This window comes from Aeromonas sp. 600774, from assembly GCF_049175075.1.
Classification (GTDB): Bacteria; Pseudomonadota; Gammaproteobacteria; order Enterobacterales; family Aeromonadaceae; genus Aeromonas; species Aeromonas veronii_A.
In genome coordinates, this window is the sequence record NZ_JAAKUJ010000012.1 from 57,672 (window position 1) to 114,246 (window position 56,575).

55 protein-coding genes and 1 tRNA gene (2 of these 56 only partly in view) are annotated in these 56,575 nt (G+C 58.2%); 29 read left to right on the forward strand and 27 right to left on the reverse strand.

Features of this window, described 5'->3' with window-relative positions; genetic code table 11:
• On the reverse strand, positions 1–234 hold the beginning of the coding sequence (locus G5171_RS14120; RefSeq protein ID WP_216979892.1) for a ferredoxin-type protein NapF. The gene continues 288 nt to the left of window position 1, outside the view; 234 of the gene's 522 nt are visible here — the first part of the coding sequence; the start codon lies at positions 232–234; the stop codon falls past the left edge of the window.
• 140 nt (positions 235–374) lie between these two features.
• Here G5171_RS14120 and G5171_RS14125 point away from each other — a divergent pair, with 140 nt between their 5' ends.
• Together G5171_RS14125 and rmuC are read left to right on the forward strand one after the other, a co-directional pair.
• Entirely contained in the window at positions 375–590 is a 216-nt protein-coding gene (locus G5171_RS14125) for a hypothetical protein (protein ID WP_216979893.1), read from the forward strand.
• The gene (gene rmuC, locus G5171_RS14130; protein WP_421250923.1) at positions 587–1,927 is read left to right on the forward strand and encodes a DNA recombination protein RmuC; all 1,341 of its coding nucleotides are present in this window, start codon (positions 587–589) and stop codon (positions 1,925–1,927) included. Before G5171_RS14125 ends, rmuC begins: the two co-directional genes overlap by 4 nt.
• 151 nt (positions 1,928–2,078) lie before the next feature.
• On the opposite strand, the gene add is transcribed toward rmuC, so the two are convergent.
• The 5 genes from add to glnA form a co-directional block, all read right to left on the reverse strand.
• A complete protein-coding gene (add, locus tag G5171_RS14135) occupies positions 2,079–3,080 on the reverse strand; it encodes an adenosine deaminase (protein WP_421250922.1) in 1,002 nt (333 codons plus the stop codon).
• A gap of 141 nt (positions 3,081–3,221) precedes the next feature.
• Entirely contained in the window at positions 3,222–4,640 is a 1,419-nt protein-coding gene (gene glnG, locus G5171_RS14140) for a nitrogen regulation protein NR(I) (protein ID WP_043850700.1), read from the reverse strand.
• 9 nt (positions 4,641–4,649) lie between these two features.
• Complete coding sequence (glnL, locus tag G5171_RS14145) at positions 4,650–5,705, reverse strand: nitrogen regulation protein NR(II) (RefSeq protein ID WP_043850701.1); 1,056 nt, start codon at positions 5,703–5,705, stop codon at positions 4,650–4,652.
• Positions 5,706–5,785: 80 nt separating this feature from the next.
• Positions 5,786–6,367: a DUF4124 domain-containing protein gene (locus G5171_RS14150; protein WP_421260343.1), complete on the reverse strand. Its 582-nt coding sequence runs from the start codon at positions 6,365–6,367 to the stop codon at positions 5,786–5,788.
• A 115-nt stretch (positions 6,368–6,482) separates the two neighbouring features.
• Positions 6,483–7,892, reverse strand: coding sequence for a glutamate--ammonia ligase (glnA, locus tag G5171_RS14155; protein ID WP_005339672.1), 1,410 nt, complete (start codon positions 7,890–7,892; stop codon positions 6,483–6,485).
• Between the two features lie 351 nt (positions 7,893–8,243).
• Between glnA and typA the strand changes: the two genes are divergently transcribed.
• A complete protein-coding gene (typA, locus tag G5171_RS14160; RefSeq protein ID WP_201981586.1) occupies positions 8,244–10,055 on the forward strand; it encodes a translational GTPase TypA in 1,812 nt (603 codons plus the stop codon).
• A 250-nt stretch (positions 10,056–10,305) separates the two neighbouring features.
• Here typA and G5171_RS14165 read toward each other — a convergent pair whose 3' ends face one another.
• The 5 genes from G5171_RS14165 to def form a co-directional block, all read right to left on the reverse strand.
• Complete coding sequence (locus tag G5171_RS14165) at positions 10,306–11,748, reverse strand: TrkH family potassium uptake protein (RefSeq protein ID WP_421250920.1); 1,443 nt, start codon at positions 11,746–11,748, stop codon at positions 10,306–10,308.
• A 96-nt stretch (positions 11,749–11,844) separates the two neighbouring features.
• Positions 11,845–13,221: a Trk system potassium transporter TrkA gene (gene trkA, locus G5171_RS14170; RefSeq protein WP_005339689.1), complete on the reverse strand. Its 1,377-nt coding sequence runs from the start codon at positions 13,219–13,221 to the stop codon at positions 11,845–11,847.
• Between the two features lie 87 nt (positions 13,222–13,308).
• Entirely contained in the window at positions 13,309–14,601 is a 1,293-nt protein-coding gene (rsmB, locus tag G5171_RS14175; RefSeq protein WP_421250919.1) for a 16S rRNA (cytosine(967)-C(5))-methyltransferase RsmB, read from the reverse strand.
• A 60-nt stretch (positions 14,602–14,661) separates the two neighbouring features.
• On the reverse strand, positions 14,662–15,606 hold the full coding sequence (fmt, locus tag G5171_RS14180) for a methionyl-tRNA formyltransferase (protein ID WP_236347849.1): 945 nt from the start codon (positions 15,604–15,606) through the stop codon (positions 14,662–14,664).
• A 12-nt stretch (positions 15,607–15,618) separates the two neighbouring features.
• Entirely contained in the window at positions 15,619–16,131 is a 513-nt protein-coding gene (def, locus tag G5171_RS14185) for a peptide deformylase (protein ID WP_005341960.1), read from the reverse strand.
• A 108-nt stretch (positions 16,132–16,239) separates the two neighbouring features.
• Between def and G5171_RS14190 the strand changes: the two genes are divergently transcribed.
• From G5171_RS14190 to G5171_RS14230, 9 genes are all read left to right on the forward strand, one after another.
• Entirely contained in the window at positions 16,240–17,331 is a 1,092-nt protein-coding gene (locus tag G5171_RS14190) for a LysM peptidoglycan-binding domain-containing protein (RefSeq protein ID WP_337073272.1), read from the forward strand.
• Between the two features lies 1 nt (position 17,332).
• Positions 17,333–18,448, forward strand: coding sequence for a DNA-processing protein DprA (gene dprA / locus G5171_RS14195; protein WP_421244911.1), 1,116 nt, complete (start codon positions 17,333–17,335; stop codon positions 18,446–18,448).
• The gene (locus G5171_RS14200; protein ID WP_005341954.1) at positions 18,441–18,914 is read left to right on the forward strand and encodes a DUF494 family protein; all 474 of its coding nucleotides are present in this window, start codon (positions 18,441–18,443) and stop codon (positions 18,912–18,914) included. The genes dprA and G5171_RS14200 overlap by 8 nt, the downstream gene beginning before the upstream one ends.
• A 55-nt stretch (positions 18,915–18,969) precedes the next feature.
• Positions 18,970–19,527, forward strand: a complete 558-nt coding sequence (locus G5171_RS14205; RefSeq protein ID WP_042054851.1) for a type I DNA topoisomerase — start codon at positions 18,970–18,972, stop codon at positions 19,525–19,527.
• 74 nt (positions 19,528–19,601) lie between these two features.
• On the forward strand, positions 19,602–20,105 hold the full coding sequence (gene purE, locus G5171_RS14210) for a 5-(carboxyamino)imidazole ribonucleotide mutase (RefSeq protein ID WP_421250918.1): 504 nt from the start codon (positions 19,602–19,604) through the stop codon (positions 20,103–20,105).
• Between the two features lie 133 nt (positions 20,106–20,238).
• Positions 20,239–20,799, forward strand: coding sequence for an L-threonylcarbamoyladenylate synthase (locus G5171_RS14215; protein WP_421250917.1), 561 nt, complete (start codon positions 20,239–20,241; stop codon positions 20,797–20,799).
• A gap of 112 nt (positions 20,800–20,911) precedes the next feature.
• Positions 20,912–21,820: an oxygen-dependent coproporphyrinogen oxidase gene (hemF, locus tag G5171_RS14220; protein ID WP_216979902.1), complete on the forward strand. Its 909-nt coding sequence runs from the start codon at positions 20,912–20,914 to the stop codon at positions 21,818–21,820.
• 103 nt (positions 21,821–21,923) lie between these two features.
• Positions 21,924–22,745: a shikimate dehydrogenase gene (aroE, locus tag G5171_RS14225; protein WP_421206325.1), complete on the forward strand. Its 822-nt coding sequence runs from the start codon at positions 21,924–21,926 to the stop codon at positions 22,743–22,745.
• On the forward strand, positions 22,742–23,002 hold the full coding sequence (locus G5171_RS14230) for a DUF1488 domain-containing protein (RefSeq protein WP_019445781.1): 261 nt from the start codon (positions 22,742–22,744) through the stop codon (positions 23,000–23,002). The genes aroE and G5171_RS14230 overlap by 4 nt, the downstream gene beginning before the upstream one ends.
• Before the next feature lie 776 nt (positions 23,003–23,778).
• On the opposite strand, the gene yihA is transcribed toward G5171_RS14230, so the two are convergent.
• Positions 23,779–24,435 (reverse strand): ribosome biogenesis GTP-binding protein YihA/YsxC, encoded by a 657-nt coding sequence (yihA, locus tag G5171_RS14235; protein ID WP_005339709.1) that lies wholly within the window; start codon positions 24,433–24,435, stop codon positions 23,779–23,781.
• Positions 24,436–24,577: 142 nt separating this feature from the next.
• On the opposite strand from yihA, the gene G5171_RS14240 reads away from it, so the two are divergent.
• From G5171_RS14240 to hemN, 4 genes are all read left to right on the forward strand, one after another.
• The gene (locus G5171_RS14240; RefSeq protein ID WP_005341942.1) at positions 24,578–25,195 is read left to right on the forward strand and encodes a c-type cytochrome; all 618 of its coding nucleotides are present in this window, start codon (positions 24,578–24,580) and stop codon (positions 25,193–25,195) included.
• An 837-nt stretch (positions 25,196–26,032) separates the two neighbouring features.
• Entirely contained in the window at positions 26,033–26,620 is a 588-nt protein-coding gene (gene yihI / locus G5171_RS14245) for a Der GTPase-activating protein YihI (RefSeq protein ID WP_337073276.1), read from the forward strand.
• An 11-nt stretch (positions 26,621–26,631) separates the two neighbouring features.
• Positions 26,632–27,072 carry a DUF2489 domain-containing protein gene (locus tag G5171_RS14250; RefSeq protein WP_337073314.1) on the forward strand — a complete coding sequence of 147 codons (441 nt, stop codon included), beginning with the start codon at positions 26,632–26,634 and terminating at the stop codon, positions 27,070–27,072.
• A 30-nt stretch (positions 27,073–27,102) separates the two neighbouring features.
• Positions 27,103–28,476, forward strand: coding sequence for an oxygen-independent coproporphyrinogen III oxidase (gene hemN, locus G5171_RS14255; protein ID WP_421260344.1), 1,374 nt, complete (start codon positions 27,103–27,105; stop codon positions 28,474–28,476).
• 720 nt (positions 28,477–29,196) lie between these two features.
• Here the strand turns inward: hemN and G5171_RS14260 are convergent.
• The 3 genes from G5171_RS14260 to G5171_RS14270 form a co-directional block, all read right to left on the reverse strand.
• On the reverse strand, positions 29,197–29,565 hold the full coding sequence (locus tag G5171_RS14260; RefSeq protein ID WP_421206330.1) for a CopG family transcriptional regulator: 369 nt from the start codon (positions 29,563–29,565) through the stop codon (positions 29,197–29,199).
• Between the two features lies 1 nt (position 29,566).
• Positions 29,567–30,214 carry an AAA family ATPase gene (locus G5171_RS14265; protein WP_421250915.1) on the reverse strand — a complete coding sequence of 216 codons (648 nt, stop codon included), beginning with the start codon at positions 30,212–30,214 and terminating at the stop codon, positions 29,567–29,569.
• Positions 30,215–30,311: 97 nt separating this feature from the next.
• The gene (locus G5171_RS14270; protein WP_421250914.1) at positions 30,312–30,488 is read right to left on the reverse strand and encodes a hypothetical protein; all 177 of its coding nucleotides are present in this window, start codon (positions 30,486–30,488) and stop codon (positions 30,312–30,314) included.
• 747 nt (positions 30,489–31,235) lie between these two features.
• Between G5171_RS14270 and arcA the strand changes: the two genes are divergently transcribed.
• The 4 genes from arcA (at position 31,236) to G5171_RS14290 (ending at position 36,059) form a co-directional block, all read left to right on the forward strand.
• Complete coding sequence (arcA, locus tag G5171_RS14275) at positions 31,236–32,456, forward strand: arginine deiminase (protein ID WP_139412110.1); 1,221 nt, start codon at positions 31,236–31,238, stop codon at positions 32,454–32,456.
• 62 nt (positions 32,457–32,518) lie between these two features.
• The gene (gene arcC / locus G5171_RS14280; protein WP_139428743.1) at positions 32,519–33,445 is read left to right on the forward strand and encodes a carbamate kinase; all 927 of its coding nucleotides are present in this window, start codon (positions 32,519–32,521) and stop codon (positions 33,443–33,445) included.
• Between the two features lie 79 nt (positions 33,446–33,524).
• Positions 33,525–34,529, forward strand: a complete 1,005-nt coding sequence (gene argF, locus G5171_RS14285; protein WP_005339721.1) for an ornithine carbamoyltransferase — start codon at positions 33,525–33,527, stop codon at positions 34,527–34,529.
• Between the two features lie 123 nt (positions 34,530–34,652).
• Entirely contained in the window at positions 34,653–36,059 is a 1,407-nt protein-coding gene (locus G5171_RS14290) for a YfcC family protein (protein WP_005339725.1), read from the forward strand.
• 131 nt (positions 36,060–36,190) lie between these two features.
• Here G5171_RS14290 and G5171_RS14295 read toward each other — a convergent pair whose 3' ends face one another.
• The 5 genes from G5171_RS14295 to G5171_RS14315 form a co-directional block, all read right to left on the reverse strand.
• Complete coding sequence (locus G5171_RS14295) at positions 36,191–36,682, reverse strand: arginine repressor (protein ID WP_005339728.1); 492 nt, start codon at positions 36,680–36,682, stop codon at positions 36,191–36,193.
• A gap of 200 nt (positions 36,683–36,882) precedes the next feature.
• Positions 36,883–37,347: an aspartate carbamoyltransferase regulatory subunit gene (gene pyrI, locus G5171_RS14300; protein ID WP_005339730.1), complete on the reverse strand. Its 465-nt coding sequence runs from the start codon at positions 37,345–37,347 to the stop codon at positions 36,883–36,885.
• Positions 37,348–37,362: 15 nt separating this feature from the next.
• The gene (gene pyrB, locus G5171_RS14305; RefSeq protein WP_005339735.1) at positions 37,363–38,283 is read right to left on the reverse strand and encodes an aspartate carbamoyltransferase; all 921 of its coding nucleotides are present in this window, start codon (positions 38,281–38,283) and stop codon (positions 37,363–37,365) included.
• Positions 38,264–38,458: a hypothetical protein gene (locus G5171_RS14310; RefSeq protein ID WP_013724188.1), complete on the reverse strand. Its 195-nt coding sequence runs from the start codon at positions 38,456–38,458 to the stop codon at positions 38,264–38,266. Before G5171_RS14310 ends, pyrB begins: the two co-directional genes overlap by 20 nt.
• Positions 38,459–38,557: 99 nt before the next feature.
• Complete coding sequence (locus G5171_RS14315) at positions 38,558–39,100, reverse strand: hypothetical protein (protein ID WP_421260345.1); 543 nt, start codon at positions 39,098–39,100, stop codon at positions 38,558–38,560.
• Between the two features lie 201 nt (positions 39,101–39,301).
• Between G5171_RS14315 and G5171_RS14320 the strand changes: the two genes are divergently transcribed.
• Positions 39,302–39,378, forward strand: a tRNA-Trp gene (locus tag G5171_RS14320).
• A gap of 145 nt (positions 39,379–39,523) precedes the next feature.
• Here G5171_RS14320 and G5171_RS14325 read toward each other — a convergent pair.
• On the reverse strand, positions 39,524–40,396 hold the full coding sequence (locus G5171_RS14325) for a LysR family transcriptional regulator (protein ID WP_338772965.1): 873 nt from the start codon (positions 40,394–40,396) through the stop codon (positions 39,524–39,526).
• A 100-nt stretch (positions 40,397–40,496) separates the two neighbouring features.
• On the opposite strand from G5171_RS14325, the gene G5171_RS14330 reads away from it, so the two are divergent.
• A complete protein-coding gene (locus G5171_RS14330; protein WP_338772963.1) occupies positions 40,497–40,994 on the forward strand; it encodes a lactoylglutathione lyase family protein in 498 nt (165 codons plus the stop codon).
• Positions 40,995–41,201: 207 nt separating this feature from the next.
• The gene (locus G5171_RS14335; protein WP_421260346.1) at positions 41,202–43,094 is read left to right on the forward strand and encodes a methyl-accepting chemotaxis protein; all 1,893 of its coding nucleotides are present in this window, start codon (positions 41,202–41,204) and stop codon (positions 43,092–43,094) included.
• Positions 43,095–43,163: 69 nt separating this feature from the next.
• On the opposite strand, the gene G5171_RS14340 is transcribed toward G5171_RS14335, so the two are convergent.
• The 6 genes from G5171_RS14340 to G5171_RS14365 form a co-directional block, all read right to left on the reverse strand.
• Positions 43,164–43,628, reverse strand: a complete 465-nt coding sequence (locus G5171_RS14340) for a gamma-glutamylcyclotransferase family protein (protein ID WP_421260347.1) — start codon at positions 43,626–43,628, stop codon at positions 43,164–43,166.
• Positions 43,625–44,272: a pyroglutamyl-peptidase I gene (gene pcp / locus G5171_RS14345; protein ID WP_421250910.1), complete on the reverse strand. Its 648-nt coding sequence runs from the start codon at positions 44,270–44,272 to the stop codon at positions 43,625–43,627. The genes G5171_RS14340 and pcp overlap by 4 nt, the downstream gene beginning before the upstream one ends.
• 14 nt (positions 44,273–44,286) lie before the next feature.
• Positions 44,287–45,210, reverse strand: coding sequence for a DUF979 domain-containing protein (locus G5171_RS14350; protein WP_421250909.1), 924 nt, complete (start codon positions 45,208–45,210; stop codon positions 44,287–44,289).
• Positions 45,210–45,905, reverse strand: a complete 696-nt coding sequence (locus G5171_RS14355; protein ID WP_005341931.1) for a DUF969 domain-containing protein — start codon at positions 45,903–45,905, stop codon at positions 45,210–45,212. Before G5171_RS14355 ends, G5171_RS14350 begins: the two co-directional genes overlap by 1 nt.
• A gap of 471 nt (positions 45,906–46,376) precedes the next feature.
• The gene (locus G5171_RS14360) at positions 46,377–46,889 is read right to left on the reverse strand and encodes a lipocalin family protein (RefSeq protein WP_005356301.1); all 513 of its coding nucleotides are present in this window, start codon (positions 46,887–46,889) and stop codon (positions 46,377–46,379) included.
• 17 nt (positions 46,890–46,906) lie between these two features.
• Positions 46,907–47,809, reverse strand: coding sequence for an AraC family transcriptional regulator (locus tag G5171_RS14365; RefSeq protein WP_019446575.1), 903 nt, complete (start codon positions 47,807–47,809; stop codon positions 46,907–46,909).
• 157 nt (positions 47,810–47,966) lie between these two features.
• Here G5171_RS14365 and yqhD point away from each other — a divergent pair, with 157 nt between their 5' ends.
• From yqhD to G5171_RS14395, 6 genes are all read left to right on the forward strand, one after another.
• Entirely contained in the window at positions 47,967–49,130 is a 1,164-nt protein-coding gene (gene yqhD, locus G5171_RS14370; protein ID WP_335843572.1) for an alcohol dehydrogenase, read from the forward strand.
• 507 nt (positions 49,131–49,637) lie between these two features.
• On the forward strand, positions 49,638–51,164 hold the full coding sequence (gene pntA, locus G5171_RS14375) for a Re/Si-specific NAD(P)(+) transhydrogenase subunit alpha (protein WP_040070064.1): 1,527 nt from the start codon (positions 49,638–49,640) through the stop codon (positions 51,162–51,164).
• Positions 51,165–51,175: 11 nt separating this feature from the next.
• A complete protein-coding gene (gene pntB, locus G5171_RS14380) occupies positions 51,176–52,660 on the forward strand; it encodes a Re/Si-specific NAD(P)(+) transhydrogenase subunit beta (RefSeq protein WP_005339759.1) in 1,485 nt (494 codons plus the stop codon).
• 98 nt (positions 52,661–52,758) lie between these two features.
• The gene (locus tag G5171_RS14385; RefSeq protein WP_421250907.1) at positions 52,759–53,538 is read left to right on the forward strand and encodes a substrate-binding periplasmic protein; all 780 of its coding nucleotides are present in this window, start codon (positions 52,759–52,761) and stop codon (positions 53,536–53,538) included.
• A 278-nt stretch (positions 53,539–53,816) separates the two neighbouring features.
• Positions 53,817–55,103 carry a serine dehydratase subunit alpha family protein gene (locus G5171_RS14390; RefSeq protein WP_421250906.1) on the forward strand — a complete coding sequence of 429 codons (1,287 nt, stop codon included), beginning with the start codon at positions 53,817–53,819 and terminating at the stop codon, positions 55,101–55,103.
• Positions 55,104–55,236: 133 nt separating this feature from the next.
• A protein-coding gene (locus G5171_RS14395; RefSeq protein ID WP_005339766.1) for an L-cystine transporter crosses the window boundary here: on the forward strand, positions 55,237–56,575 show its 5' portion. Its footprint extends 62 nt past the window's final position; the window shows 1,339 of its 1,401 coding nt (coding positions 1–1,339); it begins with the start codon at positions 55,237–55,239; the stop codon falls past the right edge of the window.

Below are 56,575 nucleotides of genomic sequence, written 5' to 3' on the forward strand. Positions count from 1 at the left end.
TGAGAGGTCGAGCACCGGCGTACCGGAGATCGGGGTGTCGTCGTATTCGGGCTGGCTGGCCGGTTTGAGCAGACCGCGCGGGCAGGCCTTGAAACACTCGCCGCAGCGGCTGCAGAGGGAGAGGTACTGGGACTCCTCGATGGCCCACGGCGGGCGCGCTTCATGGCAAACCACGGCGGGCTTGCGGGAAGCTTGCCAACCTTGTGTCAGCCAACGGAGGAAATAGTGAGTCATGCTCGCCCCTGATACCTATTAGGGGTTAATTTTATCGAAGTTTCGGCAAGCAGGCCAGAGAATAGCGGCCGCCAGGATCGCAAGGGCTGTTGCCCTTGTGTAAGCTAGGCGGGTCTTTTTACGTGGTTGAATGAAAACATATGTGGCTATTTCTCTGGCGTGCGTCCCTGCTCTATATCTTTCCCCTGCTGATGTGGGGCTACTGCCGCATCAAGGGCATCGAGTTCGCCGAGCTCGATACCGGGGTCAACAGCCACAAGTGGGTGGTGCTGGCCGCTTACCTTCTCTATGTGGTGCTCTGGGTCTTGGTTAACCGCTATCTCGAACTCTTCCTGCGTCAGCGGAGCCGCAAATGATCGACCCCGGACTCTGGATCATCCTGCTGCCCGCGGTCCTTTTGGCTCTCGGACTTGGCTGGCTGATTGGCCGGCGCAGCAGCACGGCGCAGGCTCAGGAGCTGCTGCTGACACAGGAGCGTTATCAGGCGCTGCAGGAGCGTTTTGACGAGTTGCAGGATGAGCGTCAACAGGGGCAGCAGAAGCTGGATCAGCAGCAGACCCTGCTCATCAAACTCACCGCCCGTCTCAAGGATGCGGAAGCAACCCTGCGCAGCGAACGGCTGGCCGCCGCCGAGAAGCTGCAACTGCAACAGGAGGCTGAGCAGCGCCTCAGCCAGCAGTTCGAGAACCTTGCCAACCGAATCTTCGAGCAAAACTCCGGCAACTTCCGCGAATTGAACCAAAACAGTCTCGATCTGCTGCTTACTCCGCTCAAGGAGCAGCTCGAGGGCTTTCGCCGTCAGGTGGGGGAGACCCATGCTCAGGAGACGGCCCAGCGCCACAGTCTCAAGTTCGAGCTGGAGCGTCTCGCCGAGCTCAATGCCCGCATGACCGAAGAGGCCGCGGCACTGACCAGAGCCCTCAAGGGCGACAGCAAGCAGCAGGGCAACTGGGGGGAAGTGGTGCTGGCGCGGATCCTCAGCGAGTGCGGTCTGCGCGAAGGTCACGAATACCACACCCAGGTCAATATCGAGGTGGAGAAGGGCAAGCGCTACCAGCCCGATGTCATCGTTCATCTGCCGCAAGAGAAAGACATCATCATCGACGCCAAGGTGTCGCTGACCGCCTACGAGCGCTGGTACAACGCCGATGACGAGCTGGAGAAGGCGGTGGCGCTGAAAGAGCACGTCGCCTCGGTGCGCAATCATATCCGCGAGCTGGGTCGCAAGGATTACCAGCAGTTGCCCGGGGTGCGTACCCTCGACTATGTGCTGATGTTCGTGGCGGTGGAGCCCGCCTTCCTCACCGCGATGGAGGCCGATCCATCGCTGGTGCGTTACGGTCTCGACAACAATATCCTGCTGGTGAGCCCAACCAATCTCATGGTGGCGCTGCGCACCATCGAGAACCTGTGGCGCTACGAGCGGCAGAACCAGAATGCTCGCCAGATCGCCGAGCGGGCCGGTCGCCTCTACGAAAAGCTGCGGCTGTTTGTCGAGGAGATGCAGCAGATGGGCGGCAGCCTGCACAAGGCGCAGGAGAGCTACGACAAGGCGATGGGACGGCTGGTCAACGGCCGTGGCAACCTGATCGCTCAGGTCGAGCGTTTCCGCGAGCTGGGGGTGGAGGTGACCAAGAGCCTGCCCGAGCCCCTGGTTGAGCGGGCGCTGGAGCGTGATAAGGAGCGGGAGTAGTTTTCCCCTGCATCGCCATCCGCAAAAGGCCCAAACCCGGTTTGGGCCTTTTGCTATCTGCCAGCTCGCCCACTGCTGACTCATCATCAGAAATCCGCAAAGCAAACGGCCCACCGAAGTGGGCCGTTTTTATTTGCAATACCGATGTTAATCAGCGGCAGGCGGCGCGGGCGCCCAGTTCGGCTTTCTCGCTATCGCTCAGGAAGGCCAGGGTCAGGCCGTTCTGCTGGGCGGTGCGGATTTCGCTGGCGGTCATGCCGGCGGCCGGAGCGGCCACTTCATATTCGTGGGGCAGGTCGATCCCTTCCACCGCCGGGTCGTCGGTGTTGAGGCAAGCCAGCACGCCGGCAGCCAGGAACTGGCGGATCGGGTGTTCTGTCAGGCTCGCCACCGTGGTGGTCTGGACGTTGGAGGTGAGGCAGGATTCGATGCCGATGCGGTACTCGGCCAGATAGGCCATCAGGGCCGGATCCTGAATCGCTTTGACACCGTGGCCGATACGCTCGGCACCCAGCTCGCGAATGGCCTGCCAAATGCTTTCGGGGCCAGCGGCTTCACCAGCGTGTACGGTGACGCGCATGCCTGCATCGCGCACCTTGTGGAAGTGGTCGACAAAGAGTTCCCCCGGGAAGCCCAGCTCGTCACCGGCCAGATCGATGGCGACCAGCTTGTCGCGGTGGGCCAGACAGGCGGCCAGCTCCTGATTGCATTGATCGGTGCCGAAGGTGCGGCTCATGATGCCGATCAGATTGGCCTTGATGCCGAAGTCACGGCTGCCCGCGGCCACGCCGTCGATGATGGCTTCCACCACACCCTGCGGGTGCAGCTTGTGGGCCATCGCCATATAGGCCGGGCTGAAGCGCAGCTCGGCATAGTCGATACCGGCGCGCAGCAGATCTTCCACGTTTTCGTAGGCAACCCGGCGGCAGGCGTCGTAGTCGGCCAGCACGGCAACACCCCAGTCCAGCTTCTTCAGGAAGGCGACCAGACTTGGCTCGTTCTCGACGATCTGTACGTGGGGGCGCAGCGCCTCCAGCTCGAAGGCGGGCAGCTGGATATTGTGTTGGCGACCCAGCTCGAGGATGGTCTGCGGACGGATGTTGCCGTCCAGATGGCGGTGCAGGTCGGTCAGGGGGAGAGATCTGTCAATCATGATGGCGCCTTCTTCGAGTCGGGTTTGAACGCCTGCCATTCTAGGCGGGGCTTTCAAAAAAGATACCCCGTTTGCTGGCAAACGGGGTCTTATTGGTCGGTGATTTATCAAGGCGTGATGGGAATCGTTTTTCCCAGGGACTCAGGAGAGATCGAGTTCCTTCAGCTTGCGGGTGAGGGTGTTGCGACCCCAGCCAAGCAGACGGGCCGCCTCCTGCTTGTGGCCATGGGTGTGCTCCAGCGCCGTCTCCAGCATGATCCGTTCGAACTGGGGCATGGCATCGGCCAGGATGTCGGTCTCTCCCAGCGCCAGCTTGCTGGCTACCCACTCCTGCAACTGTTGCTGCCAGCAACCGGGCAACGCCGGTTGGCCGGGCTCGGCGTTGTGGGTGATGGGGGTAAGCAGCTCGGGGGGAAGATCGCTCACCAGCACCTCCTGCCCGGAGGCCATCACAGTGAGCCAGCGGCAGACGTTTTCCAGCTGGCGCACGTTACCCGGCCAGGGCAGGCGGCTGATATAGGCCTGGGTATCCGGGTGCAGGCTCTTGGCCTCCACGTTCAGCTCCTTGGCGGCGCGCAGCAGGAAATGACGGGCCAGCTGGGGAATATCCTCACGGCGCTCCTTGAGGGCGGGAATATGAATGCGGATGACGTTGAGGCGGTGGAACAGATCCTCGCGAAACTCGCCATCGGCGACCCGTTTCTCCAGATTCTGGTGGGTGGCGGCGATGATCCGTACATCCACCTGTACCGGCTGGTGGCCGCCTACCCGGTAGAACTGGCCATCGGCCAAGACCCGCAACAGCCGGGTTTGCACATCAAGCGGCATGTCGCCGATCTCGTCGAGAAACAGGGTGCCGCCGTCGGCCTGCTCGAAGCGGCCGTGGCGGATGTTGTTGGCGCCGGTGAAAGCCCCCTTCTCGTGACCGAACAGCTCGGATTCGATGAGATCTTTCGGGATAGCCGCCATGTTGAGGGCGATAAAGTTCTTGTGGGCGCGCGGGCTGTGTTTGTGCAGGGCGTGGGCGACCAGCTCCTTGCCGGTACCGCTTTGGCCGTTGATCAGCACCGAGATGCTGGATCGCGACAGGCGGCCGATGGCGCGGAACACCTCCTGCATCGCCGGCGCTTCACCGATGATCTCGGGAGTGGCTGTGGACTCTTGCTGACGAGACTTGCGCTTGGTTCGCTGCTCTTTGAGGTGATTCTCGGCGCGGCGCACCAGCGTTACCGCCTCGTCGATGTCGAACGGCTTGGGCAGGTACTCGAAGGCGCCGCGCTGGTAGGCGTTGACCGCGCTGTCGAGATCCGAGTGGGCGGTCATGATGATGATGGGCAGATCGGCCTGACGGCGGTGGATCTGCTCCAGCAGGCTCAGTCCGTCGATACCCGGCATCCGGATATCGGAAAGGATGACATCGGGCGAACGCAGCTCAAGGGCGTGCAGCAGTGCTTCGCCATCGGCAAAGCTCTCGCAGTTGAAACCTTCGCTGCCTAGGGTGCGTTCCAGCACCCAGCGGATAGAGCTGTCATCGTCGACGATCCACACTTTGGCTGTCATGGTGTTCCCTTACTTGCGAAGCGGTAGAAAAATGGTGAATTCGGTGTGGCCCGGCCAGCTGATGCAGTCGATTTTCCCCTTGTGCTGGTCGATCAGGTTCTGGGCGATGGAGAGGCCAAGCCCGGTGCCGCCCTCTTTGCCGGTGATCATGGGATAGAACAGGGTGTCGCGGATGGCATCGGGAATACCGGGGCCGTTGTCGATGATCTTGATCTCCGCCGCCAGCCGGTAACGCTGACCGTGGATGGTGATCTGGAACGCAGTGCGAGTCTTGATGCGGATAAGCCCGGTCTGATCGCCCAGCGCTTCGGCGGCGTTGCGCACTATGTTGAGAAACGCCTGCTGCAGCTGATCCGGCTCCATCTCGAATTCGGGGATGCTGGGGTCGTAATCCCGTTCTATGCGCACCGTCGGTGGCAGCTCCAGCTCCACCAGTCGGCGTACCTGCTCCAGCACCGAATGGACATTGTGCATCTGGTGACGGCCGGGGCGCTGGGGGCCGAGCAGCCGATCGACCAGAACCCGTAGCCGGTCGGCCTGTTCAATGATGATGCCGGTATATTCGCGAAGCGCCGGATCTGGCAGCTCCTTTTGCAGCAACTGGGCCGCGCCGCGCAGGCCGCCGAGGGGATTCTTGATTTCGTGGGCGAGACCGCGCACCAGCTCTTTGGCTGCCAGCTGCTGGGCATGCTGCTGCTGCTCCTGACTGATCTTTTTCTGCTGGTCGATCTTGCGCAGCTCCACGACCAGCAGGCGCTGCTCGTGGTCGGCCATGGGAGTTGCACTCAGCTCTACCAACCGCGGTTCTCCCTCTACCACCAGAGTCACTTCGCTATCGGTAAAGCCCTGCCCTGAAACGAGGCACTGTTTCAGTCGTTGCAGGTCGAGGGAGATATGTTCCAGCAGATGGGGCAGTTCGATGCCGATCAGCCGTCGTTCACTGAGAGAGAGCAGCTGCTCGGCGGCGGGATTGACGAACTGGATGCAGAGCCGTTCATCCATCAGGATCACGGCGGTCAGCAAATTATCCAAGAGTGTTTTGGCATTGTCCGAGCGGGTTGGCACAGGTTTCTCCCTAAAACGGTGCTGTGCACCTGCAATGCACCGATATGGTGCATTGAGTTTACCCGCATCGGTGCGCTATATCACCCCTGGTTGGCTTTGGGGGTGGGTTTGGGAGCCGGATCCACGCTTGCTCTATGCAGGTAAAAGGTGACTGGAGTCGATTTAGCAAGGATCGTACCGTCTTTGGCGAGCAGTTCGAGCTGGGCCTCGTGGGCACCGCGATCGACATTTTCGACCCGGATAGAGAGGCTGTTGCTAACGATGGGGGCTGCCTTGCCATCCAGAGTCAGGCGCACATCATACTGGGTTGGCGGTTTGGGGCTGATTTGACCCTGAAAGACGATATTGCCAGTGTTGTCGCGCAGGGTGCTGCCCTGTTCAGGGGAGAGCAGCTCGATCACCAGTTTGGCCGCCTCCTGCTCCTTCTTGGTGTCTGCGCCAGTCAGGCTGTTGAAGTTATCCACCTGCACCGAGCTGGGGGCGCTACCCAGCAGGGGGGCAGCCCGCAGATCCACCTCCTTTACGTTTTTGCCGGGAGGAGGGGCATCCGTGTAGTGGGTAATGCCATTGCCATCGACCCAAGAGTAGACCTTGGCCGCATGAGTACTGAAGGAGGTCAGTAACAGGAGGGTAATTGCTCCTATGCCATGTATCTTGTTCATTCGTCTCTCCTTGACGGTATTTTGCTTAATCCTATCAGAGAAAAAACCCGCCATCTGGCGGGTTTTGTCACGATTCGGCAAGCTGACCCAATCTAAATGGGCTGTCTGCTGCGATTTAGACGGAGTAGTACAGTTCGAACTCCAGCGGGTGCGGAGTCATGCGCACACGGTCAACATCCTGCTGTTTCAGTTCCAGATAGGAGTTGATGAAGTCATCGCTGAACACGCCGCCACGGGTCAGGAACTCGCGGTCAGCATCCAGAGCGGCCAGGGCTTCGTCCAGAGAACCGGCAACGGTCGGCACTTCTGCGGCTTCTTCCGGCGGCAGGTCATACAAGTTCTTGTCCATGGCATCGCCCGGATGGATCTTGTTGATGATACCGTCCAGACCGGCCATCAGCTGGGCAGCGAAGGCAAGGTACGGGTTGGCAGCCGGATCCGGGAAGCGCACTTCGATACGACGGGCTTTCGGGCTCGGTACCACCGGGATACGGATGGAGGCAGAGCGGTTGCGGGCAGAGTAGGCCAGCATGACCGGTGCTTCATAACCCGGAACCAGACGCTTGTAGGAGTTGGTGGTCGGGTTGGCGAAGGCGTTGATGGCCTTGGCGTGCTTGATGATACCGCCGATGTAGTGCAGCGCCATCTCGGACAGACCGCCATACAGGTCGCCAGCGAACAGGTTGACGCCGTTCTTGGCCAGAGACTGGTGGCAGTGCATGCCGGAGCCGTTGTCACCGAACATGGGTTTCGGCATGAAGGTAACGGTCTTGTTGTAGGCGTGGGCCACGTTGTGGATCACGTACTTCAGCACCTGCACTTCGTCAGCTTTCAGCGTAAGAGTGTTGAAGCGGGTTGCGATTTCGTTCTGACCGGCAGTGGCCACTTCGTGGTGGTGAGCTTCAACGACCTGGCCCATCTCTTCCAGCACCAGACACATGGCGGCGCGGATATCCTGGGAGGAGTCGACCGGTGCAACCGGGAAGTAACCGCCTTTCACGAACGGACGGTGACCCTTGTTGCCATGCTCATAGGCAGTGCCGGAGTTCCATGCGGCTTCTTCAGATTCGATTTTCACGAAGCTGTGGCCCATGGTGTTGGAGAAGGTAATGTTGTCGAACATGAAGAATTCCGGCTCCGGCCCGAACAGCACGGTGTCAGCGATGCCGCTGGACTTCAGGAAATCTTCTGCACGCTTGGCGATGGAGCGCGGATCGCGGTCGTAGCCCTGCATGGTGGCAGGCTCCAGCACGTCACAAACGATGTTCAGGGTGGTCTCTTCGGTGAACGGGTCCAGCTTGGCGGAGGCTGCGTCCGGCATCAGTACCATGTCGGATTCGTTGATGCCCTTCCAGCCGCCGATGGAGGAACCATCGAACATCTTGCCGTCTTCGAAGAAATCTTCATCAACCTGGTGAGCAGGGATGGATACATGCTGCTCTTTACCCTTGGTGTCGGTAAAGCGCAGATCAACAAACTTGACTTCGTGTTCCTGGATCAGGGCCAAAACGTTCTGGGCTGACATGCTAAGTAACCTCCGGTGTTAAAACTCTCTGGGTGAATGCGTCGTCGTATTCACATAAGCCAGTATCGTGCCAAGTTTGTGACAGCTTGATTTCAGGGCAATCTCGCTGAAGAGGCTCCCCAAAATCAGGCGATCTCGACTCGCGTTGCATCAATTTAGTGCGATGGTGGATCGTTTTGGTGCACTGTAATGGTGCGCGAAATACGGTCACCGCCCATCTAAGCAGGGTTTGTCAGAGAGGTCTATGATCCAGATCTGTTGTTATGCGCGAATGTACTGCAATTCTGCTAGGCAGATCACAAAGGCAAGAGTACAATTAGCGCCCAATTTTACCCGGTGATTGAGGCGAGAATGTTAGAGAATTTACGCAATATTGCGATTATTGCGCACGTTGACCACGGCAAAACGACTCTGGTTGATAAGCTGCTGCAGCAGTCCGGCACCCTGGACCGCTCCACGGAAGGCCAGGAACGGATCATGGACTCCAATGATCTGGAACGGGAACGTGGCATCACCATTCTCGCCAAGAACACTGCGATCCGCTGGAATGACTACCGCATCAACATCGTTGATACCCCGGGTCACGCCGACTTCGGTGGTGAAGTAGAGCGCGTACTGTCCATGGTTGACTCCGTGCTGCTGCTGGTTGACGCCGTAGACGGCCCGATGCCGCAAACCCGTTTCGTGACCCAGAAAGCGTTCGCTCAGGGTCTGAAGCCGATCGTGGTCATCAACAAGGTTGACCGTCCGGGTGCTCGTCCTGACTGGGTAATGGATCAGGTATTCGACCTGTTCGACAACCTGGGCGCGACTGACGAACAGCTGGATTTCAAAGTTGTTTACGCCTCTGCACTGAACGGTTGGGCCACCATGGATCAGGACGTCGAGTCCGAAAACATGGAGCCGCTGTTCCAGGCCATCGTTGACAACGTTGAAGCGCCGAAGGCTGATGCCGAAGGTGGTTTCCAGATGCAGATCTCCCAGCTGGACTACAACTCCTACGTGGGCGTTATCGGTATCGGCCGCATCACTCGTGGTCGCGTCAAGACCAACCAGCAAGTCACCATCGTTGGTGCTGACGGCAAGACCCGTAATGGTAAAGTCGGTCAGGTGCTGGGTTACCTGGGTCTGTCCCGTACTGAAGTTGCCGACGCGCAAGCGGGTGACATCATCGCTATCACCGGTCTGGGCGAGCTGAAAATCTCCGACACCATCTGTGACAACGGTGCCGTTGAAGCCCTGCCGCCGCTCTCCGTTGACGAGCCGACCGTGAACATGACCTTCCAGGTCAACACTTCACCGTTCGCCGGTAAAGAGGGCAAGTTCGTGACCTCCCGCAACATTCTGGAGCGTCTGAACCAGGAGCTGGTCCACAACGTGGCCCTGCGCGTGGAAGAGACTGATGATCCGGACAAGTTCCGTGTATCCGGTCGTGGTGAACTGCACCTATCCATCCTGATCGAAAACATGCGTCGCGAAGGTTACGAACTGGCTGTGTCTCGTCCGGAAGTAATCCTGCGTACCGTTGATGGTGTTCTGCAAGAACCGTTCGAAACCGTAACTGTGGACGTTGAAGAAGCGCACCAGGGTTCCGTGATGGAGCAACTGGGTCTGCGTAAAGGCGAAATGACCAACATGACCCCGGATGGCAAGGGTCGTGTCCGCCTGGACTTCATGATCCCGAGCCGTGGCCTGATCGGCTTCCAGACCGAGTTCATGACCATGACCTCCGGTACCGGTCTGCTCTACCACACCTTCGACCATTACGGTCCGCACAAGGGTGGCAGCATCGGCGAGCGTCAGAACGGCGTGCTGATCTCCAACGCAACCGGTAAGGCCCTGACCTACGCCCTGTTCGGTCTGCAAGACCGCGGTCGTCTGTTCATCGGTCACGCAACCGAAGTGTACGAAGGCCAGGTGATCGGTATTCACTCCCGTTCCAACGACCTGACTGTTAACTGCCTGAAGGGCAAACAGCTGACCAACATGCGTGCCTCCGGTACCGACGAAGCTCAAGTGCTGACTCCGCCAATCCGCATGACTCTGGAACAGGCTCTCGAGTTCATCGACAACGACGAACTGGTAGAAGTCACTCCGAAGAACATCCGTATCCGCAAGAAATTGCTGACCGAGCTGGATCGCAAGCGCTCTGGCCGCGGTTAATCCCATGTGCTGAGTCTCGGCAGCTCTTGCGGCCGCTGACGGTTCACTGATAAACGGGCCCAAACTTCTGGTTTGGGCCCGTTTTTTTATGCTTGTGATCCACTCTGGCCATCCTGATGAGCTCGTTCAGGCCATCAGCAATGGATGATGAGTGGGCAGATAAGCGGCGAACGAAAGTCGTGGGGATGGGGGAGATAAAAAAGCCGCAGCGGATGAACGCTGCGGCTTTTTGCTGGCTTGCAGTGAGGAATTACTGGCGCCAGAAGGAGGGGAAGAAGAGCACGGCGACCGTCAGTATCTCCAGTCGTCCCAGCAACATACCGAACGACAGCAGCCATTTGGCCGATTCCGGCAGGCTGGCAAAGTTGGTGCTGGGGCCGACCACCGGGCCCATGCCCGGGCCGACGTTGGCAACGGCGGTGATGGAGCTGGAGATGGCCGTCAGGGGATCGAGCCCGATGGCGCCCAACAGTGCAGCTATCACCAGAATGATGGCGAAGTAGGCCAGCACGAAGGAGATCATCGAGCGGATGATTGCATCATTGACCGTCCGGCCGTTGTACTTCTGGGGAAATACGCCGGAAGGGTGCATCAGTTGGCGCATCTGCTTCTTGAACAGGGCAAAGGCCACCTGTACCCGGAAGATCTTGAGGCCGCCCGCAGTGGAGCCGGAGCAGGCCCCAAGAGCCAGCAGCACGATGAAGAGGATGGTGGCGAGCGGCCCCCAAGTGCCGAAGTCACCAAGGCCGTAGCCGGTGGTGGTGAGCACCGAGACGATGTTGAAGCAGCTGATGCGCAAGGCATCCCAGAAGCCGAACAGATCTCTCTCCCACAGATAGAAGGTCATGATGACGGTGACCCACACAACCAGCCAGAAGAAGCCGCGCACTTGGGCATCCTTGAGCAGGCTGTAGTCCCTATGGTTGAGGCTTTGCACATAGAGCAGGAAGGGCAGGCCGCCGAGGAACATGAACAGGGTACCAATCCAGTGTGCCGAGTTGGAGAAGTGGGACATGGATTGATCGGAGGTGGAGTAGCCGCCGGTACTGAGGGTGGTCATGGCGTGGTTGATCGCCTCGAACATGTTCATGCCGCTGGCCCAGTAGGCCATGAAGCAGAGCATGGAGAGCACCAGATAGACCACGACGATGTTGTTGGCGACCGTCTTGGCCCGTGGCGCACTTTTATCCGACCAGTCCGAGCTCTCGGTCTGGAACAGCTTCATGCCGCCGACGTTGAGGTAGGGCAGCACGGCAACCGCCATCACGATAAAGCCGACTCCGCCCAGCCACTGCAGGATGGAACGCCACAACAGGATGCTGTGGGCCATGTTGTCGAGGCCGGAGAGCACGGTAGAGCCTGTGGTGGTCACCCCCGACATAGTCTCGAAGTAGGCGTCGGTGAAGTTGATGTGGGTGATGAAAACAAACGGCAGGGCGCCGAAGGCGCAGGCAACCACCCAGACCGAGGTGGTGAGCAGGAACATCTCCCGCACCCCCAGATGAAACTCCGCCTTGCGGCCGTAGTGGAGGCAGAGCAGGGCGGCGCCGTGGGTGATCAGCACGGACTTGAGAAACTCGACAAATCCCTCTGACCCGGTGAGCAGTGCCAGCAAGGTGGGTAGCCACATGAAGAGCGCCAGCTTGGAGAGCACCAGCCCGAGGGTGAAGATAATGGGACGCAGCTTGATCATGTTCGATAACCTGGTCGTTGATTAACAAAAGACCCGGACCATCCCCTTGGGGGAGCTGAGCCGGGTCTGATTTGACAGCCTGTGCGCATGAAGACGTTACAGGAAGAAGGGGCTTGGCTGGAACAGCCGCTCCACTTCCGGGATGTACTTTTTGTCCACCAGGAACATGACGACATGGTCATCCTGCTGGATCTTGGTGCGATCGTGGGCGATCAGCACTTCATCCCCGCGCACCACGGCACCGATAGTAGTGCCCGGCGGCAGCTTGAGCTCGCCTACCGTCTTGCCGACCACCTTGGAGGTGTTTTCGTCACCGTGGGCAATCGCCTCGATCGCCTCGGCAGCACCGCGGCGCAAGCTGTAGACGTTGGCGATATCTGCCCGGCGCACGTGGGTAAGCAGGGCCGAGATGGTGGCCTGCTGCGGCGAGATGGCGATATCGATAGAGCCACCCTGCACCAGATCCACGTAGGCGCCGCGCTGGATCAGCACCATGGTCTTCTTGGCGCCCATCTTCTTGGCGAGCAGCGCCGACATGATGTTGGCCTCGTCCTCGTTGGTCACGGCGATGAAGACATCGATCTGGTCGATGTGTTCCTCGGCCAGCAGCTCCTGATCCGCCGCATCGCCGCAGAAGACGATGGTGTTCTCCAGCAGTTCGGAGAGCTGCTCCGCCCGCTTCTGGTTGCGCTCGATAAGCTTGACGCTGTAACGCTTCTCCAGCTGACGGGCGAGGCCTGCGCCAATGTTGCCGCCACCGACGATCATGATGCGGCGGTAGGGGCTCTCGAGGCGCTGCAGTTCAGACATCACGGCACGGATATGGCCCGCGGCGGCGACGAAGAAGACCTCGTCATCCGCTTCGATGATGGTGGTGCCTTGCGGACGGATCGGGCGGCCCTGACGGAAGATGGCCGCTACCCGGGTCTCGATGTTCGGCATGTGTTCGCGCAGGGTGGAGAGAGCATTGCCCACCAGCGGGCCACCGTAGTAGGCCTTGACCGCCACCAGACCGACGCGGCCACCTGCAAAATCAACCACTTGCAGAGCTCCCGGGTATTCGATCAGGCGACGCACATAGTCGGTCACCAGCTGCTCCGGCGCGATCAGGTGATCCACCGGCACCGATTCTGGCAGGAACAGGCGATCCCGCTCGGTCAGATAGGCCGGCGAGCGGATCCGCGCGACCTTGTTCGGGGTGTTGAACAGGGAGTAGGCCACCTGACAGGCGATCATGTTGGTCTCGTCACTGTTGGTGACGGCGACCAGCATGTCTGCATCCTGAGCCCCCGCTTCGCGCAGCACCTTGGGGTGGGCGCCATGACCGTTGACCACCCGCAGGTCAAACTTGTCCTGCAGTTCGCGCAGGCGTTCGCTGTCGGTGTCGACGATGGTGATGTCGTTGTTCTCCCCGGCCAGGTTCTCGGCCAGGGTGCCGCCGACCTGGCCGGCTCCCAAAATGATGATCTTCATAGGGAACGTTTACTCACGTTGATGCTGTAAAGGGGGGCGCCAGAACGGATCTGGCGGCTCTCCCGAATGAGGTTGGTCATGCCCGGCTCAGAGCTTGACCAGTTTGGCGTAGTAGAAGCCATCCATCTCGGCTTCACCCGGCAGGAACTGGCGACCCGGGCAGTCCGGGGTATCCTGTTCGTGCAACGGTACCAATTTGGCATCTTTGGTCGCGGCAAGGAAGGTGCGGATCTGTTCGCGGTTCTCTTCCGGCAATACGGAGCAGGTGGCGTAGAGCAGGGTGCCGCCGCTCTTCAGCTTGCCCCAGAGGGCGCTCAGAATACGGCGTTGCAGCTCGGCCAGCTCGCGGATGTCCTGATCCCGGCGCAACCACTTGATGTCGGGGTGGCGACGGATAACGCCGGTGGCGGAGCAGGGGGCATCCAGCAGGATGCGGTCAAACTGACCCTCCGGCCACCACTGTTCCGGCGCCGCAGCATCGCCATGGATCACCTTGGCCGTCAGGCCGATGCGGTCCAGGTTCTCCTGCACTCGCTTGAGGCGGTTTTCGTCGGCATCGACGGCAACCACGCCAGCCAGCCCGGGCTGACGCTCCAGCAGGTGGGCAGTCTTGCCGCCGGGGGCTGCGCAGGCATCCAGCACCCACTCGCCCGGTTGCGGGTCGAGCAGGGCGGCAGCCTGTTGTGCTGCACCATCCTGTACCGAGCAGTCACCCACTTCGAAGCCGGGCAGCTTGGTCACATCACAAGGACGCTCCAGCAGGATGCAATCCTCACCCTCTTCACCGGCCACGGCATTGATGCCGGCTTCGGCCATGCGAGCCAGCATGGCATCGCGGCTCTGGCGCTGGCTGTTGTTGCGGATCCACATGGGGGGGCGCTGGTTGTTCGCCTCCATGATGAATTCCCACTCATCGTGATAGGCCTGACGCAGGCGCTTGGTGAGCCACTCCGGATGACCGAGGCGAATGCTGGGAACGCGGTCGATACGCAGCAGAATGACTTCGGCGCTGCGCTGGAAGTTGCGCAGCACGCCGTTGATGAGGCCACGCAGGGAGGTGCCCTTGAGCAGTTTGACGGCGTTGACGGTCTCGGCCACCGCGGCGTGAGCCGGAATGCGGGTGTAGATGAGCTGATAGAGACCGACCAGAATGAGGTAGTGGAAAATGCGGCTCTTGTTCTTGAGCGGCTTGTCCATCATCTCGTTAACTGCCGCATCGAGGCGGGGCAGCCAGCGCAGGGTGCCGTAGCAGAGTTCTTGCAGGAGAGCGCGATCGCGAGGCGCGACCTTCTCCTGGGCAGCAGGCAGAACAGCGGAGAGGGATTGGCCCTGATCCAGCACCTGTTGAATAACGAGAGCGGCCTGTGCACGTGTTTTCATAGAGTTACCTTAGATGCGCAAGTCGGGGCCTGGGCCCCGCTTGTGTCAATTCAATCCAGTTCAATTCAATTGCGTGCCGGGTTCAAACCAGTCGCGGCGAGAGTTGAGCAGATCCGAAACAGACATCGCCTTCTTGCCGGGCGGTTGCAGGGTCAGCAGGCGCAGTACCCCTTTGCCGGTAGCGATATCGATCCCCTGCTTGTCGGCCTTGAGCAGGGTGCCGGCGGGTTGGCCGTGGTCGCTGTCAATGACGGCGGCTTGCCATACCTTGACGGTCTGGTCAGCCACTTCAAACCAGCTGATGGGCCAGGGGTTGAACGAGCGGATACAGCGCTCGATGGCAACAGCCTCCATCGACCAGTCGATGCGGGCCTCTTCCTTGGAGAGCTTTTCGGCGTAGTTGGCCAGCGCATCATCTTGCGCCTCGGCAGCGGTTTCACCGGCAGCCATGGCATCGATGGTGTCGACCAGAGCCTGCGGACCCAGCTTGGCCAGCTTGTCATAGAGGCTGGCGGAGGTCTCGTCGGCGGCGATGGGGCAGCTAACCTTGCGGATCATTGCGCCGGTATCCAGCCCCACATCCATCTGCATGATGGTGACGCCGGTTTCGCTATCGCCCGCCCAAATGGAGCGCTGGATCGGTGCCGCGCCACGCCAGCGCGGCAGCAGGGAGCCATGGACGTTGATGCAGCCCAGACGCGGGGTATCGAGTACCGCCTTGGGCAGGATCAGGCCATAGGCCACCACGACCATCAGGTCTGCACCAAGGGCGGCCAGTTCGGCTTGCGCCTCTTCCTTGCGCAGGGTTGCCGGTTGATAGACCGGTAGATTGTGGGCCAGTGCCAGCTCTTTTACCGGACTGGCAGTGAGCTTCTGACCACGGCCAGCGGGCTTGTCCGGCTGGGTATAAACGGCAACGACCTCATGGTCGGAAGACAACAACGCCGCCAGATGACGGGCGGCGAAGTCGGGAGTACCGGCAAAAATCAGTTTCAGCTTATTCAATGGAGCAGATCCTCAGAGGACTTTGCGATCTTCGCGGGCCATCTTTTCCAGCTTCTGGCGAATGCGCTGGCGCTTGAGCGGGGACAGGTAATCCACGAACAACTTGCCCATCAGGTGATCCATCTCGTGCTGGATACAGATGGCGAGCAGGTCGTCCGCTTCCAGTTCAAATGGTTTGCCGTGGCGATCCAGTGCGCGGATCTTGATCTGCTCGGCACGCGGTACCAGAGCACGGCTGCCGGGCACGGAGAGGCAACCCTCTTCAATGCCGGTGCTGCCACACTGGGAGATCACTTCCGGATTGATCAATACCAGAGGATCTTCACGGTTTTCAGAGACATCGATCACTATGATGCGTTGATGAATATCCACCTGCGTTGCGGCCAGGCCAATGCCCTCCTCCGCATACATGGTTTCGAACATATCATCTACAATTTGTTGTAACTCGGGTGTAAAGGTCTCGACAGGGGCTGCGACGGTACGCAGACGCTCATCGGGGAAACGCAATACATCTAGAATGGCCATAGTTTTTTCTTTAGTTTCGTATAAATGCAGTCAATATTGGCGTAATTCTAGTCATTTACGCCAACAAAAAACAGCAACACTTTGCGTGCAGAGGTAACAGGGAGTGTTATGTATCTGAAGCAAACCATCCTCACCTGCCTGATGGTGACTATGAGCCAAGCCGCTCTGGCCGATCAGCTGAGGTTGAAAGCGGGTTATCCCGAAAGCTATGTAGTGCAAAAAGGTGACACCCTGTGGGATATCTCCGGCAAATATCTCTCTGAGCCCTGGCTCTGGCCCCGTCTCTGGAACATCAATCCGCAGATTGCCAATCCTCACTGGATCTACCCCGGTGATGTACTGCATCTGAGCTGGGTCAATGGTGAACCCCGGCTCGGCAAGGCGATGCAGGGTGGCAAGCAAGTCATCCGTCTCGGCCCGAAAACCCGTTACGAGAACAAGGCCAACCCCATTCCGACCCTGCCTATCAGCGAGATCGGCCCCTTCCTGCAAACCGACCATATTCTGGCTGACAGCCAGCAGCAGAAAACCTTGCCCTATCTGCTGGGGTCGGATCAGAAACATATCGGCATGCTGGAGGGGGACACCCTCTATGTGCAGGGCTCCCTGACGCCGGGGCAGGTTTATGGCATTTATCACCCCGGAGTGGTCTACAAGGATCGCGAAACCGGTGAACTGCTGGGCCAGGAGGCGATCTTTGCCGGTGTGGTGCGGGCCGTGGCGCGTCTTGATGGCGATCGGACTGAAGTTACCCTCACTCATAACCAGCGCGAAGTGCTGCAGGGCGACAAGGTGATGCCGCTGCCGGCTCAAGAGAACATGCCCGCCGTCTTCACACCGAAAGCGGCACCTGCCATCACGCCGGGCTATATCATCGATTTGCCGAACAAGACCCGGGGCGGTGGCAAGTTTGATGTGGTGCTGATCAACCGGGGTGGCCGCGATCAGCTAGTCGCCGGGGATGTATTGGATGTCAGACGACCCGGTGCTGCTCTGGTTACCAAGAATGGTGCAGTGCAATACAAGGAGCTTTCCTCTGTCTACGACAAGGTGTTCTACAGCGGTAACCAGAAGGAGTCACTCCCTTCAGAAGCGATTGCCAGGGTTATGTTGTTCAAGGTGTATGACAAGCTGAGTTATGGCCTCATCATGCAAAGCAAGGACATGGTGAGCTCGGGTTATCAGGTCACTCACTTCTGACGTGAACTACCCCGACGGGCGTCTAGCTCTCTGGCTAACCCTCAATGCGGTCATCGGCATCGGTCCGGTGACCGCCGCTCGGCTGCTGGAGCAGATCGGCGGTTCGATTGATGCCCTGTTTCAGAGCGATGAAACACAGCTGCACGGTATGGGGCTGTCGTCAGAGCAGATCAGGCAACTGCGCTGGCCCTCGCCGATTGTTGAGCAGAGTCTGGCTTGGGCCGCGTTACCTGGCAATCTCCTTATTCCGCAAGATCACCCTCTTTATCCGCCCTTGTTGCGTGAAATTCCCGCGGCCCCCCTGTTGCTCTACTGCCGTGGCGATCTTGAAGCGCTGTCGCTACCCCAGCTGGCGATGGTGGGGACACGTCATCCCACCTATGCAGGCAAAGATAACGCGTCCCGTCTCTGTAGCGAACTGGTTAGATGCGGGTTCGCCATCACCTCGGGCCTTGCGCTCGGTATCGATGGTGTTTGCCATCAGCAGACGCTGGCTTGTGGTGGTATCACCCTTGCCGTGTTGGGCTCCGGGCTGGATTGCCTCTACCCCAAACGCCATCAGGGACTGGCAGGTCAGATTCTGGAGAAAGGTGGTTTGCTTATCTCCGAACTGGCGCCGGATAAAGGGCCGCTGGCTGAACATTTTCCTCGTCGCAACCGTATTATCAGTGGTCTGTCGTTGGGAACTCTGGTGGTGGAGGCGACCGAGCAGAGTGGTTCGCTGATCACCGCTCGCTATGCACTGGAGCAGGGGCGCGAAGTGTTTGCGGTACCCGGCGCCCCGCAAAATGGCCAAGCGATAGGATGCAACAGATTAATTCAGCAGGGGGCCAAACTTGTGCTGAGTGTGGCCGATATAGTGGAAGAGCTGCCGGAGTGGGGGGCACGGCTAGATCCGTCGGCCATACCATCTGAGCAACAGCATAATAGCGAATTGCCTTATGCTGATTTGTTGGATAACGTAGATTACGAGACCACGAGCGTGGATACCGTTGCCGAGCGGACCCAGCTTCCTGTCGAAGTGGTATTGGGCAGGTTGGTAGAGCTGGAGTTGGTCGGTGCAGTGATGGCGGTAGCCGGTGGATACGTCAGAGCGAGGAGGGCGAATCATGTTTGATGTATTGATGTACCTTTTCGAGACCTACATCCACAGCGATGCAGATGTGATGGTCGAGCAGAATGAACTTACCGAAGAGTTGAGCCGAGCCGGTTTTGACAAGGAGGAGATCGACAAGGCGCTCGACTGGTTGGAGCGACTGGCCAATCTGCATGATAGCGAGCGGGAGGTCTATGTGGCCGCCAGCGCGCAAGGCTCGATGCGTATCTATGCCCCGCAAGAGCTGGCACGCCTCAGCACCGAGTGCCGCGGGTTCCTGCTCTTTCTGGAACAGGCCCAGGTACTGAATGCCGAAACCCGCGAGATCTGTATCGAGCGTCTGCTCGAGTTGGACAAGCCGGATATCGAGCTGGATGACCTGAAGTGGGTCGTCATGATGGTGCTGTTCAACGTACCGGGCAGTGAAAATGCCTACCAGCAGATGGAAGAGCTGGTGTTTGATGAGTCAGACGGCGTCATTCACTGACAGTCCGGTGCCGCGCTGGTAGAATTCAGGCCATCTGGATTTCAAGGCGCGGCCCATGTCAAAAATCGATCATCACCTCTTTTCAGCCCACGAACATGCCTTCGAGCGCGAGCCGTGCCCGCAGTGCGGGGCCGAGCTGGTGATCCGCCAGGGCAAACATGGCCCCTTTCTCGGCTGTTCTGCCTATCCTGCCTGTGATTACATCCGCTCCCTGACGCCATCCGGCCGCGACATCGAAAAGGTGCTCGAAGGCTCTGCCTGTCCCGATTGCGGACAGCCGCTGGCGATCAAGAAGGGGCGTTACGGTCTGTTTGTCGGCTGCACTCAGTATCCGGCCTGTCAGCACATCGAATCCCTGCAGGAGAGCGATGATACCCAGATCCTCTGCCCCGAGTGCGGCAAGGGTCATCTGGTGAGCCGGACCTCCCGCTACGGCAAGCAATTTTACTCCTGTGATGGCTATCCCCATTGCAAATATGTGGTGAACGACAAGCCGATCCCCATGCCTTGTCCCGCGTGTGGTTGGGGCATCATGGTCGAGAAAAAAGTGAGGGGAACGCTGCGTTGGGTCTGTCCGCAAAAGAAATGCGGCCACCAAAGTGAGCAGGTATAATCCCGCCGCCGCAACCGGATTGAAACGTTTTCGGTGAACTTCAACCCCCCACTTGGAGTAAGGAAATTCCCACCATGAATAAACCCTTTGTTGCCGTATTGATGGGCTCTGATTCTGATTTCCCCGTGATGCAGAGTACTCTCGAGGTGCTCAAGTCATTTGATATCGCAGTGGAAGTCAAAGTCACCTCCGCGCACCGCACGCCGGCTGCGACCCATCAGTATGTGACCAATGCCGAGGCCCGTGGCTGCAAGGTCTTTATCTGTGCTGCCGGTCTGGCTGCGCACCTGGCGGGTGCCGTAGCCGGCATCACGACTCGTCCTGTGATTGGAGTGCCCATCGATGGTGGCCCGCTCAAGGGGCTGGATGCGCTGCTCTCTACCGTGCAGATGCCGGGTGGTGTACCGGTGGCTACAGTGGCGATCGGCAAAGCCGGTGCCAAGAACGCAGGTTATCTGGCAGCCCAGATGCTGGCAGTAGCCGATGATGAACTGGCGGCCAAGGTTCGGGCCGAACGCCAGAAGAATGCCGAAGAGGTGATGGCCAAGGATGCCGCCCTGCAGGCTCAACTCAAGTAAGTGAACGGGTGGCGATCCGGAAGTGTCGTATTTTCTGTGCTACAGCAACACGTCACTTTGCCATGGTCGCCGCCATACGAATTCAACTTGCTACCAAGTGACGAGGCGGCAGCCAGGCTGCCGCATTTTTCCTATGCCAAATGAAATTGAACAGGCGGTTGCCGCCCTCCAGCAGGAAGGGGTGATCGCTTATGCGACCGAGGCCGTGTTTGGTCTGGGTTGTGATCCCGACTCCGAAGTGGCGGTACAGCGATTGCTGGCCATCAAACAGCGTCCGGTAGATAAGGGGTTGATCCTGATTGCTGCCGACGTGGCGCAATTACAGGATTACATCGATCTGAGTCAGCTTAGCGGTGAGCAGTTGGCTCGGGTTGAAGCCAGCTGGCCCGGTCCTTTTACCTGGATCATGCCTGCCCGTGCAACGACGCCGGCCTGGCTGACCGGGCAGTTCGAGACCCTGGCGGTGCGCGTGACGGCTCATCCTCAGGTACAGGCGTTGTGCCGTGCCTTTAGCAAGCCGCTGGTCTCTACCAGCGCCAACCTGACCGGTGAGGAGCCTGCCCGTCGGGTGGCCGATATCGGTGAGCGGCTGGCAAGCAAGTTAGCCTATATCCTGCCCGGTGAAGTGGGTGGTCAAGCCAATCCATCAGAGATCAAGGACGCCCGAACTGGCGCCATTATTCGCCCCTCCTGAGCTGGCGGATACGTCATGATTTGCCATCAATCCGCTGAGCGGTGAGCTCACCGGATTGATTTAACTATAAAAATGGACAGGGCGTTCACGATCCTGCCTGACTGGAGACAAGATGAGCAAACCGGATGTGGCCCAGGTCAAGGCCTTCCTGTTGCAGTTGCAGGACGAGATCTGCCGTGGTCTGGAGCAGGCCGATGGCAGTGGACACTTTGTGGAAGATGCCTGGAGCCGTGAAGGCGGTGGCGGTGGTCGCACCCGTGTGCTGCGCCACGGCGCGGTGATCGAGCAGGGGGGCGTCAACTTCTCCCATGTCTATGGCGATGCCATGCCTGCCTCTGCTACAGCACATCGGCCCGAGTTGGCCGGTCGCAAGTTCGAGGCGATGGGCGTGTCGCTGGTGATCCATCCGCATAACCCCTATGTGCCGACCAGCCACGCCAACGTCCGTTTCTTCATCGCCGAGAAGGAAGGCGAAGAGCCCATTTGGTGGTTTGGCGGTGGCTTCGATTTGACGCCCTTCTATCCGTTTGCCGAGGATGTGCAGCTCTGGCATCAGGTCTCCCGTGATCTCTGCCAGCCGTTCGGTGATGAGATCTACCCCGAGTTCAAATCTTGGTGCGATCGCTACTTCTTCCTCAAGCACCGCAACGAGACACGGGGGGTGGGCGGTCTCTTCTTCGACGATCTGAATCGCTGGCCCTTTGCCGACTGCTTTGCCTTTATGCAGGCGGTAGGTCGGGGTTATCTTGATGCTTACCTGCCGATCATTGAACGACGCAAGGTTCTACCCTATGGCGAGCGGGAGCGGGAGTTCCAGCTCTATCGTCGCGGCCGTTATGTGGAGTTCAATCTGGTGTATGACCGTGGCACCCTGTTCGGGTTGCAGACCGGCGGACGTACCGAGTCGATCCTGATGTCGATGCCACCGCTGGCCCGTTGGGAGTATGACTGGCAGCCGGAGGCGGGCACTCCTGAAGCCTTGCTCTACACCGATTACCTCACGCCGCGAGAGTGGCTGTGACCAGAGGGACCATGATGGTCCCTTTTTACTGGCCGTTATTCGGCTTGTTCCCGAGAGTGAAAACCCGTTAAATCGGAATATTGCCCTCTGATGGAACTCTTTGATGGATCGTTATCTGGTTTTTGGCCACCCTGTGCGCCACAGCAAGTCCCCCTTCATTCACACCCTGTTTGCCAGACAAACCCAGCAAGAGCTGGAGTATGGGCTGGCTGAACCTGCCGTCGACGAGTTTGCCCAAGCCCTGCGCACCTTCTTTGACCAAGGGGGCAAGGGATGCAATGTCACCGTTCCCTTCAAGGAGCAGGCATTCACTCTGGTCGATCGCTTGAGCCCGAGGGCCAAGCGGGCTCAAGCGGTCAATACCATCAAGCTGACCGATGATGGCGTGTTGCTGGGGGATAATACCGATGGCGCCGGTCTGGTCGCCGATCTCAAGTCCCATGGTGTGACGCTGGCGGATAGCCGGATCCTGCTGCTGGGTGCCGGTGGCGCGGCTCGTGGTGCATTGGCGCCGCTGCTGGCTGAGTTGCCGAGCGAGCTGGTGATCGCCAACCGCACCCACACAAAAGCGCAACAGTTGGCTGCCGAATTCTGCGATCTGGGGCCTGTGACTGCCCAGACCTATGAGCAGTTGGCAGGGCCATTCGATCTCGTCATCAATTCGACTTCTGCCAGCCTGCAAGGAGAGCTGCCGCCGTTGGCCCCCACCCTGATCCACACGGATATTGCTATCTACGACATGATGTATGGCGCCTCGGATACGGCGTTTATCAGTTGGGCCAAACAGCATGGGGCCCGTCAAACCATGGATGGACTCGGCATGCTGGTGGAACAGGCCGCCGAAGCGTTTACCGTGTGGCGCGGAATTCGTCCCGGGACTAAACAGGTATTGAGAGAGTTGAAGCGTAACTTGGGGGTGATATGAACCAGGGTATTCTGTTTCCTGACCTGATGGAGTGGCAGGCTGACGAACAGCGGGTGCGTTTTCCTGCCCAGCAGATGGGGGCGTTGATAGATTGTTACATCAGCCAGCGGCGACTGGAGAGAATGACAGGTCTGGCGCTGACGAGAGAGGATGACATCGTCAGAGCCTTCGAAAGTGTGCGTTTTGATATTGAAGATATGGCTGAAAAACTCATTGAAGAACAAGAGTTTGCTGAAGATGGCGCTATCTATCTCTGATTTTTCAAAGTTTTTTTGTTTTGTAGCGGAACTACTTTGAAATGGCGCTGACTAACTAGATAGTTGAGGAAGTGCTAGCTAGTCACCTTTATAACTCCCCGGTATTCGTACTGGGGATTTTTTTATCTGCATGAAAATAAAAGATTTTTTCTTAATCTGTAAGTTGTGAAACTAAATTACATAAATTACTTTCACTTTCTGCTGCTTTGCTGTACAGTTGTCTGCGTAGGGTACAGAGGTAAGATGTTCTATCTTTCAGACCTTTTATTTCACGTAATTGAATGTGGCTGAATAGCTGCCCCGATGAGGTTCTCGTCGGGGTGTTTTTTTATGCGTGTCATTTAGAGTAAATGCTTTAAATTGGCGATGCATTTGATAGAATGAGGCTGCTTCTTGAGGAATACCTGTCGTCTGGTACTCAAGATTCAGCTTCTTCCCAATTTTTTGAATTTATTATTTCAGGCTGGATGGCATCACTGTCGTCCGGCCTCATTTTTATCCCTTTCGGTTAGGCCTTGTAATTAAATTTCATTTTTGTCTATTTTTGTAATTCTGGTTCGTTTTGAAAGAACGAATTTGAAAACGCTCTCAACGTCTTTAGAGGTTAATTCCTTGTGTGAATTAACTGCCTATCTATATGAACTGTAAGCGGTAATGGATATAGCAGGGGAGGCGAATACAGAGTGTTTGTCGTGAGGCAGGTGAAAGCGGCAATCTGAAACCCTTTCAATCAGCGGAGGAGTGCTCCGCCAATTGCAAGGAGAGCGAGGAGTAGATTACTCCTCGGCAGGTTGCTGTTCGTCAGCGTTCAGCAGGTCGGTATCGTCACCACTGACGTACCATTCGGTCAGGGTTTGCGCCAGCTTCTCCACACCGATATTGGTGAGAGAGGAGAATGCTTCGACCTGGATCTGGGAACCGAGGTTGGCAACGGCCTGGCGCACCTTGATTACCTGGTTGTTGCGCGGGCCGGGGCTCAATTTATCAGCCTTGGTAAGCAGCAGCATGACGGGCAACTGACGGTGTGAGCTCCACTCCAGCATGTTCATGTCGGTATCTTTGAGCGGGTGGCGGATGTCCATCAGGATCACCAGACCTTTCAATGACTCACGGCGCTGCAGATACTCTGCCAGTGACTTTTGCCACTTGAGCTTCATTTCCAGCGGAACTTGCGCATAACCATAACCCGGCAAGTCGACCAGACGCTTGCCCGGTTCCAGCTCAAACAGGTTGATCAGCTGGGTACGTCCGGGTGTCTTACTGGTGCGCGCCAGGTTTTTGTGTTTGGTTAAGGTGTTCAATGCAGATGACTTACCAGCGTTGGAACGGCCGGCAAACGCGATCTCGACACCCCCATCATTTGGCAGGTGACGGATGTCGGGTGCGCTGGTCACAAAATGCACCTTATTGAAATTCAGAGTTTGTGTATCCAACGTAAATTCCCCATGGAGATAGAGGGTTATAGAGTTACTTTTTTGTAAAATGGTGTAAAATAGCGTCGCTTAAACGCGTTTATTTTAACATGCCTTCAGCGGCATGGGATCTGGAAGCCTAATAACGAAAAGTTGGAACGCCATGAAGAACCTAGTCATTACTCTTGCTCTGATGGTTGGCGTAACGGGGATGGCACAAGCCAAGGGCGATGCCGCTGCGGGACAGACCAAGGCTGCCGTTTGTGCGGCTTGTCATGGACCGGACGGAAACAGCCTGGTTGATATGTACCCCAAAATTGCTGGTCAGCACGCATCATATATCAAAAAGCAGTTAGTTGAACTGAAGGCTGCCGCTTCTGGTCAAATTGGCCGGGTTGCGCCAGTGATGGGGCCGATGGCGTTACCTTTGTCGGAACAGGACATGGATGACCTGGCGGCTTACTTCTCCGGTCTAAAGGTTACCCCTATCGCGGTCCCTGACGACGTGGTCGAAGCGGGCAAGGCACTCTATATGGGCGGTGACATGAGTCGCGGTCTGGCTGCCTGTACGGCTTGCCATGGTCCCCGTGGCTCAGGTGTCGAGCAGGCGAAGTATCCAAGCCTGTCCGGCCAACATCCTGCCTATATCAAGGCCCAGCTCACCGCATTCCGTGCCGGGACACGTGACAACGATCCGAATGGCATGATGCGGGACGTTGCCAAGAAACTGACTGATCAGGATATCGAAGCCCTCTCCAAATATGTAGCGGGTCTGCACTGATATAGTCGATACGGTCTATTCGAGTTGAAACGGGGAGCCTTTGCTCCCCGTTGTTTTTATGGTTTTCAGATAATTCTCGGTTTAATCCCCCCGTTCTGTAAGAGATCTCCCATTCTCAAGGCAGGCCAAGGCTCATAAAATTGCATAAAATATTAAATATCCATTATTTATCAATTGATTATGTGAATATTGATATTTTTCGAGATGTTGAGAATCTTTTGGGTGGATTGAGCTGTTTTATAGAGTTGATACAGTAGACTTAATGGATTCACCCACGGATTGGGTGGTGGTTTCACAACAGGGTGTTGTGAGCAGAGGATGGCAGGCGTGGCGGGATGCCATGGGCTCGTATGAGCTGGCAAAGGATTGAAGGATCAGGATGGTGACCATCTCCGGAGCGGGATGGGGTTGCGGGATGCAGGCTCCCCAGCACGATGGCAGGATGCGGTCGAGACGGGTCAAACAGGCACACGCACATTCAGGAACGACCAATATAAGGTCAGGATGACCACACAACGATATGCTGCGGCGACAAGTTGTCACGGAGAGGACGAAACAGACTGTTTTGCCATTCAGGATGGCGCACGCATGAACATATCAAGGCAGCTTCGGCTGCCTTTTTTCTTTTGGGTCATTAACCCGATTAGCCATTCTGTGTCAAAATACCAGCAACATGCCCAGAGGATACCGATCCTGCGGTGTTCAGTGGCCTGATCGGGCCGGATTGGTGCGGGATCCTGCTCTTGTTCCAGCCTTACTGTTCCTCGCATCGTATCCCACCGGGTGAGATCATCCCGGGTACGGGTCAAACCAGTTATTTTTCGGAGTTAGCCATTCATGTCTGCTAAACAACCCACTCGCAAGCCTACTGGCAAGCGCAAAGAATCTGATGTCAGTGCTCAGGAAGGCCGTGAGCGTAAACGGGCTGCCAAGCGCAAGGGCCTGAAGGCTGGTTCTCGTCAGCAAGTTGAACAGCCGAAGAACAAGTCTGGCAACAGCCAGTCCAAAGATCCGCGTATCGGTTCCCGCAAGCCGGTAGCACTGGTGGTAGATGACAAACAGAAGAAGACGGCAGCACCCAAGGCGGTGAAAGAGAAGAAGCTGGTGATGACGCCCGAGCAGGAGCTGGCTTCCATCGAAAACGATGACCGCTTGAATGATCTGCTGGATCGTCTTGATGCCGGTGAAACCCTGGAAGTGGCCGAGCAGGCCTGGGTTGATCAGCGCGTCGACCGTTATCAGGAGCTGATGGATGAGCTGGGCATCATCGACAACGACGATGATGAAGATGACGAGCTGCCGTTTGATGATGGCGATGACGCCGAGTTCGACGAGCAGAAACCAGCTTCCGAAGAGGAGCTGTGGGACCGTTTCAACCAGGTCGATTTCAAGCCGGAACCCAAGCCTGAGCCGAAGAAAAAGTGATGAGTAGATGGATGCTGGCCGCCCTGTTGGGCGGCCTGATTTTGTCAGGATTGGCCATCTATGCAGGCATGCTGCTGGCCAGACTGAGGCGACAGCAAGCGATGCAGTGGCAGGCGATAACTGCTCGCAACGAGCGAATTCTTGATAGCGTGCGGGTCATTGCCCATGCGGTGCAGGAGGGGCAGTGTGATTACTCAGAAGGTGCTATTCGGCTGACCAATCTGCTCGATGCGTTGCAGATCAAGGGCGGACGGAGATTTGCTACCGAATTTCCGGGTCTCTACGGACTGTACGAGAAGGTGAAAGATATGCCGACTCACGAGGCAAGACGAGCACTCAAACGCAATGAAGTGATGAAGATGGATCTCGAACGCAGCGGCTACGAGGCCGAGCTGGAGGCACAGATCCTCAAGGATGTAGCCCAACTGAAGGATTTTCAGTTAGGCCGATGAGCCAACAATAACAATAGAGAGGAAGCGAACGTGCAAGCAGAACAGATTGTGTGGGATCAGGCTCTGATCGAAAAATATAACTACAGTGGTCCGCGATACACCTCGTATCCCACCGCGCTGGAGTTTAACGAGAGCTTCGGCTATGCGGACTTTGTCCGTGCAGCTGGTCAGTATCCCGAGCGCAACCTGTCGCTCTACGTGCATATCCCTTTCTGCCATAAGCTCTGCTACTACTGCGGCTGCAACAAGGTCATTACCCGCCATCAGCACAAGGCTGACGAGTACGTCGACTATCTGGAACAGGAGATCCAGGCGCAGGCTCCGCTCTTCAAGCAGCGGCTTGTCACCCAACTGCATTGGGGTGGTGGTACGCCCACCTATCTGGATGCAGCGCAAACACGCCGACTGATGGCCATGCTGCGTGAGCACTTCCATTTCGCCGAAGAGGGAGAGTTTAGCATCGAGGTCGATCCGCGTGAGATTGCCATTACCATGCTGGATGTGCTGAGAGAAGTCGGCTTCAACCGCATCAGCCTTGGTGTGCAAGATTTCAACAAGGATGTGCAGGTCGCGGTCAACCGTGAGCAAGACAACGACTTTATTAAAGCCATGTTGGAACGGGCCCGTGAGCTTGGCTTCCGCTCGACTAACCTCGACCTTATCTATGGCCTGCCACATCAAGATCGTGCCAGTTTCCACCATACGCTGGAAGAGGTGCTCAAGACGGATCCGGCGCGCCTTTCCATCTTCAACTATGCCCACTTGCCGAGCCGCTTTGCCGCCCAGCGCAAGCTGAAAGAAGACGACATGCCTGCTCCGCAGGAGAAGCTGGCCATGCTGCAGGACACCATCGCCTTCCTCACCGATCAGGGTTACCAGTTTATCGGGATGGATCATTTTGCCAAACCCGATGACGAGCTGGCGGTGGCGCAGCGCGAGGGCAAGCTGCACCGCAACTTCCAGGGCTATACCACTCAAGGTGATTGCGATCTGCTGGGATTGGGGGTCTCCTCCATCAGCATGATCGGTGATGCCTACTCCCAGAATCAGAAAGAGCTCAAGGCCTACTACGCACAGGTTTCAGAGCTGGGTCATGCCCAGTGGAAAGGCTGCTCGCTCAATCAGGATGACCTGATCCGCCGTGAGGTGATCAAGCGGCTTATCTGCGATTTTCGTTTGAATTTTGCTTCGGTCGAGCAGGCGCACGGGCTCAATTTCAGAGAGTATTTTGCTGACGATCTCAAACTGCTGCAGACCTTCATCAACGATGGACTGGTGCGCATGACGGAGGATGGTCTGGAGGTATCCTCCACAGGACAGCTGCTGATCCGTAATATTTGCATGTGTTTCGATGTCTATCTGCGCAACAAGGCACGCCAGCAGCAGTTCTCTCGCGTGATTTAAGCTTGTTTGCTGATCAAAAAATAGAGAAGGGCGCCATCGTGGTGCCCTTTTCATATCGACTGGTGCTTAAACAGCGGGCCGAGAAGGTTCTGGCAAGAAGGCGCTGGGCTGAGGTAAGCGATGGGGATGTGAAACTCAGATAAAAAGATGGGGGCGACTTTCGTCGCCCCCGGTAGTCGTATCGCTCAGATCCTTGAACGAAGTTGCTCCCTGCAATCCCTGACTGTTTACCTCTTCCTTTAGGTTTCCCCTTCCCAATCCTTTGGGGTGTCCTTTAGCCATCTTGGCCTGACGAGTCATCCTGTCCCGTCGCACTTTCTCCGTCCTGGGAGGTGTCCTTTACCACATCCTGTGGTGAGTCCATTTGCCCAACCCTGGCAGCCAGTCTTCCTGACCGACTTCATTGCGTCCGTGCATGAGTAACTATAAGGATTTTCTAACGGGCTACAACGCCAGATTGGAAAACGTTTTTGTTATTAACGCTTTCGAAAACGGTGTGTTTCTATTTATTCATTTATAAACATGGAGTTAAGTTATTCGCCTTCATGTTTTAAGATCCTATCTTCCGATTATCTCGAGGATCTTTTAGGCTTTTGGCTTACATGTGGAATGGCGGATCTCTTACACGGAATTTTGGTTACTTTGGAAACAGATTCTGTGCTCTGATGGTGATCATCCAATGTGGGTGTGATGGCAGGAAAAGAGCAGTTAATGGGGTATTTATAGGTGCTGGTTGAGGCGCTCATAGATGGTCTGGCGCTCTTCAGGGGTGAGCGAAGAGAAGTAGTGGGTAAAGAGACGCAGTAGCAGGGACTTGTTCATGCCGTCTTGTTGGGTCAGATTACCCAGCTCATCGATGGCCACTGTACTCATGGAGAAGGTGGCTTTTTTGTAGCTGGGCTTCAGATGCTCACCACTCTCGATAAAGGCCAGTGCCGACAAGGCTTCATCCCTATGCAGAGTCAACTCAAGGCTGACCACCTTGGGTTTACCCTTGGCGTAGAACTCCGCATCTTCGATAAACTCGTCAACAGTGAACTTTTTCTGGTGATGCAACTGGTGCTTTTTCTTAAGATCGGCCAGACCCATCTCACACCCCCACTTGCAAGAACTCTTTGGCGATGGCCCGGATCTCTTCGGCAGATTTGCCATCCGGCTCGATCTCCATTACCGATAATCCCTTTTCCTCACTGTCGTCGTAGACGTTGCGGCCATAGGTGATGGAATTCAGTACATCGACTCCGAACGAGGCACATACCTCTTTGGCCTCTAGAATCCGCTTTACCTGATTGGGTAAAGATGGACATTGGGTCAACACAACGGCTGCATTGAGGGTCGGATTGACCATCTTGCAGGTGGTGATGAGATCTTCCATATGGGGCAGGGTCTTGAGGTCGCGCCGCTTGGGTCGCAAGGGGATCAGTGCGTGGGTGGCGACCGCCATGGTAGAGCGCAGCGCCCGGTTGTCTTGCCCGCCGCAATCGACGATAACGTAGTCATAGCGATTTTTCAGGCTGAGCAGATCGTTACGAATATTGCCATAGAGCTGAACGCAGTTGATTTGCGGCAGATCCGGGTTGTCATTGCGTTCCTGAATCCAGTCCGAGGTAGTGCGTTGCGGGTCGCAGTCGACCAGTAACACCTCTCCCTGAAATTGGGATCTGAGGTAGACCGCCAGATTTTGCGCCAGGCAGCTCTTGCCACTGCCACCCTTCTCCCCACCGACCAACAAGATCATGACGTTCCCCTATCCACGAGAAAACCGCTGATTTCAGTATAGGAGGGGGTTGGCTCATCACAAGGCGAGAGGAGTGATGCTCCTCTCGTTCTGCAGGTTAATAGTGAACACTGCCTCCATGCCAGCGGCAGACATAGTCGGGCACCAGCATCTGGGGGGCCTTGTCGACATGGCAGACCACCATGGGCATGGCAGGGGCTCCTTCAGCCTGACTGAATGTAGGGAGCGCAGAGAGCAGCAACGTCGCGAGCAACAGCATGGGTTTCATCTTCATAACAACTCCTTGGTAGTGCCATATGTGTGTGATCCGGATCACTTTCTGAGTTAAGTCGAGGTTGGCGCCAGCGCAAGGTGAAGTGAATAAATTCAATTAATGAAAAAAGTATCAAAAGGCGTTGTGATGACCGACGAGAATGGTTACCCACCTCGATGCGGACTTTGTGCATATTAAGTTGAACTGCACAAAGAGGTGATGACTTATGAGGCTCAGCCTGATGGGGTTGGCGTCAATGCCATGATCTGGGACAAGAAAAGATTTATGCAGTAAATCTGGGCGATATGAGTATTTATTTCCCCTATGTTCCTCTCGTCACGCCGATGTATTCAATACACAGGTAGTAATATTCAGATATTATTTTAGTTTTCACCCATCTTATTGCTTTTAAATGGTTTTTTGTTTTTCATTTTAATCTTCCCAGTGAGTCGGCATGAATAAAAGTTGAATCAACCTGAAATATATCAGGGTGGTTTTGCATGAAGATTCAGGGTTTGCTTGGAGGAAAATGCGTAAATTGCTACTGGAGTCATAGATTGAAAGGTGAATATATTCAGTTCCAAGTGAATGTGATCAATGTCTAAGTTTATTGCGATTGGCAGGTCTAACCTCGGCTTCGAAAGGCAAGGGCAGGATAGAACACAAGCCGATTACCCTACATAAAGAATATCCCGCCTTAGCCACGAGCATGAATAGAAGGAATCTATTCAATCACTCGCAGGGACCACTGCTAGACGGAATATAATCATGAGCAAATTTTATGTAGGTTCTGAAGTTGGCCAATTGCGCCGTGTCATGTTGCACCGCCCCAACCTCAGTCTGAAGCGTCTGACTCCTTCCAACTGCCAGGATCTGCTGTTCGATGACGTCCTGTCTGTTGAACGTGCCGGTCAGGAGCACGACAAATTCGCTCAGGTACTGCGCGATCAGAATGTCGAAGTTTTCCTGCTGACCAATCTGCTGGCCGAAACCCTGGATGTGCCGGAAGCCAAAACCTGGCTGCTGCAACATCAGGTCTCCGACTATCGCCTCGGCTCTTCTTTTGCCAACGATGTGCGCTGCTTCCTGGCTGACATGCCGCACCGCGAACTGGCCCGCATTCTCTCTGGCGGTCTGACTTACTCCGAGATGCCCTACAGCGGCGTCAACATGGTAGTAGGCATGCACGCACCGACCGATTTCATCATTGAGCCGCTGCCCAACCACCTCTTTACCCGTGATACCTCCTGCTGGGTTTATGGCGGCGTCTCCATCAACCCCATGGCCAAGCCAGCCCGTCGCCGCGAGACCAACCACGTGAAGGCTATCTATCGCTGGCACCCGATGTTTGCCGGTCAGGACTTCATCAAGTACTTCGGTGACGAGGATCGTGACTACGACAACTCCACCATCGAGGGTGGCGACGTACTGGTTATCGGCCGCGGCGCCGTGCTGATCGGCATGTCCGAGCGCACCACCCCGCAAGGTGTCGAGCATCTGGCTCGCAGCCTGTTCAAACATGGTCAGGCCAAACAGGTCATCGCCATGGAACTGCCGAAACACCGCAGCTGCATGCACCTGGATACCGTCATGACCCATATGGATATCGACACCTTCTCCGTCTATCCGGAAGTGATCCGCAAGGATGTGCAGTGCTGGAGCCTGACTCCGGGCGGCGCCACCGGCATGAACATCAAGGAAGAGGGTTACTTCGTCACTGCTATCGAGAAAGCACTGGGCGTGGATCAGCTGAAGATCATCACCACTGGCGGTGACAGCTTCGAAGCCGAACGCGAGCAGTGGAACGACGCCAATAACGTGCTGACCGTGCGTCCCGGCGTGGTGGTGGGCTACGAGCGCAATACCTACACCAATGAGAAGTATGACAAGGCCGGTATCACAGTTCTCTCCATCCCGGGTGATGAACTGGGCCGTGGCCGCGGCGGCGCCCGCTGCATGAGCTGCCCGATGGAACGCGACAGCATCTGATGAGACGGCGTGGCGCCGGCAGAGGCTGGCGCCACACAGAACCAAACTCGAGATTAACCACTATGAAAAAACCAACTGTCGTCGTCGCTCTGGGTGGCAATGCTCTGCTCCGTCGTGGTGAGCCACTGGAAGCGGATATCCAGCGCAAGAATATTGCAACTGCCGCCAAGACCATCGCACTGATCGCTCAGGAGTACAACGTGGTGCTGGTGCATGGCAACGGCCCGCAAGTCGGCCTGCTGGCCCTGCAAAACAGCGCCTACACCAAGGTATCCCCCTATCCGCTGGATGTGCTGGGTGCCGAGTCCCAAGGCATGATCGGCTACATGCTGATCCAGGAGCTGAAAAACCTGATGCCGAGCCGCAACGTCACCGCGCTGCTGACTCAGGTGCAGGTCGATCCCAAGGATCCGGCATTTGCCAACCCGACCAAATTTATCGGCCCCGTCTACGAAGAGGCTGAAGCCCGCACTCTGGCAGAAGAGAAGCACTGGGTGGTCAAGGCTGACGGCAAGTTCTTCCGCCGCGTAGTGCCATCCCCGCTGCCCCAGCGCATCGTTGAAGGCGACGCCATTGAAACCCTGATTGCCCAGGGCCACCTCATCATCTGTACCGGTGGTGGCGGTATCCCGGTGACCTGGGATGGCCAGAGCCTGACCGGTATCGAAGCGGTGATCGACAAAGACATGTCTGCCGCCTATCTGGCCAAGCAGATCAAGGCCGACGCCCTGCTGATCCTGACCGATGCCGATGCCGTCTATCTGGATTGGGGCAAACCGACCCAGCGTCCGCTGCGGATCACCAGCCCGGACGAGCTGGCCGGGGTCAAGTTCGACGCAGGTTCCATGGGACCGAAAGTCGAAGCCTCCTGTGAATTTGTCAAAGCGACCGGCGGCATGGTTGGCATCGGCTCGCTGGAAGATGGCCTCGCCATCCTCAAGGGTGAAGCCGGCACCAATATCGTCGCCACCCGCACCGTACATGCGTAATTACCGACAGCTGTACTGAGAATGCGTAGTCAACACTACTGCCCGAACTGGTCTGAAACATATATAGAGAGAACTCATCATGGCTTTTAATCTGCGTAACCGTAACTTCCTGAAACTGCTGGACTTCACCCCGCGCGAAATCCAATACATGATCGACCTGGCCATCGACCTGAAGAAAGCCAAATACGGTGGCTACGAGCGCAAGCATCTGGTCGGCAAGAACATCGCCCTGATTTTCGAGAAGACCTCCACCCGTACCCGTTGTGCATTTGAAGTGGCGGCCTTCGACCAGGGCGCGCAAGTCTCCTACCTTGGCCCGAGCGGTTCCCAAATTGGTCACAAGGAGTCCATGAAGGACACCGCCCGTGTACTGGGTCGTATGTATGACGGTATCGAATACCGCGGCTACGGTCAGGAGATCGTGGAAGAGCTGGGCGCCTACGCCGGTGTCCCAGTCTGGAACGGCCTGACCAACGAATTCCACCCGACCCAGATCCTGGCCGACTTCATGACCATGCTGGAGCACGGCAAGGGCAAGCGTCTGGATCAAATCAAGTTCGCCTACCTGGGTGATGCCCGCAACAACATGGGTAACTCCCTGATGGTCGGCGCCGCCAAAATGGGCATGGACATCCGTCTGGTCGCGCCGAAAGCTTTCTGGCCGGAAGAGGAGCTGGTTGCCAAGTGCCGCCTGATCGCCGAAGAGACCGGCGCACGCATCACCCTGACCGAAGATGTGAAAGAGGGCGTGCTGGGTGCGGACTTCCTCTACACCGACGTCTGGGTATCCATGGGTGAAGCGAAAGAAGCCTGGGATCAGCGCGTCAAACTGATGACCCCGTATCAGGTCAACATGGATGTCATCAACGCCACCAAAAACCCGGATGTGAAGTTCATGCACTGCCTGCCGGCGTTCCACAACGACGAGACCACCATGGGCAAGGAAGTGGCTGACAAATATGGCATGAAAGGCCTGGAAGTAACCGAGGACGTGTTCGAATCCGAGCACAGCATCGTGTTCGACGAGGCCGAAAACCGGATGCACACCATCAAGGCAGTGATGGTTGCTACGCTGGGCGACTAAGGTCGCAGTAGTGGTGCCGGGGGGCGACCCCCGGCTTTTCGACCATGTGACAGCGGCATAATACCTCTAACCCTACAACCCGCAGCCTGCATGGATACCACACCCACAGAAGGAAGCTGGACCATGACCAAATTCAAGTTCCCGTCAGCCTACACGATACTGTTTGTGCTGATCGCCCTGGTGGCCGCCCTGAGCTGGATAGTGCCGGCCGGCAAATATGAGATGACCATGAACGAAGCCCTCGGCAAAGAAGTGCCGGTGGCGGGTACCTACAAACTGGTGGAGGGGAATCCCCAGGGGATCGTCGATGTGCTGCTGGCACCTATCGATGGCCTCTATAACCACGACACCTATGAGGCAGGCGCCATCGACGTCTCCCTCTTTATCCTGATCATCGGTGGTTTTCTTGGCATTGTGACCAAGACAGGTGCCATCGATGCCGGTATCGAGCGCGTCACCGATCGTCTGCGCGGCCGGGAAGAGTGGATGATCCCGATCCTGATGGCGCTGTTCGCCGCAGGCGGCACCATCTACGGCATGGCCGAAGAGTCGCTGCCGTTCTACACCCTGCTGGTGCCGGTGATGATGGCCGCCCGCTTCGACCCTGTGGTGGCTGCAGCAACCGTGCTGCTGGGGGCCGGTATCGGTACTCTGGGTTCCACCATCAACCCGTTTGCGACCGTGATTGCGGCCAACGCGGCCGGTATCTCCTTCACCGACGGTATCTGGCTGCGCGTCGCCATGCTGGTCGCCGGCTGGCTGCTCTGCGTTGCCTACGTCATGCGTTACGCCAAGATGGTGCGCAGCGATCCGAGCAAATCGCTGGTGGCTGACAAGTGGGAAGAGAACCGTGCCCACTTCCTTGGCAACAAGAGCGACCAGATGCTGGAGTTCACCCTGACCCGTAAAATCGTGCTGGGTATCTTCGTCGCCGCCTTTGCCGTGATGATCTACGGTGTGGCCGTGTTGGGCTGGTGGATGGCGCAGATCTCCGGCGTGTTCCTGGCTGCCGCCATCATCGTTGGTCTTATCTCCCGCATGAGCGAGGAGGAGCTGACCTCCAACTTTATCGACGGTGCCCGTGACCTGCTGGGGGTGGCGCTGATCATCGGTATCGCCCGCGGTATCGTGGTGGTGATGGATAACGGCATGATCACTCACACCATTTTGCACAGTGCAGAAGGGATCGTGACCGGCCTCTCCACCATCGTCTTTATCAACGTGATGTTCGTGCTGGAAGTGGTGCTCTCCTTCCTGGTGCCGTCCTCCTCCGGTCTGGCCGTACTGACCATGCCGATCATGGCGCCGCTGGCCGACTTCGCCAACGTGGGCCGCGATCTGGTGGTGACTGCTTACCAGTCAGCCTCCGGTCTGGTGAATCTGGTGACCCCGACCTCAGCCGTGGTCATGGGCGGCCTGGCCATCGCCAAGGTGCCTTATGTGCGCTGGCTGAAGTGGGTGGCTCCGCTGCTCGGTATCCTGACCGTGCTGATCGTGGTCTGCCTGAGCCTGGGGGCCGTGCTCTCCTGAGAGTGACAAGCAAGATGAAACGGGAGCCTGCGGGCTCCCGTTTTTTATGGGCGCAAGAAGTGATGGACACAAAGTAGCAGGCAACAAAAAGGCGACCCGCGGGTCGCCTCGATATATTTAGGGGAAATGGCTTAGCGGGCCTGCGCCAGCGTGCGCACCACGGCGGCATGGGCCTGACGGGTACGGCTGATATGGCGCGGCGCGACCAGCACCACGTCATTGCCTGCGACGGCGCCCATGATCTCGGGATTGGCGTTGCGATCCAGCAGGCGAGCCACCACGGTGGCGGCCCCCGGAGTGGTGTGGATCAGCACCATCTGCTGGTTGTGCACCACTTCGCGCACCATGTCGTGGATCGAGCGGGTACTGCCGGCAGGTTCCAGCTGCTCGTCGACCAGGGTGTAGACCTTCTTGCCGTTGGCATTCTGGGCCTTGGCAACGCCGAGGCGGCGCAGCAGGCGGGAGATGGTGGACTGGCTGATGTCGGCAAAGCCGCGCTCCGACAGCTCGCGGCGGATCTCTTCCTGGGTGCTGTAGCAGTGCTGACCGATGATCTGGCGACAGGCATCCAGCTGGGCCAGATCGGGCTCTTGGGCAACGGGACGACTGAGGGTTTTGACCACGGCGAATTCCTTTGATGATGACCGGAGGTAAACGCGCGATATCTGCCATAGCAGTCAGTTATCAGGTAAAAACACTGATAATCAACCTATATGCAGGGAATGAGCGGGCATTACCATCTTGCGATGGCAAATTATAGCTGACTGGAAATTCGGTGATGTGACAGGGTTCAAAAATGGGCCCCGTGGGGCCCAATCAGATATCAGTAACGCTCGCTGACGATGTCCTGAGTGAAGGACTTCTCGCAATATTTGCACTTCATCCGTACCACGCCTTTCACTTCGCGCACCCGGAAGTAGCTGTCTACCGGCTCGTTGTGGGAGATGCAGTTGGAGTTGGGGCAGTGGAACACGCCGGCGATGAACTCCGGCAGCTCCAGCTGGTGCTTCTTCACCACATTGAAGTCTTCGATGATGTTGACGGTCGCTTTCGGGGCGAACAGAGCCAGCTGGTTGGCCTGTTGCTCGGTCAGGCGGGTGTTCTCAATCTTGATGAGATCCTTCTTGCCCAGCGCGCCGGATTTCAGGTTGAAGCCGACGGTGATCCGCTCCTGGGTTTCAACCAGCTGGAACAGCTTGAGGATCTTGATGCCCTGGCCAGCGGGGATGTGATCGATGACGGAGCCGTGACGGATGGCTTCGACTTGCAGTTGGTTCTTGTCAGACATGATATTCCCCTAAGCTCAGACAGTTTCGTTCAGTACCAGTGCCAGCAGCGCCTGGCGTGCATAGACCCCGTTCTCCGCCTGCTGGAAGTAGCAAGCGTGGGGAGTCTTGTCGACCGCCACATCGATCTCGTCGACGCGGGGCAGGGGATGCAGGATCTTCATGGTGGGCTTGGCCCCTTCCAGGGTCGCCAGCTCCAGAATGAACTTGGCGGCCATGTGCTTGTATTCGGTCTCGTCGAAGCGCTCTTTCTGGACGCGGGTCATGTAGAGGATGTCCAGCTCCGGCATCACCTCTTCCATGGTCTGGTGGACGCTGAACTGGATACCCTTCTCTTCCAGCTCTTCGCAGATGTAGTCAGGCATCGCCAGCGCTTCCGGGGAGATGAAGAAGAAGCGGCAGTTGAACAGGCTGAGGGCCTGGGCCAGCGAGTGCACGGTACGGCCATATTTCAGGTCACCGACGAAGGCGACGTTGAGGTTGTCCAGACGACCCTGGGTCTCATGGATGGTGAACAGGTCGAGCAGGGTCTGGCTCGGATGCTGGTTGGAGCCGTCGCCGCCGTTGATGACCGGCACGCGGGAGAACTCGGAGGCCAGACGGGCCGCGCCCTCTTTCGGGTGGCGCATCACCACCGCATCCGAGTAGGAGCCGATGATCTTGATGGAGTCAGCCAGCGTCTCGCCCTTCTTGGCGCTGGTGTTGCCACCGTCGGCGAAGCCGATGATGTTGCCGCCAAGGCGCTGTACCGCGGTCTCGAACGAGAGGCGGGTGCGGGTGGAGGCTTCGAAGAAGCAGCTGGCAACCAGCTTGTCTTTCAACAGGCTGGTGTCAGGTTCAGCCTTCAACCGTTGTGCGGTTGAGACTACCAGTTCCATTTCTGACCGGGTCAGGTCCGAAATGGAGATGACATGTTTCTTATAGAGTGGATTGGTCATCGTCTGCATTCCCTTTGACATCATTGGAGGTTTTTCGGGCACAAAAAAAAGCCCCTGAAACAGGGGCTTTTTTTAAAAATAACTGGGGATCGTTGGGGTGGGAACCGGAAACAACGGGGCCGCTCTGGTGCGCACCACCCGTCTGCAAGGCTGTTTTCTGAATCAAAAACTGCATCGTTTCGTCCCGACCTTTTTCAAAACCGGACAGATTATAGGGCCGCTTTTTTAATTGTCAAAATTTTATTTCCGATGCCAATTTCAGCATGAAAAACGTTTAAGTGGTGGGAATGTGACGACAAATCCACACCTTGTGCGTCTCTTGCAGCGATTCCCCATCGCGGGCCATGGCGCGCAAATAACCGAGTCTGTGGTGTCCTTCCAGCAGGCAGTAGGGTTGCGGCAGCAGTTGCCCGTTCGGGTAGCTGGCTCCCTCCTCCGGCGCCAGTACGATGACCGGTTCGGGCCAGGTGCCTTCGCTCAGCATCTTCTCGCCGAGCCAGGAGCGGCGGACATAGCGGTTGCTGCGCAGCATCTCCCCCCAGCGCTCGATCACCTCCATATGGCGGGAGTCCACCTGCTCTACCAGTTGCGCGGTGGGCCAGCTTTCACAGGTGAATTGATGGCTGGCGAGATCGATAAAGCTCCAGTTGGACTCAAAACCGCGCCAATGGCGGTAAATCCACTGGGAGAGCACATTTTCAGGAATAAAGGGCACCAGCGGCGCGACCCGTTCAAGATAGGCGGGCAGGGGCTCTGTTTTGCGTTCATCCCTGAAGTTGAGGGGCGCCAGTTGTTGGAGCAGTCGGTAATTGAGCATAAGTGGCCTCCCGGTACCTGATTTCACCCTACCCCCATTTATGTCCCATTCCTACCCCGGCAGGGCTGCAAATACAGCAAGTTATCCCGCTTCGCTGCACAAACAACCGCGACTTGTTCGGGATTTGTGCAATCGCATCGAAAGCGTAAAAAAAGCCTTTACCTTTGATCTCCACTTTGTATACTACGCCTCGTTTGTTGCAGGGGCGTAGTTCCAATTGGTAGAACAGCGGTCTCCAAAACCGATGGTTGCGGGTTCGAGTCCTGCCGCCCCTGCCATTTTCAGAAAGGCCAGCTCATTGAGCTGGCCTTTCGCATTTCCGGCGTTCGCCAATTTATCCATCTTTCCTTCCTCTTCTCCTTCTTGCAGTTAGCCGTCCGGTGACTGTGGCCACATTGATCTCGATGTCTGCCGCAAGAGCGTTCAGTGTGCAGCAACCCGCTGTTTCAGCACGGTGACCAGCCGCTGGTGGCGGGCGGGGAGCGGCCACTCGGCGCGGTAGATCAGCCAGAGCGTGTCGATCACTTCAATGCTGCTCTGGATCACCCGGATCTTCTCCTGCTGGGCAAAGGCGGTGACGGCGAAGCGGGGCAGTACGGTAAAGCCAAGGCCGCGGGCGACCGGCTCCAGGATCAGGCCGATCTGGTTGGTAAAGCCGCGCAGGGGGATCTCGTCAACGCGCTGGCCGGGGTAGCGTCGTCCCAACAGGCGTTGTGCCATGCTGCGGCCATCCGGGTGGTCGATAAAGCCAAGCTGACAGAGGTGCTGCCAGCTCTGCTCCTCGCCGTCGTTGGGTACCACCAGACAGAGGGGTTCGCGGGCGAAGGGCTCGGTGGCGATGCTGGGGTGCTCCGGCGGTTGATCCACCAGTCCCAGATCGCTGCGCCCCGCCAGTACCGCCTGCACTATGTCGGGGGTGGGGGCAAAGCGGTGCTGGATGGTGAGTCCGGGGTGCTCCTGTTGCTGGTCGAGCAGCAGGGGATAGAGCAGCAGGCCGATGCTGCCGGGGGTGGACAGGGTGATGGCGCCGTGGTGAGGGTCGTCGTCAGAGAGGCGCGCTCGCAGCTGTTCGGCTGCCTGCGCCTGCTGGCGGGCGAAGTCGAGCAGCACCAGCCCGCGCGGAGTGAGCTCCAGCTGACGAGGCTTGCGCAGCAGCAGGGAGCCAAATTCGGCCTCGAGACGCGAGATATGCTGACTGACGGCGGCCTGGGTGAGATCCAGCCGCTCGGCGGCGCGGGTAAAACTGCCGGTTTCATGCACCACCACCAGAGTGTGGAGCCAGAGTGGATTAACCATAAATTTAATTTATGCCTTCCATTAGTTTGACCTTATTTTTCATTATGTCGCCCCTTCCTATCATGTCACCTGTTTCCCACACACAATTTCAAGGTGACGTATGACTTATCCACGCAACTTCTCCCACATCGGTATCACGGTGACTGACCTCGACAAAGCGGTCGAGTTCTATACCAAGGTGATGGGCTGGTATCTCATCATGCCGGCGACCACCATCACCGAGGATGACTCCGCCATCGGCGTGATGTGCAATGACGTGTTCGGCCCGGGCTGGGGTTCTTTCCGCATTGCCCACCTCTCTACCGGCGACAAGATCGGCATCGAGCTGTTCGAGTTCCCCAACAGCGAGCAGCGCGAAAACAACTTCGAATTCTGGAAGACCGGAGTGTTCCACTTCAGCGTGCAGGATCCGGATGTCGAGGGGCTGGCGGCGCGCATCGTCGCGGCGGGCGGCAAGCAGCGGATGCCGGTGCGCGAGTACTACCCGGGCGAGAAACCCTACCGCATGGTCTACATGGAAGATCCCTTCGGCAATATCGTCGAGATCTACAGCCACAGCTATGAGCTGACCTACTCCGCCGGTGCATATCAGGAGTAAGTGACAGGCCGCCTTAGGGCGGCCTGCTGCTTTGTTGTTACAAGAGTCAATAGCATGGAATAGCGATCTGCTTCACACGAATAGCGCGTTCTGTTGTTGATAGATGGGAAAATATACAGATTCACTAAAGTCTGTTCATATTGCGGCCGATAGCCTTTGATACATCAGGGTTTTCCCTGCCTGACACAACAACAAGGATTCGTCGTCATGACCCTCTCTCTGCGCGGCAAGCTGCTGGCCACCAGTCTTGGCGTAGTGCTGCTGATGGCATCACTGCTCGGCATCGTTGCCTTTCACACCCTAAAATCCCGCACCATGAGCGCCATCCAGAGCGAGGCGGTCAACTATGGCCACGCCTACTCGGTCGCCATCGGCGACTGGATGACGGATCGCAAGAACACCGTCCATGCGCTGGTCAACCTGATCAGCGATAACCCCCAAGCCGAGCTGGTGCCGCACCTGAAGCAGGCCTACACCTCCGGTGGGTTCGGGCTCACCTATTTTGGCTCCGCGCAGGGGGTGATGACCCGGCAGGATCCCTCCCTCAACACCGGCAACTATGACCCACGCGAGCGCCCCTGGTATCAGGATGCGGTGAAGGCGGGGCAGCTCATCGTCACAGCCCCCTATGTCAGCGTCACCATGCAGAAGCTGGTGGTCACCCTCTCCGAGCCGGTGCGCCATCAGGGCGAGCTGGTCGGTGCCGTGGGCGCCAACCTGGCGCTCGATAAGCTTATCGACGAAGTGCTGGCGATGAAGGTGCAGGGTGAGGGCTACGCCATGCTGCTCGACAGCAGTGGCCTCATCGTCGGCCATCCGCAGAAGGATCTGGCACTCAAGCCCATCGCCGAGCTGGCGCCGGGACTCTCTGCCGCCACCTTCCAGCAGTGGGGACGTGAAAACAGCGAGCTGCACGCCGCCATCCTCGACGGGCGGGATGTGCTGCTGGCGGTACAACCGGTGCCGGGCACCGACTGGCTGCTGGCCATGGTGATGTATCGCGATGTGCTGGAGGCGCCGCTCAGCAGCCTGCTGTGGGAGCTGGTGGGGCTGACTCTGGTGCTGATGCTGGTATTCAGCGCTCTGCTCACCGCCACCTTCAAATACCTGTTCGCCGATCTCGGTCGGGTCGCGCACGCCCTGCACGACATTGCCCACGGCGAGGGGGATCTCACCGTTCACATCAACACTCACAGCAAGGATGAGGTGGGTCAGCTGGCCCAGAACTTCAACCAGTTCGTGGCGCGGCTGCACGGTATCGTCAGCCGGTTGCGGGATGTTACCGTCGAGCTGGCGGCCCAGTCCCGTGCCCAGGCGGCCGGGGCGCAGGCCCGCAGTCAGCGGGTGCGCCAGCAGCAGGACGAGATCGTGATGGTGGCGACCGCGGTGACCGAAATGGCCTCCGCCACCCAGGAGATCGCCGGTAACGCCGAGTTTGCCGCCACTACCGCCACCGATGCGGTTGCACTGGCGGTCGCCGGCCAATCCCAGGTTGGCCAGAGTCAGCGCAGCATTACCGGTCTGGCGGACGAAGTGGCCGATGCCAGCCAGATCATCAATGAGCTGGACAGCCATGCCCAGAAGATCAGCGGCATTCTGGCGACCATCAGCGGCATCGCCGAGCAGACCAACCTGCTGGCGCTCAACGCCGCCATCGAGGCGGCCCGGGCCGGTGAGCAGGGCCGCGGTTTCGCGGTAGTTGCGGACGAGGTGAGGGTGCTGTCGCGCCGTACCCACGACTCCACCGACGAGATCCAGCAGATGATCGAGACCCTGCAGCAGACTACCCGTCGCGCCGTGGGCGGCATGGAGACCAGCCGTCAGCTGGCGGGTACCAGCGTCGAGGATGCCGAAGCGGCCAACCAGAGCCTTGCCCGGATCAACGAGGCGATCGGCTCTATCAGCGACATGGCGACCCAGATTGCGGCGGCGGCCGAAGAGCAGACCTCGGTGACCAGCGAGATCAGCCGCAATACCGAGAATATCCGCCACGTTTCGCAAGAGCTGGCCGAGCAGGCCAATCAGGAGGCGGCGCAGGCGGCCGAGCTGAAGGCGCTGACCGAGCGGCTGGAGCAGGAGATCGGCCGTTTCCGGCTCTGATCCTCAGGCCATCTTCCATGAAAAAGGGCAGCCCGCGGGCTGCCCTTTGTTATTTATTGTCGCTGACAGTCAGGCGACGCTCTCCAGCTGCGCCAGATGGAAGGCACGCCAGTTGCCGTCGGGCAGATAGTGCTTGCCCTGCTGCCATTTGGGATCGTGCTGCACCACGTAGCGGTAGTGGTAGGCCTGCCGCTGGCCGACATAACGCCCTTGCGCCGGGTCGAAGATCTCCACCTCGATGAGCTGGCGCAGATATTCGCTCTGGGGATCATCTTCACCGTGGAAGTTCTCCATCTCGTCGAGGGCCGCGATGGCGGCAGGGAATTCGTCCAACACAAACAGCTCACCATAAACCCAGTCATCCCCCTGCAGCAGGGCGGGGTAGCCCTTGTGCTGCAGATGATAGAGGGCGCCGCGCACCCGGGCGCGCCGCGGCGCTTGGCTCACGTGGTGAGCCAGATAGCGGCGGTAGTTGAACAGCCCGTCCATCAGGCTGCCGTAGACGAACAGCGGGCGTGGCTGGCAAAGGCTCATGAGATCTCGCCACCCACGACCTTGATATCGCCATCCTGCTGCAGCACCACCGCCTCGATGGCCAGCGCCAGAGCGCGGGTAATGTCGCTCATGGCGAGGCAGGGCTGGTTCACCTTGTCCGCTACCTGCTCGGTGATGTAGGGAACGTGGATAAATCCGCCGCGCACCGCCGGGAACTCTTTTTCAATCAGGTAGTGCAGCTGGTACATGATGTGGTTGCAGACGAAGGTGCCGGCGGTGTTGGAGACCGCCGCCGGAATGCCGTTCTCCTTGATGCGCTGCACCATCCCCTTGAGGGGCAGACGGGAGAAGTAGGCCGGAGCACCATCGGCCTGAATCACTTCGTCGATGGGTTGCTGCTGCTCGTTGTCGGGGATGCGGGCATCGTCGATGTTGATGGCGACCCGCTCCGGGGTAATGGCGAAGCGGCCGCCCGCCTGACCGACGTTGATCACCACGTTGGGCTGGTACTGGCGCATCAGCTCTGCCAGCAGGGTGGCTGACTTGCCAAAGACGGTGGGGATCTGCGCCTTGATCACTGTGGCGTCCAGAATGGTTTCCGGCAGGCGTTTGACCGCCTCCCATGCCGGGTTGATGGGCTCGCCGCCGAAGGGGTCAAAACCGGTAATCAGTACTTTCATCATCTTCTCCCGAATGGTCAGAATGCCCAGAAATACATGAGGGCGATATGGATCAGCACCAGCGTCAGCGCCATCGGCACCTGCACCTTGATCACCTTGTTGAGATCCTTCATCTCCAGCAGGGCGGCGGGCAGGGCGTTGAAGTTGGCTGCCATGGGGGTCATCAGGGTGCCGCAGAAGCCGGCGGTCATCGCCAGCGCACCGGCTAACACCGGGTCACCGCCTTGGGCGATGACGAAGGGGATGCCGATGCCGGCGGTGATGACGGTGAAGGCGGCATAGGCGTTGCCCATGATCATGGTGAAGACCATCATGCCGAGGCAGTAGGCCACCACCCCGACGAAGGGGCTGCCGACCGGCACTACGGTTGAGATCCCGTGGGAGATGACATCGCCGACGCCGGATGTGTTGAAGATCACCCCGAGCGCAGCCAGCAGTTGCGGCAGAATGCCGGTGATGCCGACCTGCTGGATCATCCGGTCGGAGTCACCCACTACGGTGGAGGGGGTGGCCCGGGTCAGCAGTACCGTGATGACGAAGGCGATGACCGCCGCCAGACCGATACCGACCTGACCGCCAAGGGGGGTGAACTGGGCGATCACCACCGCCAGCACGGCCAGCAGGATGCAGGGGAGGAAGATCCGGTTGCCGATGCGGTTGGCGTGGCGCTGGGACTCCTCCTCGCTCGCCTGCTCCAGCTTGCCGATCTTCACCTGCTTGAGCAGGGTGATGGCCCCCATGGCGAGGATCAGCACGCCATTGATGACATTGGGGATATAGCTGCCGAAGGCGAACAGCACACCCAGGATGGTCCAGAACAGGGCGGTGCCGATCTTGGCCGGGTGGCTGGGGTCACGCAGGACGCGCCAGGCGCTGCTGAACAGGATGACGCCGATCAGCACATAAAAGAATTCGAGCATGTTGGGGATGAGGGTCGCCATTATTGTTGCCCCTCCTTGTCGCTGCTCACGGTATATGTCTTGGCCATCTGACGGTCAAACCACATATTGGAAATAGCCACCATCAGCAGGGCAATAATGGCTATTGGCATGGATGCCTTGGCAATATCGACGGCAGAGACGCTATATCCAAGAGATTCAAATGTACCGACGATCAGCAATACCCCGGCTGAGGCGACGAAGGTATTCTGGGCAAAGAAGTTGCCGTAGTTTTCGGTGGCGGAAACCCGCGCCTTGATATATTCCTCATCCTCTTCGCTTAATTTGCCGTGCACCTTGGTAGCAGCAGCCTGAGTCATAGGGTTGACCAGCGGACGAATAAACTGGGTGTGACCCTGAACCCGCACCGAGAAGAGGCCGGCCAGTTCGCGGATAAACATATAGAGGGTCATGAACTTGCCCGGGGTGAGTTTCTTGATCCGCTCGATCAGGGTGACTGCCTGCTGTTTCAGACCGTAGCGTTCACAGATGCCGATCATCGGCAGGGTCAGCAGAAACAGCGTCACCATGCGGTTGGAGACGAAGGCTTCACCCAGCAGGGAGAGGCAATCGGTCATGGATAGGCCGGAGACCAGCGCCGTGGTGACGGCGGCCACCAGTACGACGGCCAGAGTGTCGAGTTTGAAATAAAATCCCAATAAAATAATAAGAATTCCGCTTAATTTAATAAATTCCAATTAATCACCTCGTTAAAGTGAATATTTATATGCATTTTGGGGTGGCCGAGCTGTTTATCATCTGGTTACTGCGATGGCAACAAAAAATCCCCAAAAAGGGATTCGATTGGTTTCTTGTTGGGGCTTTTTGTCGGTTTATCGTTCGTTGGTAAATGGTGAGTCCTGCACCGTCCAGGCTATTTTGTTGCCCCCTAATCATTCATTCAGATTATTTTGGGGAGCCTGGCGACAATAAATATTGGGCTGACAATATGATCGCTATTCTCTTCCATTGATGGGTGATGGGTGATGGGTGATGGGTGATGGGTGATGGGTGATGGGTGATGGGTGATGGGGATTGTTGCGCAATGTCTATCTGGCAACCGTCAGCGAATGGCTGGGTATGGCGGTGGTTGTGCGGAGCAGGGTTGAGGAACTCGAGAGGGAAAGGCGGAGAGAACCGGTGGCGATGGCATCGCCACCGGTGCTGTCTCAGGGGGTCTGCTTGACCCAAATCAGCTGGTCGGTGGCAAAGCCCAGCGACTTCGCCTTGGCGACCAGCGCATCCACCTTCGCCTTGGGCGGGTTGGGTGAGCGGGAGAGGATCCAGAGGTAGTCGTGGTTGTAGCTGGTCACCAGCGAGAGCTGATAATCGGGGTCGAGGTCGATGACGTTGTAGCCGCCGTAGAAGGGGCCGAAGAAGCTCACCTTGAGCCGCGCCTCGTCCGGGTTGCCGACGAAGTAGGCCTTGCCCTCGGCTTCGCGCCAGCTGCCATCGCTCTGCTTGCCGCGGTTGAGCACCTTGACGCCGCCATCGTCCCGCAGGCTGTAGGTGGCGCTCACCTGCTCCAGCCCCCGTTCGAAGCTGTGGTCGAGGCGGGCGATTTCGTACCAGGTGCCAAGATAACGGTCGAGCTGGAAGCCGGTAACGGGGCGAATGCCGTCGGCAATCCCGGTACAGGCCGTCAGCAGCAAAGCGGTGAACAGGCAAAGCAGTGAACGCATAAGTAATCCCTCTGTTGTTATCCCTCGATGATGCGCAGCTGGCCATCCCGGAAGCGGGAGGCCTGATCCGTCGGCGTGCTGCCGAAGAAGCGCTTGTACTCCCGACTGAACTGGGAGTTGCTCTCGTAACCGACTCTGGCCGCCGCGGTGCCCGCCTTGATGCCATCGTGCAGCATCATCATCCGCGCCTTGTGGAGGCGAAACGACTTGATGTACTGCAACGGTGAGGTGGCAGTGACCGCCTTGAAGTGGTGGTGAAAGGCGGAGACGCTCATGTTCACCTCCCGCGCCAGCTCCTCCATGGTGAGGTTGTCGGCATAACGGGACTCTATCATACGCAGCACCCGGGCGATCTGGCCCACATGGTTGTGGCGATTGGCGAGCGCCTGCAGCGCCGGGCCGCCCCCCTCGGTGAGAGCGTGGAACAGCATCTCCCGCACCGTCTGCGGCCCCAGCACCCTGGCGTGCAACGGGTTATCCATCAGCTCGATCAGTCGCTCGGCGGCGCAAAACATGGTTTCCGACAGGGGGACCGAGTGGACACCGCTCTTTTGCGGCGCGGGGGCGGGCAAGGCATCGCCCAGCTCCAGCAACAGCTCTTGCAGGGTGACCAGATCGATCTCGATGGTAAACCCGATCAGCGGCTGCTCGGGGGAGGCGAAGCACTCGCACTCGCAGGGCAGCGGCAGGGTCATCAGCAGATAGTGGTTGGGGTCGTAGCGAAACACCTGATCCGCCAGATAACCCACCTTGTGCCCCTGCAGGATTACGATCATCCGCGGTTGGTAGAGCACCGGGGTGCGGCCATGGTGTTCGGTGGTATAGATGAGGTTGACCTGTTTCACCGGTGATGGGGTGATGCCGGGGGCGGTGACGTGGCGGGTCAATCTGGCTGCGAGGTCGCTGTAACGGTTTTGCATGGGGGCTCTTTGATTCGACAGTTCCGGTTTTCGCTGCTTTGTAGAAATAGGCAAGAATCAAGCAGGATGTTGTCTTGATGGTAGGGTGGTTCTGGAGAAAAATGCAATCACGATTTCGCGGCCAGGCCGCCCTCACTATCAGAAGAAGGCAATGTCGATGAACAACTTTACTCTCCATACCCCGACCAAAATCCTGTTCGGCCAAGGGCAGATCGCCCAGTTGCGCGAGCAGCTCCCGAGCGATGCCCGCGTCATGATCACCTATGGCGGCGGCAGCGTGGTACGCAGCGGCCTGCTGGAGCAGATCCGCAACGAGCTGGCTGGCATGACCCTGTTTGAATTTGGCGGCATCGAGCCGAATCCGGCCTACGAGACCCTGATGGGGGCTGTGGAGCTGGCCCGTGCCGAGCGGGTCGACTTCCTGCTCGCCGTTGGCGGTGGTTCCGTGCTCGATGGCACCAAGTTTATCGCCGCTGCCGCGCACTACGATCCGGCCAAGGATCCCTGGCACATTCTCGAGACCGTCGGCAGCGAAGTGCGTTCCGCCATCCCGCTCGGCTCAGTGCTGACCCTGCCGGCGACCGGTTCCGAAATGAACATGGGGGCCGTCATCACCCGTCGCAGCAGTGGCGACAAGGTGCACTTCTTCTCGCCGTTCGTGATGCCGCGCTTCGCCGTGCTCGATCCGGTGCTCACCTACACCCTGCCCGAGCGTCAGGTGGCGAACGGGGTGGTGGATGCTTTCGTCCACATCGTGGAGCAGTACCTCACCTATCCGGTCAATGCCAAGGTGCAGGATCGCTTCGCTGAAGGCTTGCTGCTGACCTTGATCGAAGAGGGCCCCAAGGCGCTGGCCGAGCCGCAGAACTACGAGGTACGCGCCAACATCATGTGGAGCGCTACCATGGCGTTGAACGGCCTGATCGGTGCCGGGGTACCACAGGACTGGGCCACCCACATGCTGGGTCACGAGCTGACTGCCCTGCACGGCCTCGACCACGCCCAGACTCTGGCGGTGGTGCTGCCCGCCCTGTTGCAGGCCAAGCGCAAACAGAAGCATGCCAAGCTGCTGCAATACGCAGAGCGGGTGTGGGGCTTGAACAGCGGCAGCGAAGCGGAGCGCATCGACGATGCCATTGCCGCGACCCGCGACTTCTTCGAGCGGATGGGGGTCAAGACCCGCCTGCGCGACTACGGTCTCAAAGATCTGGGTATCGACACTCTGATCGGCAAGCTGGGTGAGCACGGCATGACCCGCCTGGGCGAGCACGGCGATATCGATCTGGTGCAGAGCCAGCATATTTATGAAGCGGCCTGGTAAGGGCCGCCAATCGGTGCCAAACGGGCGAAACGATTGAATTGCCGGGGTCCTCTCCCGCCTTCTGGCGGCTGAGCGGCCCCGCTTTTGTTGGGAAAATGTTACTTTTCGGCGTTTCGCTGCGAGAAGTGAGACGAAAGCGGATTTCGTAAGAACAAAAAACGCTAAGATAGAGGGCCGGTAAAACATTTTTTTTGACTGGTTGGATCACTTTTTTCAGCCGTTTTTACTGGTATAAGCCTCTAATTTGGTTTGTTTTTTTTAATCGTAGCCAGGGATGGGCTGAATTCTGTACGAGTGCCGTCGGGACTGCGGTTGTAATAAAACTCCAAAATTTGATACTAATCACCTTCGCGCCTGAAAAGCGGGGGCCTGACCATGACAGGAGGTTGAGGTAAAGCCTACTGATTTTCATAACAAAGAGCCCTGGACCTGCACTTTGGTCATGTCTTGTTTCGTCAGAAGTGAGACACTGGGCAGCGATTGTTTATTAACCATCAGGGAATAGTCATGCAGATTGGAATACCGAGAGAGAGTCTCGCCGGTGAGACCCGGGTCGCAGCGACCCCGGCTACCGTCGAGCAGCTGAAAAAGCTCGGCTTCGAGGTCGCCATCGAGACCGGCGCAGGCCTGTCGGCCAGCTTCGATGATGCCGCCTTCGAGGCTGCCGGTGCCAGCGTGGTGCCGAATGTCTGGCAAGCCGACCTTATCTTCAAGGTCAATGCGCCGACCGATGCCGAGATCGCACAAATTAAAGATGGCGCCACTCTGGTGAGCTTCATCTGGCCTGCCCAGAACCCTGAGCTGGTCAAGAAGCTGTCCGAGCGCAACATCAATGTGATGGCGATGGATATGGTGCCGCGGATCTCCCGTGCCCAGTCCCTCGATGCCCTCTCCTCCATGGCCAACATCGGTGGCTATCGCGCAGTGGTTGAAGCTGCGCACCAGTTCGGTCGCTTCTTCACCGGTCAAATCACCGCAGCCGGTAAAGTGCCGCCTGCCAAGGTACTGGTGATCGGTGCCGGTGTGGCCGGTCTGGCTGCCATCGGTACGGCCGGTTCCCTCGGCGCCATCGTGCGTGCCTTCGATACCCGTCTGGAAGTGGCCGAGCAGATCGAATCCATGGGTGGGGAATTCCTCAAGCTGGACTTCGGTGGCGAAGACGGTGCATCCAGCGATGGTTACGCCAAAGTCATGTCCGATGAGTTCATCAAGGCCGAGATGGAGCTGTTCGCCCAGCAGGCCAAAGAGGTGGACATCATCATCACCACTGCCCTGATCCCGGGCAAGCCGGCTCCCAAGCTGATCACCAAAGAGATGGTCGACAGCATGAAGCCGGGCTCCGTCATCGTGGACATGGCCGCTCAGGCTGGCGGTAACTGTGAATACACAGTGCCGGGCGAACTGCATGTCACTGCCAACGGCGTCAAGGTGATCGGTTACACCGATCTGCCGGGTCGTCTGCCTGCCCAATCCTCCCAGCTCTACGGTACCAACCTGGTCAATCTGATGAAGCTGATGTGCAAGGAGAAGGACGGCAACGTTGCCATCGACTTCGAAGACGTGGTTCAGCGCAACATGACGGTGATCCAGGCCGGTGAAGTGACCTTCCCGCCGCCCGCTATCTCTGTCTCTGCCGCCCCGCAGAAACCTGCTGCCGCCAAACCGGCCGCCAAGAAAGAAGAGGCCAAGCCCTCCAACAAGAAGTTCGTGTTCGGTGCCCTCGGCATCGCCGCCTTCGGCTGGATCGCCTCCGTTGCCCCGGCAGCCTTCCTCTCCCACTTCACCGTATTCATCCTGGCCTGTGTGGTCGGTTACTACGTGGTGTGGAACGTCTCGCACGCCCTGCATACGCCGCTGATGTCGGTCACCAATGCCATCTCCGGCATTATCGTGGTCGGTGCCCTGCTGCAGATCGGGCAAGGGTCGACTCTGGTTACCGCGCTGGCGTTCATCGCCGTGCTGATTGCCAGTATCAACATCTTCGGCGGCTTCACCGTCACTCAGCGCATGCTGAAGATGTTCCGTAAGGATTAAGGGGGTTTAACGTGTCTCAAGGACTGGTAACAGCATCCTATATCGTTGCCGCCGTGCTCTTCATCCTCAGTCTCGCGGGACTGTCGAAGCAAGAAACGGCCAAGCATGGCAACCTGTTCGGTATCGCGGGTATGGCTATCGCCCTGCTCGCCACCGTATTCAACCCGGAGACCAGTGGTGTTCACTGGATCATCCTGGCCATGGTGATCGGCGGTGCCATCGGCGTGCGTCTGGCGCTCAAGGTCGAGATGACCGAGATGCCCGAGCTGGTGGCCGTGCTGCACAGCTTCGTGGGTATGGCAGCGGTGCTGGTGGGCTTCAACAGCTTCATCGATCTGCACCCTTCTGCACCTGCTGAGGTGGTCGTCTCCGTCGGTTCCAACCTGGATGCCACTCTGGCAGCCGCCCGTGCGGCGTTCGAGCAGGCCAACAGCGTTGCCCAGGTCGAGCACCTGACCGGCGCCATGCTGAACATCCACCTGGTCGAGATCTTCCTGGGCGTCTTCATCGGTGCCGTGACCTTCACCGGTTCCGTGGTTGCCTTCGGCAAACTGCGTGGTCTCATCTCCTCCAAGCCGCTGATGCTGCCGCACCGCCACAAGCTGAACCTGCTGGCCGTGGTCGCCTCGCTGGCGCTGATGGTCTACTTCGTCAACGCGGGCGGCTCTACCTTCGCCCTGCTGGTGATGACCCTGATCGCCTTCGCCTTCGGCTGGCATCTGGTTGCCTCCATCGGTGGCGCAGACATGCCGGTCGTGGTCTCCATGCTCAACTCCTACTCCGGTTGGGCGGCTGCGGCGGCGGGCTTCATGCTCTCCAACGACCTGCTGATCGTCACCGGTGCTCTGGTAGGTTCCTCCGGTGCGATCCTCTCTTACATCATGTGCAAGGCGATGAACCGCTCCTTCATCTCCGTGATCGCCGGTGGCTTCGGCTCCGATGGCGTGGCCTCCACGGCTGATCAGGAGATGGGCGAATACCGCGAAACCAGCGCCGAGGAAGTTGCTGACCTGCTGAAGAACTCCAGCTCCGTCATCATCACCCCGGGCTACGGTATGGCGGTGGCGCAGGCCCAGTATCCGGTGGCTGAAATCACCCAGAAGCTGCGTGATCGTGGCGTCAAGGTGCGTTTCGGTATCCACCCGGTTGCCGGTCGTCTGCCTGGCCACATGAACGTGCTGCTGGCGGAAGCGAAAGTGCCGTATGACATCGTGCTGGAAATGGACGAGATCAACGACGACTTCGCCGATACCGATACCGTGCTGGTGATTGGTGCCAACGACACCGTCAACCCGGCCGCGATGGAAGATCCGGGCAGCCCGATCGCCGGTATGCCGGTGCTGGAAGTGTGGAAAGCGCAGAATGTCATCGGCTTCAAGCGTTCCATGAACACTGGCTACGCCGGTGTCCAGAACCCGCTGTTCTTCAAGGAAAATACCCAGATGCTGTTTGGCGATGCCAAGGCCAGCGTCGAGGCAATCCTGAAAGCACTGTAAGTGCCGCTCAGAGAGTGAATATCAAGGAGGCTTCGGCCTCCTTTTTTATTGCTCATCCCTTGTATATCCTCAATCCATACGGACCATGAGGGATCTCCATGATGTGGTGTCAGGGTTGGCGAAGGATCGGGTTGTACGGCTGGCTGCTGGCCTCCCTGTTTGGTACTGGTTCGGCCGTGGCGACGAACGAGCCGCCGACTCTGACGCTGCTGACCGAGCTGTGGCCCCCTTATGTGATGCGTGGTGACAATGGCGAGCTGGCTGGCGCCGATCTCGATCTGGCCTGTACCGTGTTGCGCCAGATGGGTTATCGCACTGAAATCAGGGTGCTGCCCTGGAAGCGGGTTCTGCAGCAGGCCCGTCTCAAGCAGGGGGATGCGGTAGTCGACGTCTTCTTTGAACCTTCCCGCCAGCACTGGCTCCACTACCCCGAAGAGCCGCTCTCTTACAGCGGTGAAGTGCTCTTCTATCCATCGGCTCGTCCGGTGGATTTCAGGCAGCTCTCCGACCTCAAGGGGCTGCGGATAGGTATTCAGGAAGATTATGCCTACAGCCCCGATTTTCTGACCGATCCCGGGGTGATCCGGATGCCGATGACGGGGGAGGGGAATGCCATCAAACAGCTGCATCTGATGATGGCCGGTCGGCTGGACGGGGTGGTGCTCAACGAGCGGGTCGGTCGCTACTTGCTGCATACCCAGGGGCTGCAGGATCAGGTGAGCCATGGCTCGCGCCTGCTGACCGACGACAACCGCAACTTCCTCGCGTTTACCCACAAGCCCGGCCACGACCAGCTGGCTATCCGCTTCTCCTCTGCCCTCAAGGCGTTCAAACAGACCCCCGCCTACAAGCAGCTGCTGGCCCGCTACCATCTCTAGGCAGCCCCTCCGTCTGTGCGTTACATCACAATTTGTCGCGCTTTGTTAAAAGATGGGCATAATGGCGCTGAAAAAGCGATGTTGCGCAACTTAATTTGATTTTATTGATATTAAAATCAAATTAAGTTGATTGGTATGGGCTGTCATCAGACGGCCACCTCTCTCGCGACGCCACGGCGACGCGTTCCTGCTTGATGCTGACCCAGTGTCACCCTTTTTTACCATGCTGTTGCCTGTGGCGATGACAGGTATTGCACTACCAAGATGAGAATGCACAGATGAAACCACAATGGACCGACTTTGTTACCCTGCTCAAGCGTGAAGTGGTGCCCGCCCTGGGCTGTACCGAGCCGATGTCGGTGGCGCTGGCGGCGGCCAACTGCCGCAAGCTGCTGGGGGAGACCCCGACCCGCATCAGCGTCTGGGTCAGTGGCAATCTGTTCAAGAACGGCATGGGGGTCGGGGTACCGGGCACCGGCATGATCGGTCTACCGGTGGCCGCTGCGGTCGGCATCACAGGGGGCAATCCCGATGCCGGGCTGGAGGTGCTCAAGACCCTCACACCAGAACAGGTGGAAGCGGCCAAGGCGCTGCTGCCGGTGATCAAGGTGGATGTTAAGGATGTGCCGGACGTGCTCTACGCCGAGGTTCTGGCCGAAGTTGAAGGGCACAGTGCCCGGGTGGTGATCTGCACCGACCACACCCGTATCATCCTGATGGAGAAGGATGGCGAGGTTCTGATGGAGCAGGCCAGTGCCCCCGGCGTGCAGATCCAGCCAGCCAAATCCGCCAAACCGACCATGACCCTGCGGGAGATCGTCGATTTTGCATTGGAAGTGCAGCTGGCGGAGATCGACTTTATCCGCGAGGCCGCCACCATGAATCAGGCGCTGGCAGATGAAGGGTTGCAGGGTTACGGCCTGAAGATTGGCAAGATCCTCACCGAACAGGTGGAGCGCAAGCTGCTCTCCGATGACCTGATGACCCTGGCTATGCGCCTCTCCTCCGCCGCCTCCGATGCGCGGATGGATGGTGCCATGCTGCCCGCCATGTCCAACTCCGGTTCTGGCAATCAGGGCATTGCCGCCACCATGCCGGTGGTCGCGGCCGCCCGCTTCCTCAAGGCGAGCGACGAGCAGCTGACCCGGGCACTGGTGATGAGCCATCTGGTGGCCATCTACATCAAGACCTATCAGAACAAGCTGTCGGCCCTCTGCGCCGCCAGTACCGCCGCCATGGGTGCCGGTGCCGCCATTACTTGGCTGCTGGGCGGCCAGTATCAGCAGATCAGCCACTGCATCAACAACATGATTGGCGATGTCTCCGGCATCATCTGCGACGGCGCGGGCAGCGCCTGCTCCATGAAGGTCTCCACCTCCACCTCGGCGGCGGTAAAGTCTTCGCTGATGGCCATCAACAACCTGCATGTCCCCCAGAGCGAGGGGATCGTTTCCGATGATGTGGACCAGACCATCGCCAATCTGGGCCGCCTCTCCAAAGAGGGGATGCTGGATACCGACATCGAAATCATCAACATCATGCGAGCGAAACAGCAGAAGCAGTGAATCTGTGACAAGGGGGCGATAGACCCCCTTGTTCTTGTCACGACGGCGCAGACCGTCTGACACGGTTGCCAGGGCAAGCATGGCGCTTGCTCTTGTTTCTCGGGCGCAAGCCCGCTTTTTGGGGAGTCATACCATGACATTTAGCGTTATCGGCAATCTGGCCATCGCCGCCATCTTGCTGTTCTTTCTCTACCGGTTACAGGAAAAACATGTGAGCTTCACCCGCCGGGTATTTGCCGGTCTGGGGCTCGGTATTCTGTTCGGCGCCGCGTTGCAACTGCTTTACGGTGCTGGTTCGTCCGTCATTGTTCAGACCATCGACTATCTGGATATTGTGGGTAGCGGCTATGTGAAGCTGCTGCAGATGATCATCATCCCGCTCATCATGGTCTCCATCATCAGCGCTATCTTGAAGCTCAATGGCGGCACTGCGCTGGGCAAGATCAGTGCCATGACCATAGGCGTGCTGATCTTCACCACCGCTATCGCCGCCGGGGCGGGCATCCTGATGTCCAACCTGTTTGGCCTGACCGCTGAAGGGCTCACCTCCGGTGCCGCCGAGAGCGCCAGGGGCGCCGCGCTGCAGACCACCCTCGGCAGCGTCGAGAGCATGTCTTTCGCCAAGATGATGCTTGAGTTTATTCCGGCCAACCCCTTCCTCGACATGACTGGCGCGCGCAAGACCTCCACCATCGCCGTGGTGATCTTCTCCATCTTCATCGGCCTCTCTGCCACCGGCATCGCCCGCAAGAAGCCGGAGATTTTCGCCAGCTTCAGCCACTTCGTGGCCGTGGCCCACGCCATTGTGATGCGGATGGTGACTCTGGTGCTGCGCCTGACCCCGTTCGGCGTACTGGCGCTGATGACCAAGGTGGTCTCCGGTTCCAACTACGCGGATATTCTCAACCTGCTCAGCTTTGTGATGGCCTCTTACGGCGCCATAGCCATCATGTTTGTCGTGCACCTGCTGCTGGTGAGCATGGTTGGCATCAACCCGCTGCGCTTCCTCAAGAAGATCACTCCGGTGCTGGCGTTTGCATTCACCTCTCGTACCAGTGCGGGCTCCATTCCGATGAACGTGCAGACCCAGACCAAGTCGCTGGGTATTCCTGAGGGGATCGCCAACTTCGCTGCCTCCTTCGGTTCCACCATCGGCCAGAACGGCTGTGCCGGTATCTATCCGGCGATGCTGGCTGTGATGATTGCACCGACTGTCGGGGTCAACCCGATGGATCCCGGCTTTATCATGACCCTGATCGCCATCATCACCGTCAGCTCCTTCGGGGTGGCCGGGATTGGCGGTGGCGCCACTTTTGCCGCGCTGATCGTGCTCTCTGCGCTGGACTTCCCGGTGGCGCTGGCCGGGCTGCTCATCTCCATCGAGCCGCTGATCGACATGGGTCGTACCGCGCTCAACGTCTCCGGCTCCATCACCGCAGGGACGGTGACCAGCCGCCTGATGGGCGAGACTG

What these genes read in the sequence shown, in the direction of transcription:
- G5171_RS14125 (WP_216979893.1), top strand. Translation starts at nt 375, where the DNA reads ATGTGGCTATTTCTCTGGCGTGCGTCCCTGCTCTATATCTTTCCCCTG.
- rmuC (WP_421250923.1), top strand. Translation starts at nt 587, where the DNA reads ATGATCGACCCCGGACTCTGGATCATCCTGCTGCCCGCGGTCCTTTTG.
- add (WP_421250922.1), bottom strand. Translation starts at nt 3,080, where the DNA reads ATGATTGACAGATCTCTCCCCCTGACCGACCTGCACCGCCATCTGGAC.
- glnG (WP_043850700.1), bottom strand. Translation starts at nt 4,640, where the DNA reads ATGACAGCCAAAGTGTGGATCGTCGACGATGACAGCTCTATCCGCTGG.
- G5171_RS14150 (WP_421260343.1), bottom strand. Translation starts at nt 6,367, where the DNA reads ATGAACAAGATACATGGCATAGGAGCAATTACCCTCCTGTTACTGACC.
- glnA (WP_005339672.1), bottom strand. Translation starts at nt 7,892, where the DNA reads ATGTCAGCCCAGAACGTTTTGGCCCTGATCCAGGAACACGAAGTCAAG.
- typA (WP_201981586.1), top strand. Translation starts at nt 8,244, where the DNA reads ATGTTAGAGAATTTACGCAATATTGCGATTATTGCGCACGTTGACCAC.
- G5171_RS14165 (WP_421250920.1), bottom strand. Translation starts at nt 11,748, where the DNA reads ATGATCAAGCTGCGTCCCATTATCTTCACCCTCGGGCTGGTGCTCTCC.
- trkA (WP_005339689.1), bottom strand. Translation starts at nt 13,221, where the DNA reads ATGAAGATCATCATTTTGGGAGCCGGCCAGGTCGGCGGCACCCTGGCC.
- rsmB (WP_421250919.1), bottom strand. Translation starts at nt 14,601, where the DNA reads ATGAAAACACGTGCACAGGCCGCTCTCGTTATTCAACAGGTGCTGGAT.
- def (WP_005341960.1), bottom strand. Translation starts at nt 16,131, where the DNA reads ATGGCCATTCTAGATGTATTGCGTTTCCCCGATGAGCGTCTGCGTACC.
- G5171_RS14190 (WP_337073272.1), top strand. Translation starts at nt 16,240, where the DNA reads ATGTATCTGAAGCAAACCATCCTCACCTGCCTGATGGTGACTATGAGC.
- G5171_RS14200 (WP_005341954.1), top strand. Translation starts at nt 18,441, where the DNA reads ATGTTTGATGTATTGATGTACCTTTTCGAGACCTACATCCACAGCGAT.
- G5171_RS14205 (WP_042054851.1), top strand. Translation starts at nt 18,970, where the DNA reads ATGTCAAAAATCGATCATCACCTCTTTTCAGCCCACGAACATGCCTTC.
- purE (WP_421250918.1), top strand. Translation starts at nt 19,602, where the DNA reads ATGAATAAACCCTTTGTTGCCGTATTGATGGGCTCTGATTCTGATTTC.
- G5171_RS14215 (WP_421250917.1), top strand. Translation starts at nt 20,239, where the DNA reads ATGCCAAATGAAATTGAACAGGCGGTTGCCGCCCTCCAGCAGGAAGGG.
- hemF (WP_216979902.1), top strand. Translation starts at nt 20,912, where the DNA reads ATGAGCAAACCGGATGTGGCCCAGGTCAAGGCCTTCCTGTTGCAGTTG.
- aroE (WP_421206325.1), top strand. Translation starts at nt 21,924, where the DNA reads ATGGATCGTTATCTGGTTTTTGGCCACCCTGTGCGCCACAGCAAGTCC.
- G5171_RS14230 (WP_019445781.1), top strand. Translation starts at nt 22,742, where the DNA reads ATGAACCAGGGTATTCTGTTTCCTGACCTGATGGAGTGGCAGGCTGAC.
- G5171_RS14240 (WP_005341942.1), top strand. Translation starts at nt 24,578, where the DNA reads ATGAAGAACCTAGTCATTACTCTTGCTCTGATGGTTGGCGTAACGGGG.
- yihI (WP_337073276.1), top strand. Translation starts at nt 26,033, where the DNA reads ATGTCTGCTAAACAACCCACTCGCAAGCCTACTGGCAAGCGCAAAGAA.
- G5171_RS14250 (WP_337073314.1), top strand. Translation starts at nt 26,632, where the DNA reads ATGCTGGCCGCCCTGTTGGGCGGCCTGATTTTGTCAGGATTGGCCATC.
- G5171_RS14260 (WP_421206330.1), bottom strand. Translation starts at nt 29,565, where the DNA reads ATGGGTCTGGCCGATCTTAAGAAAAAGCACCAGTTGCATCACCAGAAA.
- G5171_RS14265 (WP_421250915.1), bottom strand. Translation starts at nt 30,214, where the DNA reads ATGATCTTGTTGGTCGGTGGGGAGAAGGGTGGCAGTGGCAAGAGCTGC.
- G5171_RS14270 (WP_421250914.1), bottom strand. Translation starts at nt 30,488, where the DNA reads ATGAAGATGAAACCCATGCTGTTGCTCGCGACGTTGCTGCTCTCTGCG.
- arcA (WP_139412110.1), top strand. Translation starts at nt 31,236, where the DNA reads ATGAGCAAATTTTATGTAGGTTCTGAAGTTGGCCAATTGCGCCGTGTC.
- arcC (WP_139428743.1), top strand. Translation starts at nt 32,519, where the DNA reads ATGAAAAAACCAACTGTCGTCGTCGCTCTGGGTGGCAATGCTCTGCTC.
- argF (WP_005339721.1), top strand. Translation starts at nt 33,525, where the DNA reads ATGGCTTTTAATCTGCGTAACCGTAACTTCCTGAAACTGCTGGACTTC.
- G5171_RS14290 (WP_005339725.1), top strand. Translation starts at nt 34,653, where the DNA reads ATGACCAAATTCAAGTTCCCGTCAGCCTACACGATACTGTTTGTGCTG.
- pyrI (WP_005339730.1), bottom strand. Translation starts at nt 37,347, where the DNA reads ATGTCTGACAAGAACCAACTGCAAGTCGAAGCCATCCGTCACGGCTCC.
- pyrB (WP_005339735.1), bottom strand. Translation starts at nt 38,283, where the DNA reads ATGACCAATCCACTCTATAAGAAACATGTCATCTCCATTTCGGACCTG.
- G5171_RS14310 (WP_013724188.1), bottom strand. Translation starts at nt 38,458, where the DNA reads ATGCAGTTTTTGATTCAGAAAACAGCCTTGCAGACGGGTGGTGCGCAC.
- G5171_RS14315 (WP_421260345.1), bottom strand. Translation starts at nt 39,100, where the DNA reads ATGCTCAATTACCGACTGCTCCAACAACTGGCGCCCCTCAACTTCAGG.
- G5171_RS14325 (WP_338772965.1), bottom strand. Translation starts at nt 40,396, where the DNA reads ATGGTTAATCCACTCTGGCTCCACACTCTGGTGGTGGTGCATGAAACC.
- G5171_RS14330 (WP_338772963.1), top strand. Translation starts at nt 40,497, where the DNA reads ATGACTTATCCACGCAACTTCTCCCACATCGGTATCACGGTGACTGAC.
- G5171_RS14335 (WP_421260346.1), top strand. Translation starts at nt 41,202, where the DNA reads ATGACCCTCTCTCTGCGCGGCAAGCTGCTGGCCACCAGTCTTGGCGTA.
- G5171_RS14340 (WP_421260347.1), bottom strand. Translation starts at nt 43,628, where the DNA reads ATGAGCCTTTGCCAGCCACGCCCGCTGTTCGTCTACGGCAGCCTGATG.
- pcp (WP_421250910.1), bottom strand. Translation starts at nt 44,272, where the DNA reads ATGATGAAAGTACTGATTACCGGTTTTGACCCCTTCGGCGGCGAGCCC.
- G5171_RS14350 (WP_421250909.1), bottom strand. Translation starts at nt 45,210, where the DNA reads ATGGCGACCCTCATCCCCAACATGCTCGAATTCTTTTATGTGCTGATC.
- G5171_RS14360 (WP_005356301.1), bottom strand. Translation starts at nt 46,889, where the DNA reads ATGCGTTCACTGCTTTGCCTGTTCACCGCTTTGCTGCTGACGGCCTGT.
- G5171_RS14365 (WP_019446575.1), bottom strand. Translation starts at nt 47,809, where the DNA reads ATGCAAAACCGTTACAGCGACCTCGCAGCCAGATTGACCCGCCACGTC.
- yqhD (WP_335843572.1), top strand. Translation starts at nt 47,967, where the DNA reads ATGAACAACTTTACTCTCCATACCCCGACCAAAATCCTGTTCGGCCAA.
- pntA (WP_040070064.1), top strand. Translation starts at nt 49,638, where the DNA reads ATGCAGATTGGAATACCGAGAGAGAGTCTCGCCGGTGAGACCCGGGTC.
- G5171_RS14385 (WP_421250907.1), top strand. Translation starts at nt 52,759, where the DNA reads ATGATGTGGTGTCAGGGTTGGCGAAGGATCGGGTTGTACGGCTGGCTG.
- G5171_RS14390 (WP_421250906.1), top strand. Translation starts at nt 53,817, where the DNA reads ATGAAACCACAATGGACCGACTTTGTTACCCTGCTCAAGCGTGAAGTG.